The sequence below is a fragment of the Enterobacter cloacae complex sp. IR5441 genome (assembly GCF_049238215.1).
Taxonomy (GTDB): Bacteria; Pseudomonadota; Gammaproteobacteria; order Enterobacterales; family Enterobacteriaceae; genus Enterobacter; species Enterobacter hormaechei_C.
The window spans coordinates 1-53386 of record NZ_JBMKIA010000013.1 but is presented as its reverse complement, the minus strand read 5'-3'; the positions used below and the strand labels follow the sequence as shown (position 1 = coordinate 53386).

Genomic DNA, 53386 nt, shown 5'->3' with positions numbered 1-53386 from the left:
TTGTGCCATTTTTGCCACAACGGCAATGAATCGTGTTGTTGTGTCTGGCGCGGCAGAATCTCCTCAGATTGAAACGAAGAGGAGACCCGACATGACTCAGACTGCTGTTATTCCCGACTACCTTAAACCTGCAATGGAACGCCTTGAGACTGCCCGCTCGGCGCATCTTGCCAATGCAAGCCGTATGGATGAAATCACGACGGTCATCAGCAAGGTGCAAACGCAAAAAAAGGAACTGGAGCAGGAAAACGGCAATGATTCCGGCGCATGGCGCGCCGCCTTTCGTGCCAGTGGTACTGTCATTACCGACGAGCTGAAACAACGCCATCTGGCGCGCGTGGCACGGCGGGAACTGGCGCATGAATGTGACAGTATGAACGAGGTACTGTCTTTTGAGCTGGACAGGCTCAAAGGAGCCTGTGACCGCACGGCCAGAGCATACCGTCACGCACATCACGGCGTCCTCAGTCAGTATGCAGAGCATGAACTCGATGCTGCCCTGCGTGAAAGCTGCGGTGCCCTCATCAGAGCAATGAAACTCAACATACTGGTTCTGAATAATCCGCTTGCTAATACGACCGGGCATCAGGGATATACCGAACCGGAAAAAGTTGTAATGCAGCAGGTGAAAGACCGGCTTGAGCAGGCGGTGAAAGGCTGCAATATCCGTCTGACTGATGAACCGGTGTTGTTTAAAACAGGGCTGTCGGCCTCCACGCTGCCGCATATGGAGCATGACGTTGCGGCCACTCCCGTTCAGCGGAAAGTCTGGCAGGAAAAAATGCGGGAACGTGAAGCCGACCTGAAAGCACGGGGGCTACTGTCATGATGCGCTGCCCTTTCTGCCGCACGGCGGCTCACGTCCGCACCAGCCGCTATATGTCTGAGAGCGTCAAAGAGAGTTACCTGCAGTGCCAGAATGTGCACTGCTCGGCGACATTCAAAACGCATGAGTCCATCTTTGAAGTGATACGTTCGCCGGTCGTCGATGAGAAACCCGCGCCGGTGCCGACAGCACCCGCAGCTCCACGTCAGGTGAAAGGCTGTTACAGCTCACCGTTCCGCCATTAATCAGGAGAGACAACCCGTGACCACCCTGACCTTACAGCAGGCGTTTGAGGCCTGTCAGACGAACAAAACCGCATGGCTGAACCGTAGAGCCGAACTGGCCGCTGCCGAGCAGGAATATCAGGCATTATTGCTGGATGACAACGCATCAGGCTCCCGCAGATTACAGTCGCTGCGCGACCACATTGACGTAAAAAAATGGGAGGTTAATCAGGCCGCCGGTCGCTACATTTTCTCGCATGAGGAAGTGCAGCGCATCAGCATCCATAACCGTCTGCACGATTTTATGCAGCAGAACGGCGCAGAGCTGGTCGCCACACTGGCACCTGAGCTGATGGGAATTAAGAACCAGCCCACGATGATAAAAAACCGTGCGCTTGACCGTTCAGTAGCATACCTGCGAGAAGCTCTTTCCGTCTGGCTGACCGCAGGAAATGAAATTAATTATTCGGCACAAGATAGCGATATTTTAACGGCCATCGGATACAGGCCTGACGCACCTTCGCGGGATGATAATCGTGAAAAATTCACCCCTGCACAGAACATGATTTACACCCGTCGACGCGCCGGACTGGTCGCGCAGTAGCCTGTCAAAAAATCCTCGTAAATCCCGTCATTTTTCCCGAATTAAGCCATGCATCCAAAGGGTGTATGGTTTTGCATGCGTTTTCCCGCCCCTGTACTCCCTGCCTGCGCCAGTAGCGGCGCAGCCTGAGGCCACCTTTGCTCCTGCATTAAAAGCAGTCCCTTAAGCGGGCAGGCGTGGCGGGGAGAGCATTGCGCGCTGATAATTACATTTAAATATTTTTTTAGAAAATAAGGATGTTAAAGGATTGAGTGTTTGTGATGCGGTCATCGCATCAAGTAGCTGATGCGATGAAGAAATTATGAAAGGTATCTAAAGGCTACTGATGCCCCTTTAAGAGAGTTAAGTGATGTCGTCATAGGTTATTGACTTCTTAATCTTATCAATGACGTCATGCCCATATTTAGATTGAAGGCGCTCAATGAATTGAGGTTCTATATGAAAAGCATGTCCTAATATACCGTTAAGATAATTTATTTCTTTTTGGTTTAATAAACTATACGAAAATTTATGTACTAAAGAACTAATCAGTCTTTTCTTTTTTCTTCCTAATGATAATTCATTGCTATTATTTAGTACTACACCAGTAATGGTTCTATTCATAGCTTTGCTGCAATAAATTGTTTTATCTCTGTTTATTCTGATTTTTCTATTGTAATGTTTTAGCAATAGAGTTTGTACCGTGCGCTGTATTGTCGCTAAGCTTAGACTGTGAAACGATGAAAAGGTCAAGTCATCGGCGTAACGTGTGTAGGTTACATTTAACTCAGTGCAATAGTTTGTTAATTCCTCATCAAAGCAATACATGATTGCGTTAGATATTAATGGAGACGTTGGGGCTCCAATACTCAATCTGAGAGGGCTATTACCTCTAAGTTTCCAGAATAAAAGATGTGCGATTATAAATCGATCTTCTTCTGAAATATTAGCACCATTGGTTTCGAGTGTCTTAATGAAAAGATCAGGTGTAATAGAATGGAAGAAATCTTTAAAGTCTATTTTTAATATGTATTGACTATTTTTGTGTGCGGCGGCATTGGTTTTTATACCCTTACCCGGAACATAGGCATGAGCCGAATAATGTACTTTCAAATGTTCCGAAAGCAGGCTGGCAGTAAAACGTTGCAAGGATTTAATTTGCTTAGATGGCTGAGCGATAATACGAACCCCATCACCACTTCTCTTTGGTATTGTATATTTCTTATAGCGGCGAGGGGCTGTTGATATAAAGCTTTTCAACGAGTCTTTATCCATGAATAATGTAGTGGATAACTGGTCAAGTATACTCATTTAGCGTCATCCTCAAGCATTTTTGTAATCGCAGATAATGCCAGCTTTCTCTTTCTGGATGCCTCGTCATCAGAGAGAACAAATGATGTGACAGCTCTTATTCTCATAGCCTTATATTCTTTTATTCGTCCAAGCTTATCTTTTCCAAGTATAACTCTTTTTTTACTTTCCAAGGGGTAGTAAAAAGTTATATTGCTATATTTCTTTTTGCCAATCATAGACATTGATTGTAGTAAATAAAGCAGCCTCTTTATAACGTTTTCATCTATTTCGATATTTAGTGCTATTAATGCTAATTCAATCTCATAGTCTTTTATTGGATAGAAAGTATGAATAATATCGTAGACTAATAATGCTAAATGTGCAGGATTGGATATGTTAAAAGCGGTAGTCTTACTTGCATTTTTCAGTCTGTTTTTTATGCAATCTATTACTAATGGTAGGTCTGGATAATTTATATCTGTATTGCTGGGCCATGGAAAGATATGCACTGACTCTTTATCTTTTCGTTTTAAATATGACAAAGGGCCTAGATAAATAAATGAGTCTTCAGCCTGTACATGCTCATCTGGAGCAAAAATAAGTATTTTTTTATGATCGCTAATGTTTGCAAACATGCCTAATTCGACAAGGGAACCGGGGCTTTCTAAGCAAATGATTATAAGTGTGGATAGTTTGGCAATATCATCCTCAAATGAAAACAAATCTGAATAAGTGTTTTCTCGAAAGTAATCCTTGAATGTTTCGGCCATTATGAATGATTTTGAGAGGCCATGTTCTTCATTAACCTCAAAGAATGCAATTATCCTGTCGCGTAAACTTTGCGGGATCAGCTTTCCTGTGTTTGTCTCTCCACCACAGATAAAAATTTTATGGGGTGTTAAATAAAGGGAAAAATTTGAATACGAGAGAGAACTGAACTCATCAATGAGTGTATCTTCGTAGCTTTCATTACCCTTTGCCGTACTCAATTCAATCTCTCCATAAAAAAACAAAGCGGAAATCCGCTTTGTTTAAATCTTTACCTAGAGGATGCGCAAAAGACTTCTCTGACGCTCCTGATCAAGGATCGTTAGAGAAGTGCTTTTGCGCAACCCTAAGTGTCCTCAATACTGTATGTCTGGCTAATCGCCCGACTAGGTTTAAGTGACATAAACCTTCGCGTAAAGATGGAGTTAGCTTAGATCAGCGTTAAAAAGTAAGCAAGTTAGTTTAAACAGAACGTACAAAATTCCCCCACCACTCCATAAGATTTGTGCGTTGCGGCAGATAAATGGAGCGGTTGTATGCGCGCCTTACTTCGTTTTTATCACAATGTGCCAGAGCTGATTCAATAACATCAGAATTAAAGCCTGATTCATTTAATGCAGTGCTGGCTATCGAGCGAAGACCATGCGCAACTAACCTACCACCATAACCAATCCGCTTTAAGGCGGCGTTAGCAGTCTGGCTATTCATTGGTTGCTTTGGATCGTTACGACTTGGGAATACGTATTCGCGATTCTTACTTATAGGCTTCATCACTTCCAGAATCTCTAATGCCTGAGGAGAAAGGGGTACGATATGTTCCCGTTTTGCCTTCATTCGTTCGGCGGGAATCGTCCAGAGTTTGGCATCAAGATCGATCTCTACCCACCGAGTACCAGAAGCCTCAGAAGGGCGCACAAGCGTCAGGAGTTGCCATTCAATAAGGCAGCGAGTTGGTACGGATAAATTAGACATGACTAAAGAACGCATGAGTTTCGGTAACTCTTCTGGTCGTAGTGTTGGCATGTTTTGTTTTTTGGGCTTCTCAAAGGCCATTCCGATACCTGATGCTGGGTTGGCATCAATCAGACCTGTGTTTACGGCATAAATCATTATCTCGTTAATGCGTTGCACTAGTCGACGTACAGTCTCAAGCGCCCCACGAGCTTTGATTGGCTCAAGTGCTTCAACCAATGTTCGGGCTTTGATTTGCTGAACGGGGATCTCACCAATGGCAGGTAATACATCTTTCTCCAGTGAGCGCCAAATGTCTTTTGCGTAATCAGAGGTAACGCTTTTGCTTTTGAGTTGGAACCAGTTAGCGGCAACCGTCGAAAAAATACTGTCCAGAGCGATTTGCTGCTCTTCCTCTGCAACTTCAGCTTGGACTTGGGGGTCGATGCCATTAGCTAACAAGGCAAGGTAATCCGCTCTTAATCCTCGGGCATCAGCAAGCGATAGGGCGGGGAAAGCACCGAGCCCCATCATTGTCCGCTGCTTTGTTGCCGGACGTTGATAACGAAAGCGCCAGAGCTTTTTGCCACTAGTTTTCACTAGCAGGAAAAGCCCGTCGCCATCGTGCAGCGTTAGATCCTTCTCTAACGCCTTAGCGCGCAGAACTTCGGTGTTGGTCAGGGGGCGTGTTGTCCGTGCCACTGTGGCCGCTCCTTCATGAATTGGTATACGCTTTTAGGTATACATCCTAGCGTATACCTAAACGTATACCAATAATCACCGGATTTAGCCGGATGTTCTCGGACAACGACAGACACAAAAAAGCCCGCAGGGCTTGTACTGTGCGGGCTTTCTGTACTTCACCGGACGTATCCGGATCATTATTTGGTGGAGCTGGCGGGAGTTGAACCCGCGTCCGAAATTTCTACATCCTCGGTACTACATGCTTAGTTTGTCTTTACATTCGCACGCCAGCTGCGGACAAACACGCCACTAACGAACTAGCCTGATTAGTTTTAACGCTTCAACCCCAGGCAGGGTTTCCACGCGATCTCTTTTGGGTTTGACCTCTCTTTGATCCCCGTCTTAAGAGCGGAAGCTAGGGAGAGAGGGCTCTTAGCAGGTTATTAAGCTGCTAAAGCGTAGTTTTCGTCGTTTGCGACTATTTTTTTGCGGCTTTTAACGAGGCAAACCGCCCCTCGGCATGCACCTTGGGTTTCGCAAATCCCGTCGAATCCAGAATCAGCCCCAATAGTGTTGAACTCAGTATACCAGATTTTACTTCCTCGACACCAGCCCGAAACGCTAACTTATTGAATAGTACAATAAGTGCGCAGAATCAACGTCCTGCGTTTTTCATGATACGTGCTTTGTCGAGCTGCCACTCGCGTGCTTTCAGGTCAGTACGTTTGTCGTGCTGTTTCTTACCTTTCGCCACGCCGATTTTCACTTTGCACCAGGCGTTTTTCCAGTACAAAGAGAGCGCCACCACGGTGAAGCCTTCGCGGTTGATGCGTCCGTAGAGGGATTCCAGTTCGCGCTTGTTCAGCAGCAGCTTACGGGTGCGGGTAGGATCGCAGACGTAATGTGAAGAGGCGACGGTCAGCGGCGTAAAGTTCGCGCCGAACAGGAAGGCCTCACCGTCTTTCAGGATCACGTAGCTGTCGCCGATATTGGCTTTCCCGGCACGCAGCGATTTTACTTCCCAGCCCTGCAACGCAAGGCCTGCCTCGAATTCTTCTTCGATGAAATACTCGTGGCGAGCACGCTTGTTAAGCGCAATGGTCGCCGAACCAGGTTTATGTGCTTTTTTCTTCGTCATAAGTGTCGTAAAGCCGTCGGTAATCTGATTTTAAAAAGTCACCTCATTGCGTCCTGTGAGGTCTAACGCGCTATCTTAGCACGAGATAAGGCTTAGCGTTTTTTTAACAGGTGATAAATGTTATTATTTGTCTGTTGTGTGACCATGGAAAATGCTATGCCTCAGATTAGCCGTACCGCGCTTGTTCCTTACAGCGCGGAACAAATGTATCAGTTAGTGAACGACGTTCAGTCCTATCCGGAATTTATTCCGGGATGCACCGGTAGCCGGGTGCTGGAATCCGGCCCGACGCAGATGACTGCGGCCGTGGATGTCTCCAAAGCGGGGATCAGCAAAACGTTCACCACGCGCAATACCCTGACGAGCAATCAGAGTATTTTGATGCATCTGGTGGATGGTCCGTTTAAAAAACTGATGGGGGGGTGGAAGTTTACGCCGCTGAGCGCTGACGCCTGCCGCATTGAGTTTCATCTGGATTTTGAATTTACCAATAAGCTGATCGAACTGGCGTTTGGCCGTATCTTTAAAGAGCTGGCCTCGAATATGGTTCAGGCGTTCACCACGCGCGCCAAAGAGGTTTACAGTGTCGCATAAGATTGCTGTTGAGGTGGTGTATGCGCTGCCGGAGAAGCAGTATTTGCAGCGCGTGATGCTTGAAGAGGGTGCCACCGTTGAGGCGGCTATCCGGGCCTCCGGCATCCTTGAACTTCGCCGTGATATTGACCTGGCGAAGAATAAAGTCGGCATTTATAGCCGTCCGGTAAAGCTTGCTGATGCGCTGAAGGATGGCGATCGGGTTGAGATTTATCGCCCGCTGATTGCTGACCCGAAAGAGCTGCGCCGTCAGCGAGCGGAGAAATCGGGTAAGTAACGCTTTCTCCCCCGGTGGCGCTTCGCTTACCGGGACTACGATTCTGCGTAAGAATTCAGATACAAAAAAGGTGCTCATTGAGCACCTTTTTGCGTTGCTGACGCCTGATTATTTGGTCAGGGCAGGCTTGTTGTCGATGTTGGTCAGCACGCCGGCACTGCTGAAGGTCAGCGTCAGGGTTTGCTGGGTCACATCTTCATGACCAGGCTGCTGGCGGAATACATAGAACCAGGTGTTTGTGCCGAACGGATCGGACATCATCGGGGTTCCCAGGGCATAAGCGACCTGCTGTTGTGTCATACCCACGCGGATTTTGGACACATCGTTAGGGGTAAGGTAGTTCCCCTGGTTGATGTCAGGACGGTAAACCACTTTCTCCAGAGTGGAACAGCCTGCGGTCAACATCAGAAGAACCGCTGCGGCAGCGGTCAGCGTTTTACAGCGCATAGTGATTTGATTCCTTTTCGGGCCCGAGCAGTACGCGGCTCATATGTAATATGCCGATGATAATAGACCTTGCCCCACTTTGAAACCGGTCTGGCGGCGTTTTTGTTGTTCTGTATGACCCTGAGATCCCGAAAAAGTTTATGCCGCCAGCAGTTCTTTCGCATTCGCAAGCGTATTGCGGGTGACTTCACTGCCGCCGAGCAGGCGTGCCAGCTCTTGCAAGCGTGAGCGTTTATCCAGCGGCTTCATGTGCGTTTCCGTCATTTCGCCATCGGTTTCCTTGCTGACGATAAAGTGGTGATGACCACAACCGGCGACCTGCGGCAGGTGAGTCACACACATGACCTGCGTCGATTCACCTAACTGACGCAGCAGTTTGCCGACAACGGCCGCGGTCGGGCCGCTGATACCCACATCCACTTCATCGAAAATCAACGCCGGGGTTTCCATTTTACGGGCGGTAATCACCTGAATGGCCAGGGCGATACGCGACAGTTCACCGCCGGAAGCCACTTTCGAAATCGCCTGCAAAGGCTGGCCCGGGTTGGTGGTGACGCGGAATTCTACGCGATCTGCGCCTTCCGCCGTCAGGTGATTCTCTTCAAAGCGAACATCTATGGTGAACACCCCATGCGGCATCGCCAGCGTATGCATGCTGTCGGTAATGTGCTGGCTAAGCTCCAGCGCATAGTGTTGCCGCACGTCATGCAGCCGTTTCGCCGTTTCCAGCGCCTGCTGATGATGCAGATTAACCGCCAGAGACAAGGTTTCAAGGGAATCGGCCTGATCGTCCAGCTGCTGCTGTTCCTCCAGCAGAGACTGATAGTAATTCGGCAGCTCTTCCGGGGTTACGTGATGCTTACGCGCCAGTGAAATCTGCCGGGAGATGCGTTGCTCAAGCTCGAACAGACGGTTCGGGTCGAGATCCAGACGTTCACAGTAGTGGCGCAGTTCATCCCCGGCTTCTGAAATCTGAATCGCGGCCTCTTCCAGCATTTCCAGTACGCCAGAAAGCTTATTGTCCATGCCGGTCAGTTCGGTCACAAGCTGACGCACGTTATACAGCTGGCTCTGCAAATTCACGTCTTCGCCATCCGCCAGCATATTAAGGGCAGTCTGGCTGGTGGAAAGCAGCTGACCGCTGTTGGCCAGACGCTTGTACTCTTCGTCGATTTGCTCAAATTCACCCGCCTGCGGGTTAAATTCGTTCAGCTCTTTCAGCTGATATTCCAGCAGCTCGGCGCGCGCGGTACGCTCCTGGCTTTGCTGCTGATGCTGCGCAAGTTCGCGGCAGCTTTGATGCCACTGACGATAGTGCTCCGCCATGAGTTGAGTAAGCGCGTACTCACCTGCGTAGCCATCAAGCAGGACTTTCTGTTGTTCGGGTTTGATTAACTGCTGGTGCGCATGCTGACCATGGATCTGGATGAGCAGCTGGCCCAGCTCGCGAAGCTGGGAAAGGGGAACCGCTGTACCATTGATAAAACCGCGGGAGCGGCCATCGCTGCTGATGACGCGGCGAAGTAAACACTCACGTCCGTCTTCGAGCTGGTTCGCTTCCAGCCAGCGCAGGGCGGCAGGTGTGTCTTTCAACGAGAAGCGGGCGCAGAGATCGGCACGGGCGGCGCCTGTGCGCACCATATCCCCCTCAGCACGACCGCCGAGGCACAAGCCGAGGGCATCAATGGCAATGGATTTACCTGCACCGGTTTCACCGGTAATCGCCGTCATTCCGCTATGGAAGTCGATCTCAAGCTCACGAACAATGGCAAAGTTGCTGATGGTCAGTTGTGCCAGCATAATTGTTTTCCTGTATGAAAAACCATAACTGTGTTTGTATACAGTATAAACTGGTTTTATATACAGTAAAGTGCTGGATGCAAAATCAGAACAATTTTTTTGACCAGCCGAGCTTGGAGCTTAATGTGTTGAAATAGCTGTAATCTTTCGGGTGAATCAGGTTCAGATGGTAATCGCAGCGGCGAATGAGGACATCTTCACCTTCCTGAATGGGGAGCGCAATCTGACTGTCGCAGCTGATCTCCAGGTCGTTACGGCGATGGGAAAAACGCAGGCGGATGGTGCTGTCGCCGTTGATCACCAGCGGACGCGCCGAGAGCGTATGCGGGAACATCGGCACCAGGGTAATGGCATCCAGCGATGGCGTCAGGATTGGGCCTCCGGCTGAAAGTGAGTAGGCGGTTGACCCCGTCGGGGTTGAAATAATCAGCCCGTCAGAACGCTGCGAGAAAGCGAATATTTCGTCGATATAGACTTCGAACTCGATCATGTGCGCCACTTTACCGGGATGGAGAACCACCTCGTTAATGGCGGTGCTGATGCGCTTCTGGCAGTCTTGCTGACACACCTGGGCTTCCAGTAAAAACCGTTTTTCACTGATATAGTGGCCTTCCAGCACGTCCGCCAGCTGCTGCTGCGCATTGTCCGGGTCGAGGTCGGTCAGGAAACCGAGATTGCCACGGTTAATACCAATAACCTTAATATCATAGCGAGCCAGCGTTCGCGCCGCGCCCAGCATATTACCGTCGCCACCGACCACCACGGCGAGATCCGCCTGCTGGCCAATTTCCGCCAGCGTGCCGGTTCTGACGCTTTTAAGCTGCAACTCCTGGGCGATCTGCTGCTCGACCATCACTTCATAGCCTTTACCACACAGCCAGCGATACAACATTTCATGTGTCGTCAATGCGGTAGGGTGACGCGGATGGCCGACGATCCCAATACACCTGAAATGATTATTCATTTTCTGGAGGTCCTTGTGCCTGATGAATGATGACAATCTGCCTTGTTCCCTTGAATCCAGGAAACTGATCCCCATAATAAGCGAAGTTAGCGAGATGAATGCAGAAAAACGCGGAGAAATTCATGAGTAGTAAAGAACAGAAAACGCCTGAGGGGCAAGCCCCTGAAGAAATTATCACGGAACAGCACGATGAAGTTGAGGCTGTAGAGCCAGACACGTCTGCTGAGCAGGTGGACCCGCGCGATGAAAAAATTGCCAACCTGGAAGCTCAGTTGGTAGAAGCGCAGAATCGCGAACGCGATGGCGTACTGCGTATCAAAGCGGAAATGGAAAACCTGCGCCGTCGTACCGAGCTGGACGTTGAAAAGGCGCACAAATTTGCGCTGGAGAAATTCGTCAATGAACTGCTTCCGGTGATCGACAGCCTGGATCGCGCGCTGGAAGTGGCGGATAAAGCTAACCCGGATAACGCGGCGATGATTGAAGGCATTGAGCTGACGCTGAAATCCATGCTGGATGTGGTGCGTAAGTTCGGTGTTGAAGTGATTGCCGATACGGATGTACCGCTGGATCCAAACGTTCACCAGGCCATTGCGATGGTGGAATCCGAAGACGTTGCCGCGGGTAACGTGCTGGGCGTGATGCAGAAAGGGTATACCCTGAACGGTCGTACTATTCGCGCTGCGATGGTGACCGTGGCGAAAGCGAAAGCATAACGTGCTGCCTGTAGTGCCGGGTGGCGGCGTTCGCCTTACCCGGCCTACATTTTATTCGGCAATACTTTCGCGTAGAGGCTTAACGGGCAGGACCTTCACCTGCTTAATCATGTTGTCCTGAACGTCCAGAATATCAATATCATACTGTTCAATGCGCACGCGCGTGCCTGCCGCCGGGATCTCTTCCAGCGCTTCCAGGATCATACCGTTCATCGTCCGCGCTTCGTCTTCCGGCAAATGCCAGTTGAACGCTTTATTGATTTCACGAATGTTGGCGCTGCCGTCGATAAGCACTGACCCGTCGTTTTGCGGGGTGACCTCTTCCGCAAGGGAAGGCGACATTGACGTGGTAAAGTCCCCGACAATCTCTTCCAGAATATCTTCGACCGTCACCAGCCCCTGTATGTCGCCGTATTCATCCACCACCAGGCCGACTTTCTTCTTGTTTCGCTGGAACTTCACCAGCTGCGTGCTGAGTGGGGTGCCTTCCGGCACGTAGTAAATTTCGTCGGCGGCGCGCAGCATCACCTCTTTGGTGAACTCGTTTTTCTCAGTCATCAGACGATAGGCCTCGCGCACGCGCAGCATGCTGATGGCATCGTCGAGGGAATCGCGATAGAGGACGATACGCCCGTGCGGGGAGTGCGTCAGCTGGCGGACAATGGCCTTCCAGTCGTCGTTGATATCAATCCCGACGATTTCATTGCGCGGCACCATGATGTCGTCAACGCTGACCTTTTCCAGATCCAGCACCGACAGGAGCATGTCCTGATTGCGGCGGGAGATCTGCGAGCGGGATTCATTCACGATGGTACGCAGTTCGTCTTTGCTGAGCGCGCTACTAATGGTGACGTCTGCCTTTATACCGACCATGCGCATCAGCACCCGTGTCACCATATTCAGCAGCCAGACCAGCGGCATCATCAGAATAAGCAGCGGTGCTAACAGGAAGCTGCTCGGGTAGGCGACTTTTTCCGGGTAAAGCGCGGCGATGGTTTTGGGCAGCACTTCCGCAAACACCAGCACCACAAACGTGAGCACACCTGTGGCAATCGCCACGCCTGCGTTGCCGTATAGACGCATCCCGACGATGGTGCCCAGTGCAGAGGCGAGAATATTGACCAGGTTGTTACCGATAAGCACCAGGCTAATCAGCCGGTCCGGCTTACGCAGAAGCTTTTCGACACGACGCGCGGCACGGTTACCCTGCTTGGCGCGATGGCGTAACCGGTAGCGGTTCAGCGTCATCATGCCGGTTTCAGAGCCAGAGAAATAAGCGGAGATGACCACCATGATGACCAGAATGACGATCAGCGTGGTGGTAGAGATGTGTTCCAGGGGGAACTCCTTTTGTTACTTAGCCAGCAAATTGCTGTATGAAGCGGCTACCAAAATAGGCAAGCGTGAGAATGCCCGCACCCGCTACGTTGAACCAGACCACGCGACGACCGCGCCAGCCTTCATGATAATGGCCCCATAACAGGACAATATAGACAAACCACGCGATGATGGAGAGGACCGCTTTATCGATATTCTCCACGCTGAACAGGTTCTTCATATAAAACAAGCCCGTGCACAGCGTCAGCGTCAGCAGAACCACACCGACCTGGGTGATGTGGAACATCTTACGCTCAATCACCATCAGCGGCGGCATTTCGTGGTTAAACGCCAGCTTTTTATTTTTCAGCTGGTAGTCAATCCAGGCGAGTTGCATGGCGTAAAGGGCGGCGATGATCAGCGTCGCGTAGGAGAACAGCGACAGGCCAATATGCACCAGCATCCCCGGCGTGGCTTCCAGGTGAGTAATAAACTCATTGGGCATGAACGTGGCTAACGCCAGGTTGATCAGCGCAAAGGCGTAGACTATCGGCAGCAGCAGCCAGCCACGGTTTTTAGACGCGACAATGGTCATGACCGTACAGATCATCAGGCTGACCAGCGAGCCGACGTTCAGTACGCTCAGATTCTGCACGCTGCCGTCGCCGGGAATGATGCGTGATTCCAGCGCAAACGCATGGCTAATCAGTGCGATCACTGCCGAAAGAATAGCCATGCGCCGCCAGCCGCTGTTTTTTTGCAGCAGGCCAGGAATGATCAGCGCGAGGCTGACAGAGTAGGCAACAAGGGCGATCAGTGCGAAAACAGGCATATAGGCGTCGACAGTTGTCTTAATAAGAAAGAGAAGCAGTATAACGTTACGTGACGCCTGCTCCAACCGTTGCATAACAACAAAGGCGCCTTCATGTTATACTCCGGCAAAATTCTGTGTATGTGTCGCCCAGGCGACCTAACGTTTCTACCCCAGGCGAGAGACAATGTTTGATAATTTAACCGATCGTTTGTCGCGCACGCTGCGCAACATCAGCGGCCGTGGACGCCTCACCGAAGAGAACATCAAGGAAACGCTGCGCGAAGTGCGCATGGCGCTGCTGGAAGCAGACGTCGCGTTGCCGGTCGTGCGTGATTTTATCAACCGCGTGAAAGAGAAAGCGGTTGGCCATGAAGTGAACAAGAGCCTGACTCCGGGTCAGGAGTTCGTCAAAATCGTCCGTAACGAGCTGGTTTCGGCGATGGGCGAAGAGAACCAGGTGCTAAACCTGGCGGCTCAGCCGCCGGCCGTCGTGCTGATGGCGGGTCTGCAAGGTGCGGGTAAAACCACCAGTGTCGGTAAGCTGGGGAAATTCCTGCGCGAAAAGCACAAGAAAAAGGTGCTGGTGGTGTCGGCGGACGTGTATCGCCCGGCGGCGATCAAACAGCTGGAAACGCTGGCCGAGCAGGTTGGCGTAGACTTCTTCCCGTCCGACGTGGCGCAGAAGCCTGTCGATATCGTTAACGCGGCGCTGAAAGAGGCGAAGCTGAAATTCTACGACGTGCTGCTGGTGGATACCGCCGGTCGTCTGCACGTTGACGAAGCGATGATGGACGAAATCAAGCAGGTGCATGCTTCTATCAATCCGGTAGAGACCCTGTTTGTTGTTGACGCCATGACCGGTCAGGATGCAGCGAACACCGCAAAAGCGTTTAACGAAGCCCTGCCGTTAACCGGCGTGGTGCTGACCAAAGTCGACGGCGATGCCCGCGGCGGTGCGGCGCTCTCTATTCGTCATATCACCGGTAAGCCAATCAAGTTCCTCGGCGTGGGCGAGAAAACCGAAGCGCTGGAGCCGTTCCATCCGGATCGTATTGCCTCCCGTATCCTCGGCATGGGCGACGTGCTGTCGCTGATCGAAGATATTGAAAGCAAGGTTGACCGCGCGCAGGCGGAAAAACTCGCCAGCAAGCTGAAAAAGGGCGACGGTTTCGATCTGACCGACTTCCTTGAGCAGCTGCGTCAGATGAAAAACATGGGCGGCATGGCAAGCCTGATGGGCAAACTGCCAGGCATGGGCCAGATCCCGGACAACGTCAAATCCCAGATGGATGACAAAGTGCTGGTGCGTATGGAGGCCATCATCAACTCGATGACGCTGAAAGAGCGCGCGAAGCCAGAAATCATCAAAGGTTCCCGTAAACGCCGTATCGCAGCCGGTTGCGGCATGCAGGTGCAGGACGTTAACCGCCTTCTGAAACAGTTCGACGACATGCAGCGCATGATGAAGAAAATGAAGAAAGGCGGCATGGCGAAGATGATGCGCGGCATGAAAGGCATGATGCCTCCCGGTTTTCCTGGGCGTTAATCGCTTTTGAGATTGCTTTTTGCCCGAAAATGAGTAAAATTTTCGGGCTTTTAATATGACACCCGGGCTCCGTTCCTCGATGGGGCCCGGTTGTTTTATTCACACAAGAGGATGTTATGGTAACTATTCGTTTAGCTCGTCACGGCGCTAAAAAGCGTCCGTTCTACCAGGTTGTTGTGACTGACAGCCGTAATGCTCGCAACGGTCGCTTCATCGAGCGCGTTGGTTTCTTCAACCCACTGGCCGCTGGCGCAGAAGAAGAAACCCGTCTGGATCTGGATCGTATCGCTCACTGGGTTGGCCAGGGCGCTACTGTTTCCGATCGCGTTGCTACGCTGATCAAAGCAGCAAACAAAGCAGCTTAATCTGTCACGGTGGTCATGATGAGCAATAAAGCACCTGTTGAACCGATCGTATTGGGAAAAATGGGTTCTTGCTACGGTATCCGTGGTTGGCTCAGAGTGTTTTCCTCCACTGAAGACGCTGATAGCATTTTTAATTACCAGCCCTGGTTTATCCAGAAAGGCGGTAAGTGGGAAGAGGTCGAGCTGGAAAGCTGGCGTCACCACAATCAGGACATCATCATCAAGCTGAAAGGCATTGACGATCGTGATGCCGCGAATGCGCTGACTAATTGTGAAATTGTCGTGGATTCGTCGCAGTTGCCACAGCTGGAAGAGGGTGACTACTACTGGAAAGACCTTATGGGTTGCCAGGTAGTGACCACTGAAGGCTACAGCCTGGGGAAAGTCATCGACATGATGGAAACCGGGTCAAATGACGTTCTCGTCATTAAGGCAAACCTGAAAGATGCATTTGGCATCAAGGAGCGGTTGGTTCCGTTCCTCGATGGACAGGTTATCAAGAAAGTCGATCTCACTACTCAAACCATTGAAGTAGATTGGGATCCTGGTTTTTAAATTCTCCGGATAAACGGTAAAAGACGGCGCTATGTGGATTGGCATAATTAGCCTGTTTCCTGAAATGTTCCGCGCGATTACCGATTACGGGGTAACTGGCCGGGCAGTAAAGAATGGCCTGCTGAGCATCCAGAGCTGGAGTCCTCGTGACTTCACGCACGACCGGCACCGTACCGTGGACGATCGTCCTTACGGCGGCGGACCGGGGATGTTGATGATGGTGCAACCCTTACGGGACGCCATTCACACAGCAAAAGCCGCGGCAGGTGAAGGCGCGAAGGTGATTTATCTTTCACCTCAGGGACGCAAGCTTGATCAAGCGGGCGTGAGCGAACTGGCGACGAATCAAAAGCTGATTCTGGTCTGTGGTCGCTACGAAGGGATAGATGAGCGTGTAATTCAAACCGAGATTGACGAAGAATGGTCTATCGGCGATTACGTTCTCAGCGGTGGTGAGTTACCAGCAATGACGCTGATTGACTCCGTTGCCCGGTTCATTCCGGGTGTACTGGGCCATGAAGCTTCGGCAACGGAAGATTCGTTTGCCGATGGATTGCTGGACTGTCCACACTATACTCGTCCTGAAGTGTTAGAAGGGATGGAAGTCCCGGCAGTATTACTGTCTGGAAACCATGCCGAGATACGTCGCTGGCGTTTGAAGCAGTCGCTGGGCCGAACCTGGCTTAGAAGACCTGAACTTCTGGAAAACCTGGCTCTGACTGAAGAGCAAGCAAAGTTGCTGGCCGAGTTCAAAACTGAACACGCGCACCAGCAGCATGAACATGATGGGAATGCGTAATACGCTCCCGAATATCAGTTTACCCAGGATAAGAGATTAAATTATGAGCAACATTATTAAGCAACTTGAACAAGAGCAGATGAAGCAGGACGTACCTTCCTTCCGTCCAGGTGACACCGTGGAAGTGAAAGTATGGGTTGTTGAAGGTTCCAAAAAACGTCTGCAGGCATTCGAGGGCGTGGTTATCGCTATTCGTAACCGCGGTCTGCACTCTGCATTCACTGTTCGTAAAATTTCCAACGGCGAAGGCGTTGAGCGTGTCTTCCAGACTCACTCTCCGGTAGTTGACAGCATTGCTGTTAAACGTCGTGGTGCTGTACGTAAAGCTAAACTGTACTACCTGCGTGAGCGTACTGGTAAGTCTGCTCGTATTAAAGAGCGTCTGAACTAAGATTCGCTTTCACGCGACATCCAAAGCGTGTTAATAATCAAGGGGTTAGCTAATAGCTAGCCCCTTTTTTTATTCCGATGTCCACGGAATGTCCACGCAGATATCATTGTGTCCACCCTTTACATTTTCTCAGGTAAAAAAAAACCTGCCGAAGCAGGTTTATAACCAGAGGTTCCCTTGATGATATTTTGAGGGGTGGGGTGGGGCAGGCACTACCTCTCCTGGTTTAACAATGTACCTTGCAAGGGTTTCATGAGTTACGAATGTGCAGCCACAGTTTATGTTTTGGCACTGATGATACCGCTCTTTTGTTTCTGAACTTAAGTACCGACTTGAGCGTGCATGTGAAGCGTCATGACATAATGGACAGTGCATCATCTTTCTTTCCCCCGATTCGTTAACAATTGGGGATGATAAACGCGCATCTTACATTTGCAAGTTAAAGTTTGCTTTTTTATCCTTCCAGTGATTCATACTCCACGTCCGAAACTCTAACCTCAAGCTCCAAGCCTGTCGTGTAGCCGCTCCCGTTAAGGTAGTGCACCACCCGACTGATTATCCAAGCCTGCTCGTCTATAACGCGCTTAAAGCCTCTGACCGCTATCGGTGTTTCAGGAAATAAATCAGCACGACCAATAGCCAGCGAGATTGAAAACTCCGCGACTCCGCGCTGAATTTTGTCCCACTTCGCCTGAGCTGCACGCATGGCCTGCGCCTTTGTCGCGTAGATGGTCGTCAGCTCCAGCACGTTCTCAGACTCACCGACCATATACTCGCCCTCGCGCGCCTCCTGCTCTTTTTTGGCTCCGGCCTTTGACGTGGTTTTTGTCGCTTTTGGATGTTGCAACGCGCGCAGGTGCTGCTCCTTCGGCTTGCGCTTGAGCTTCACCTTTTGCTTTTGCGGCTTAGGGTCTTTTGTGTGCAGCCATTTAGCCGTTACGCCGGTGTAGGCTTCACGGTCAGCAATCGCAAACTGATGACGGTCGCCGTCGCCGCGTTCGATGGTCATCTGCGGGATGGGCTTGCCACTGGCCGTCCTGCCAGTACCGGCTTTCAGGAACAGCAGTTTCCCCGCTTTCACCGACACTGATGCACCGTTACGGTCAGCCAGGCGGGACAGAAACACCGCGTCGGATTCCTGCGCCTGGTCAATATGAGGCACGGGGATCGCTTTCAGCGTGTCAGCCACGCTGGCCGTGAGTTTGTTGCGCGCTGCGATGGTCTCAACAATGACACCGAGCGTGGTGTCATGCCATGACTGTTCCCGGCGGGAGTTCAGCGTGCCGCGAAAATCAGCGCTGCGCCCCCTTATAGTCAGCGTATCAGGCGCGCCCCGGTGCTCGATTTCATCCACCGTAAAACTGCCTTTTTTTATTAGAGCGCTACCCTGCCAGCCGAGCCATAAGGTTAACGTTGCTCCGCGCGGTGGCAGTGCGATTTGTCCGTCGGAATCATCGAGCTCAATGTCGAGCTGGTCGGCCTCAAATCCGCGATTGTCCGTCATGGTCAGACTGATTAGCCGGTCGCTAAAATCCTGAGTAATATCTTCGCTATCCTGCTTGAGCATAAATGCCGGTGCAATTTTCGCCCCGGCCTGAATGTTCATTCCTGTAATCATCCCGCCAGTCCTCCCAGCCAGTTACCAGCAGACGTCACCAGATTGTCAGCCTGCGTTTTCAGGTCGCCGTAGATCGCCGCAAGCGACTCATCGACCCGTTTCAGCGAGAGGCTAAACTCGATTTTTCTGGCCGCGCCGTCGCTGAATAATTCGGTGTGCGTGTGGGTCACTTTATCGATGACATACATACCGTGGATCATCCCCGTCCCGTCAATCAGCGGCCACGCTCTGCCCTCGTCGGCCATCAGCTCGATGGCTGTCAGTGACAGGCGTCCGCCGGTTAATTCGGGATACAGCACGCCCGAGAGCGTGCGCGAGGTTTCCCCCTCCCCGAGATACTGATATGCCGGTGGCAAACCGATGCGGTCATTTGACGCCCAGCGGTAGTCCTTTGAATATTGCATGGACTGATGCGGCAGCGTGCGGCGCTCAAACACAAATAAACCCAGTACCATTAACATGCTTTAGTCCTCATCCGTCATGGCGCATACTTGAGCGCTGGCGCGCTCTTTCTTCCCGGTCGAGTTTATCGACAGCTTCCCGGAGCTGCCGGTCGAGGTCAGTTCCCGGCGCAACGCCACCCGACAGAGTAATGTTGTATTCCCGCTTGCTCTGGTCGACATAGGACCGGCCAGCAGGCGCCGTCACTGGCTGGTACATCTGATAACCGCCATAAACGGAGGTCTGCGGGATATAAGACCCGTTTTGCGCACCGGCTGCGGCACTGGCTTTAGCCGCCGTCTGGTCGAGTACCTCTGATTCTTTTTTGATAACCCCGAACTTTTCCAGCAGCCAGTCGACGCCAGTGCGTAACTTATTGAATGAGCGGAGCGGCAGCATCAGCGCATCAGCCAGTGTTTTACCGACTACCACACCGACATTTTTGAAACGATCGAGCGTTTCCTGTGTCGCCTTAACCGGTGCTATCAGGTCAGTGAACCACTGCCAGACCCCGCGCAATTTCTCGATGATGGAATCAAACACCGGCGTCAGCGGCGAGAAGATTTCCGCCACCGGCGCAAATACCGCTTTAAGCCCCTCCACCACGCCCGAAAAGAATGCGCTGATGGGCTCCCAGTATTTACGAATCAGGAGCGCCCCGGCCACCACCGCACCGGCGACCGCGACCACCGGCAGACTGATTGCACCGACAGCAGTCACTATTGCGCCACCGGCAACGGTAAAGACCGTTCCCAGCAGACCTGCGGCGGCGATAATGGCGTTAATCCCCATAACCACCGGCCACGCAATCAGGCCAATCCCGCCAATCACACCAATCAGCGCCAGTGCGCCACCGGCTACAACACCGATAGTGGTCGCCAGTGATTTATTGCGGGTGATCCAGCCATCGAGTTTCAAAACATATCGCGTGGCCGTCTGCGTCAGTTTGCGCAGAGCGTCGTTTTGCTGGTCAAACAGGTCAGTTCCCACGGCCTCATAAGCAGACTGAAACTCTTTAAAGTCGCCGCCGAGATTGTCCTGCATGATTTTGACCAGCTCCTCGGTTTTACCGTCCGAGGCTTTAAACGCTGCGGTGAGTTTGTCGAGCTTGCCGGTTGACGCTGCGGTCATCAGCACCGCTGCCGCCGAGCTGGCCTCTTCACCGAAGATGGTTTTCATGTACTCGCCGCGCTGGCTGGTACCGAGATTGTTTTTCTCAAAACTGCGCTGCATTTCCTTCAGGATGGAAAATATCGGGCGTGTGTTTCCTCTGGCATCAGAGGTTTTGACGCCGAGCTCTTTGATAGCCTCAAAGGCTTTACCGGTCGGCGCCTGTAGGCGGCTCAGGATTGCACGGCTACCCGTTCCCGCCATCGAGCCGGTAATTTTCGCATCGTGCAACGCACCGACCATCGCGGCGGTTTGCTCGATACTGGCCCCGGCATTTTTAGCCACCGGCGCGGCATAGGTCAGCGCATCACTCAGCCCGTCAAAGTCGGCGGCGGTTTTGTTCATCGTCATCGACAGCACGTCGCCAATGTGTGCGATCTGGTCGTTGGAAAGCTGGAACGCAGATTTCATCCCTGTCAGCAGGGCGGCGTTTTCCTCCATTGAGCGCTGATTCGACAGCGCCATATTCAGCGTGACCGGCGTCGCCGCCTGAATGGCATCAGCATCCCCGCCACTTTTGGCAATGATGATTTGTGCACTCGCTGCGTCGTCCGCAGATGCGGCGGTATTGTCTCCGAGCTGTCTGGCCTGTTTGCGTAACGCCTCCATTTCTGGCGACTGTTTGTCTACCCCGAGCACGGCTTGCAGCTCAGAGTTTTTCTGTGCAAACGAATAGCCAGGCATCAGCAGTTTTACCCCGGCCATGGTGCCAGCCGTGGCTATACCTGTACCCGCCGCGCCAGCCGCCGCCATACTACCGGCCATATTCTTTCCGGCCTGATAGCGCTCCTTAACCCGGCTCAGCTTTGCCTGTTGCTGGCTGACCCGCGCCAGCGCCTCACGTTGCCGGTTAAGCTGCGCCGTTGTCTCACCGATGCTGGTTTTAAGACGACGCTCGTCAGCCGACAACGTGCGGGTGTTTATCCCGGCCTGTGCAAGCTCGGTGCGCTGGCGCTGTACCGATTGCCTGAGCCCGTTATATTTGAGTTGCAGGTCAGCGGCGGATTTTTTTGCTGCCTCCATCGCGCGCGCCTGCGCTTTGGTGGGGTTTTCCGTGTTTTTAAACTGGACGGCCAGCGCTGCGGCCTCCTGTTTCGCTTTGTTAAGCGACTGAACGGTCACGGCAAGCTGTGCGCTCGCTTTCCTGAATCCGTCAATTCGGGACGCCTGCGCGTTAAGGTCGCGCAGGGTCGTCTGTGAGTTGCGGATATCGCCAGCGAGGGATTTGCTGGCGTTCTGGATAGCTTTTAGCGGTCGGCTTGCCCGGTCTACTGCATTAAGCAGCACCTCGATCCTGACATTATTGCTCATAGTGGTTTCCGCTTCGCTGTAGCGCCTTGTCGCGCCATGTGAGGAGCTCGGTCACGCTCAGGGAATACAGCTCTGATGGCGGCCAGTGAAAAATCACCGCGATATCCGCCATCAGGTCATCGACCGAAAGTTTTGCGGGGAACGTCAGCGAGCCGAAGATGGCGACAAAAAACCAATCACCTCAGCGGCGAACTGCATCAGGTCTGAGGCATCGAGACGGGCAATTTCATGCTCGGTGAGTGCCGGGTAAGTCATACGCGGCAGCACCTTAATCAGCGCGTCAACGTCAGAGTTTGCCAGCGAGGCCAGCGACACCCCACGAAGGGTTCCCGCGTTAGGTTTTGAAACCGTCACCTCTCCGATTTTTTGCTCGCCGCGCATCAGAGGGTTGTCGAGGATCACGACGTGTGGCTTTTTGGTTTCGGTGACGTCATTTTCGGTAACGCCGGTTTCGATGTTGTTTTCCATAATGTTGCTCTCGTCTAAGTTTAGTGACCGGCCAGCCTGACTGACCGGTTAAGAGGGTTACAGGCCAATGGCCTTGCGATGTTCTGCCAGACGGTCGACGCCGTCGACTTTCAGCACCATGTTGATGACGTCAATCTCGATGACCTCCTTGCCGTCAATCGTGAGCTGGTAGTACGCGCATTCGGTCGAGATTTTGGTCGTGCCGCTTTCGCCCTGTTTGTTTTCGCCGCCGTCGTATTCTTTGTGACGGCCACGCATGACCACCTCAACGGCAGAAATCGCGCCGGTGTCATCGCGCTGGTATGAGCCGGTAAAGCGCAACGGTACGCTGTCCGCGCCCGGTGAGGCGTACTGCGCCCACAGCTCGACGTCGGGCAGACCGCCGAGCGTCCACTCGCACGACAGCGCATCGTCATCGAGACCGAGGTCAATCGACACCGAGCCCGGCATCCCGCCGCCGCGGTATTTCTCAAGCTTACGGGTCAGCTTTGGCAGGGTGACGGATTCAACAACGCCCATGTAGCTCAGGCCATCGTTGAACATGTTCAGGTATTTCAGTTTGCGTGGTAATGCCATGCTCAGAGCTCCTTAGCTGTTGACCGACTCTGACAGGTTCGCCAGATAGGTATCAGTGATGCGCTGGCGCAGGGTCAGGTTTTCCAGCGGCGGGACGGGGGTGTAGTCGTAATCGATATACAGTTTCCCCACCTTGAGCGTTTCCACGCTGTTTGACTCCGGGTCGTACCAGCAGGAGCCATCAACGATATAGCCGTTGTTTTTCAGCTCGCGGAATTTCGCATTGATACCGGCGACGATGTCGCGGATAAGCGTTGCGGTGACGGGTTTATCAATCGCCCAGGCGTGCGCCTCCGCCATCGTGTCGGCCAGCACCTGCGCCGTGCGGGTGTAGTTTTCAAAGAGGAATAACGGATCGTCGGAACAGGTACGGTTGCCCCAGAATTTAAATCCGTCGTTACGGATCAACGTCGTGACACCGGCCTGATTCAACAGGTTCGCGTCGGTGGCCTTCTCCTGCAAGTCCCACGAGACCGAGGCACTGACGCCGGTGACGCCATTCACCCCGACGTTAGACAGCGTTTTGTGCCAGCCCGTCTCCTGGTCGATTTTGGCACGCAGGCCGAGCGCGCGGGCGGTCGCCCATGCAATATCGGTCTGATTCGCTGTGGTGTCCCACGCCAGAAAATCAGGGTGAATGACCGTCAGCTCGCGCTGGCTGAAATTCTCACGGTAGGCGATGGCTTCGGAAATGGTCTTGCAGCCCCACGCGCTGATATAGCCAAACGCGCGCAGGCTCTGACAGGTCGCCGCGAGCGCGGTCGCCACTTCCAGAGAATCCAGCCCCGGCACGCCGAGAATGCGCGGCTTGACGCCAGTGACGGTTTTGGCGGTCAACAGCGCTTTAAGCCCGGTGTATTTGCCGTTTTCGTCGGTCGTGCCGATGATGTTGGAAATGGTTTCTTTCTGCGCTGCTTCCGGGTCGTCCGGGTCTTCAATACCTTCGGCAACGCGCACAACCACAACGACCGGCTTGCACTGGTCGGCAATGGCTTGCAGGGATTTTGACAGGGTGCCGAGCTTACCGGCTTTACCGATAGCGTTCTGCACGCTGGTAATCAGCACCGGCTCATTTAGCGGAAATGTTGAATCGTCAGCATCATTGGCCGTGCAGACCATGCCAATGATGGCTGTGGAAACGGTGGAAATGGTGCGCGTGCCATCGTTAATCTCGATGACCTCGACGCCGTGATGATAGTCGCTCATCCGTTTAACTCCGTGGTTAAGGGGTGCGACTATTTTCTGTTGTGTGCGGGACGTGAGAAACGAAAGGCCGTTGGGGGAGTGACAGCACAACGCGCAGTGACCGGTTGCCGTGTGAAGAAAGGGTCATTGATCGTTATAAGCGATCAATCACGGTTAATTGATCGCTGATAACCATTATCAATGAATGGGTATTGTCGCTATCGTTTCGCCATTAACGAGGAAGCGATAATGACGATTTTACTCTGGGTTGTTGGTGGTCTGGCTGCATGGTGGCTCTTTGGCTTTTGCTGGCTCAGACTGTTTGTCGGTGACGAAACAGAAAAAGTCTATGAAGAATGCCCCTATGACTAAACCCGCTTAGCGCGGGTTTTTTATTACTCTGTTAACGGCGATTCAGGCCATTCAATTTCGTCAGGCTCACTGGTATCAACCCGGTTAAGTAAAACCCGGTATTTCTTCCACGCCGACAGGCTCGCCATTTCCTCTTCTGTCGCCATCGACAAATCGACCGCATCCTGCAATGGTGCTATGGCCTGAGCTGCAACAGACAAGAGCTGCGCCTTTAATGCCTCAGCATTTTCGATAGCTTCCTCGCGTGTAGGCGGTTCGATGTCGACCCATTCCATGCATTCTGATTCAACATTGTACTGAGGCGCTTTCCGGTCAGGTGAAACCATAAAGGCTTCATATTCAGCATCGGTTATTGTCATCAGGTCTGACGGAACGGGAATACCCTGTTCTTCATAGGTTCTGACAGTTTCCTCAAGGTAAAAGCTTTTATCTGTATTGCTGAAATATTTCTGCATATCAGTAACCCGTTACGTTTAAATAAAATGTTCCGTTGCAGTTGTGGGTTTCAATTTTCACCTGATTTTTCCCGACAGGCGAACAGAGATAAAATGATGCGGAGTTATTACCCCCTGCACCGTAATAACTCGAACCGATACCGAGTATCCCGTTAGGGAACGACGTAGGCAGTGTCACGGTTACAGTGGCATTGTTGCCAACTGAAATATTTCTCACAGACTGCATAAACACAGCACCGTTGCCGTGCGTGTAGTAAGCGCTGTTATTGCCTGTTGTCGTTTTACCCACCCCATAACGCGCATCCGACTCCGCTTTGGTATAGGCCTGACCCGCCGGGGTGTAATTGCCTTTTGGCTGGAAACGTCCGTCACTCTCCGCTTTGGTGTAAGCCTGACCCGCCGGGGTGTAATTGCCTTTTGGCTGGAAACGCCCGTCACTCTCCGCTTTGGTGTAAGCGCCCGTTCTAGGCATATATCCCGCATCGGATTGCGTTTTGGTGTAATAGCGGTTATCAAAATTGGCATAGCTTCCCGGATTCACCTGTCCCGGCGCGTTGAAGTTTCCTTTAGTGTCCCATTTAAAATTAATATCCTGTGCGCCACTGCCTTTCATATGCAGATGCCATGAAAGTTCATCACCAGCAACCAGAGACCCCATCGAAAATGCCCAGGAGTTTTTACTCACAATGGTCGCTTGTTGTTTGATTACCGGATGGTATTCACTCGTGGCGGTAGTTGAATACGCATTGAAAAATGGCGCTTTCGCTTTGTACTGTTCAGCCCAGGCAAATGGACCGCTATAACCCGCAACCATTCCTTTGCCTGCGGTAATTTCTTCGCTCGCAGTGATTGTGTTGTATACCGACAGCGGCGTTCCTGACTGAAGCGCGCCTGTGGTGAGATTCACATACAACGGGCGGAGTGAGTTGTAACTTCCCAGCGAATCACCAGCGTTCGTTAACATCAAATAAAGACTTGAGCCATCATTTCGCCAGAATGCGCCAAAATTACCATAGGCGATACGCAGGCCGTTCGCAGCTCTTGAAACAATTTCACCATGAGCAGAAATTGTGCCTCTGACTTCTGCTGCACCATTAAAATTAAAAGATATGGAACCATTTACATTACGTTGTGAATAAAAGTGGTATCCAGTTGCGTCTTTAAATTCTAATACTGTTGGTCGGTCAACATTACCCCAAAGGTTAATAGCCCCTGCAAGGGATGAAGTGTTCGAGGAATAGATAGATAAAAGACGCGAATCCCCCGCTGATATCTGACCTTTTGAATACAGATTTCCCGTCACCGTTCCGCCGGTTACTGGTAACGCCCCAATATCAGCCGGTGTAGGTTTGTTCGCCGCATCATATTGTTTTGTCCAGGCTGACCACGTCCCGCTGTAAAGCGTGCGAATGTACGAGCGGGAGCTGTTGTAAACCCGGTAAATCTGCGTGATACCGGCATGCTTATAGACTTCCAGCGAACCGGCGTTAGCCTCTGGATAGTTCCTGCCTGTTTGTGCCTGCGCGTTCGCTGGCTGGTAATACAGCCCCGGCGTGGTGTAGGCGTTCAGGTCGGCAGCGTTGCCAATGCCAATAGTCTGACCGTTGAAAATATCCTGCGCCGTAATGTTGATATCGGATGACAGCGCCCGACCGTTTACCTTGCGCCCTGACGGCACGCGCCCGTTAGCGTTGTCATTCGCGGCCTTAACGGCTTTCGGCGTTGCCGCCAGCGCCTCAGACGTGCTGTCGGTTGCGCTACTGAGCTTGACGATACCCTTTTGCGCCGTGGTCGCGTCCTGAGCCGTATATTTCCCTTTCGCAAGGTCATATGCTGCCTTAACCGCTTTCGGCGTCGCTGCGACGCTCTCAGACGCGCTGTCGGTCGCACTGCTTAGCTGAGTGAAACCCTTAGCGGTGAGCGTGGCGTCAGGATGGCGGCGGGACTGCTCATGCTCAGCGAGCTTGTCGTCGACGTAGTCCTGTGTTGCCATCACCGTTGAGGTGTCGATGGTCAGCTCGACTGACTCGATGTCGCTCACCATAATAACCATGCGCACGGTCTGCGCGCGGCCAGAGCCCTCCGCCAGCGCTGGCTTGTAGCTTTCGGCCATATTGCCGACCGCAATCAGCGTGCCGGTGTCGTCATAGAGCCCGAGCTCGCGCATCCAGAAACCGCCGGTCTCAGGCGGGATGAGCAGCTCTGCCACGACATAATTTTTATTTTTCCTGTCCTGGCTGATTTTGTTCAGCGCATGACGCCAGACTTCTTTAACGAGTTTTGTCTGGTTCGGGTCAGGTACCGGCAGCGTACTGCCGCCATCACCGACGGCCATCGCCGTAAAATTCACCTTTTTCCCGTTCGGTACGGTCGCCGCCGCGAGTTTTTCGGCACCGGCTTTGGTGATGACCGTTTTATATTTCACTGTCATTGTGCTCTCACTTATCCGGGGTAAACCGTGATGATGTCGCCGTCATAGCTCAGGGCGCCGGTGTACAGATAGCCGGGAATGTCCTGAATAATATTGAGTCCGATAAGATGTCGGCTGGCTGGCTTTGCATCGGCAATAAGCCGCTCCATTTCGTAATACATTTCTTCGGTGATGCCGGTCTCTAACACACCGATATCGAGGCGAAATGTGCCGGGCGGGTCGTTTGTCTGCCACCACTCAGATACGTTTATCAGGTAGCCGAGCGGCTCCACCACGCGGCGCACTGCCCCAATCGTTCCTTTGTGTGCGTGGATATACCAGGCACTGCGGATCACATCCCGTTTGGTGGCCTCCGGCCAGTTCTCATCCCAGCGGTCAACGGAAAACGCCCACGCCAGCCACGGCAGGAGGTTTGCCGGGCAGTCGTCCGGGCTCCAGAGTCGGCGCAGGGGGACAGGGGTATTCTCGATTTCAGCGCAGGCGCGCGCCGCCGCCACCTCAAGCGGCGAGGAGCCCACCGGCAACAGTCGGGTGTCATTCATCATTGCCCCCTATGGTGACGCTGTACTCGCTGCACCATGACGCCTGCGTGTCATCGAGCACAATGTCGGCCACCGGCGCGGCCAGCTCGACACGCTGCACGCCCTCGACGTGGAGCGCCGCATAGATGGCCGACTTTCGGATGTCACGCCCGAGCCGGTGCTGCGCGGTGATATACGCCTGTAACTTTGCTTTTGCCGCACTGAGCACCGGCTCACTTTCGGGGCCGGGGTAAAGGTAAAGCGATGCAGTGATTTTGTAGTCGACGATTTTCGCTGACTGCACGGTCACGCGGTCGGCAACCGGCCGGACGTCCTCGTCGTTCAGCGCATCGCGCACGATGGCGAGCAGCTCGTCAGAGGCCACGCCGTTATTTTCACGCGACAGCACAGACACGGTCACACACGCAGGCTCAGGACTGATGACGGAAATATCCGCGACACGCCCGTCGGCACTGCGGCCATGAAACTGATATGCGCCGGTTGAGCCTGCGGTACTTAGCCCCTCGGGGGCTTGCTGGATACGCAGGCGATAGTCAGTATCCGATTCCATCACGGCTGGCGTGGGGGGAAATGTCGTGTCGTCTGGCGGGGTTATGACAAGTCGCGGAACATTGGAATTAGCCCCAATCTGGTCGAGATCGCTTCCGGCAGCGTAAGCCAGCATGACCGCACGCGCGGCCTCGTTGACGCGCTGCCGCCAGATAACCTCCCGATAGGCGTTTTCCTCCAGCAGCTTAACAATCGGCTCGGATTCGAGGGTCAGCGTGCGCGCCACTGCCTCCTGTTGTTCCTCCGGGTATAACGAGACGAGCGTCGCCTTGCGCTCCGCGAGGATGGTCTCATAGTCCAGCACTTCCACGACATCAGGCGCGGCGAGCTGGTTAAGGTCAACAATTGCCATAGCGTTTAACTCAGTGGAATGGTGATGGAAAAGGGCTGGCCGTTAGCCGATCGCGTGCCGGTGATATCGACATACAGCCCACCGTCGGTCTCCGACCGCTCAAAAGTGATGGTTGTCAGACTGACGCGCGGCTCCCACTTCTGGATCGCGGAATAGCACGCGGCCATAATCTGCAATCGCAGTGCCGGTGTCTGCGGCTGGTCAATCAGTGCCGACAGAAGCGAGCCGTATTCACGGCGCATGACGCGCGAGCCAACCGGCGTGACGAGAATGTCGCGCACGCTTTGCCTGATATGCTCGACCTCAGAGATACTGAGGCCGGTCTGGCTGTTCATTCCCAGATAACGCACCGTCATTGCGTCCCCTTAGTCCAGCTTCCGCCGCTCTGTACGTTGCCGTGTGCATGGTCATCCACCTGCACGCCGTTTGAGGTCAGTTTCCCGCCGGTATGCTCGATGTTCCCGGACATCTTCCCGCCTTTCTGCACTTCGAGCGTGCCGGTCGTCAGCTTGTTGGTACACACCACCTCGGGTGTATCGAGCGTGATACGGGTCGAGGCTCTAACCAGCACCACCGGCACGGTGGCTGTAATGGAATCCGACGCGGTGACATTGGCGGTTTTGATTCCTGACACGGTGAGCGCGCCGCTTTCGGGTTCGTACTCAATGACCGCACCATCAGGAAAGGTAACGTGAAGCGCATCGGGTGAGGCTGACGGGGCGGGATTGTCATCCGAGAATATGCCCGGCAGCACAAAGGCCGTATCGAGCTCACCGCCGATGGCCAGTAATAGCACCTGCTCGCCAACGGACGGAGCCCACCACACGCGAGAGCGACCGGCGCGACAGGTGAGCCAGTTAAGCCAGGTGGTTTGCATGCCGCCGGTCTGGACACGACACAGCCCCTCATCGTGGTCGACGTCGGTCACGATGCCGGTGCGGATGAGGTTGCGGATCGCTCGTGCGATTTCCTGTAGAGAATTTAAATTATTCATACGGGAAGGATGCCGCCGGACTATGCCAGTGGCAATTAAGGTATGTTTTGTGGACGCTGTTACAACTCTACCCGTCATCTTTGCTTTAGTTCTAGCAACAGCATAATAATTAGATAACGGCTCAAGTTATTAGGCATTGACGCAGATAGCATTCTAGGGTGAGGCTGTTTTCATAATTCTATAGCAGAGGAGAACATCAGACATACCCTAATGCATGCGCAAAGCCTCAACTTGCTCATTGATTGCTTGATAAAAGATAAGCAAAATGCATATTATTCTTTACGTAAAAGATGTACTTTCTCCCAATCAAACATAGAATCTGCTAAAATGAAAAGTTTAAATATACTATCTTTAACCCAAGCTCATGATTCATTACCCCCAGAATGCTTCCATTCTTTTTTAAATCACTATGGGATAAACATTAAACCAGCAGAGCTTTCTGATCTGAAAAGCCTTGTAGATTCAATTTACCCTCTTGCTGGAGACTTAAAGGTGTTTAATGATTACTATGTTGGCTATAAAATCCCCCAAATCGGAAAAGAATTTGACCTTTTGAGAGTCGGCACAAGCCATATCATTAACATTGAACTCAAACGCATTAGCACAGAAGAAAAAATAAAAAAACAGCTAATCAGAAATAAATACTATCTAAGCTTCACCGAAAAGTTTGTAATTGCATTATCTTATGAAGCTGACTCACAGACGCTATTCATGCTTAACGATAAAAATGACATCGAAAAAATAAGCATCGACCATGTCGCCCGACTTTTATTTTCACAGGATTTAAACGGTAATCAAGTTTTAGACAATATGTTTAATCCTTCCGATTACTTGGTCTCTCCATTTAACTCAACCAAGAAATTCCTATCAAACCAATATTTCCTGACACATCAACAAGAAGAGATTAAAGATCAGATTTTAAAGTCTATAACTTCAGGCACCCCTTTTAGATTCATTTCAATAACTGGAGGAGCTGGCACAGGCAAAACATTGTTAGTGTATGATATCGCTAAAAATGCCATTCAAAAACAGCTTGGGACATTAATAATACATTGCGGCAACTTAAATGATGGACAGAAAGAATTAAGGGCGTCAGGATGGGAAATCATAAAAATTAAAGACCTTAGCTTATATAGTTTATCTAATTACACCTTGATAATAATTGATGAAGTACAAAGAATCTACCCATCCCAACTAAATACTATAATAACCGCCATAATGGGTGGGAATGGCAGTTGCATCTTCGCTTATGACAAACTACAAACTCTTGCTAAGGCTGAGGAGTTGAGAGACATAGATTCTAAAATATGCAGTTTAAGCTCAATAAAATCATATAGATTATCTGAAAAAATCAGAACCAATAAAGAAATAGCAAACTTCATTAGAATGCTATTTAATCGCAATCGAAAGCTGGAATCAACAAACACGTCTAACATAGAAATTAACTACTTTAAATCACTTCCAGATGCAATGCGGTTTTTGAAGTCATTGGATAGTATAGAATGGGAGGTTTTGAGGTTCACCCCATCACAATATGACAATGAGCATCATGAGAAATATTCAGATACCACGATGAAAACTTCACATGAAGTGATAGGGCAGGAGTTCGATAATGTAGTCATTACAATTGACAGTTTCTTTGCCTATGATCATTCTGGAGCTTTAACATATCAAGGCAAAGCATATTACTACACTATGAAGATGCTCTTCCAAAACGTCACAAGGGCGAGAAAGAGACTAAAGGTTGTGATTATTGACAACATTGAACTATTAAACAGATGCATGGAAATTGTTAAATAATAAACATATATAAAAAAACCATAGCGTTAGGATTGAAAATAAGCAATCCAACGCTATGAAAATGGTTTCTATTGGCCTATTTATAAAAATAACATAAAATCAGTCTTTCCAGTTTATTTCTTTCAGATTTATGTAAACCTAATAATGGGCGCATTGGATATTGAACTAGGTGTGCATTTGGGCTCGGTCTATCTATAAGCCCATACTGATGAATTCGCGCGATGCGCTGCACTTTGTCGCTAAATTCAACTACAGCACTGTTGTCATGTCCAATTGCTTTCATGTACCGGTTAGTGCGCAGCTTCTGAAACATCTCCCGTTTAATCCGCCCGGTCTTAGCCCTGAGCGGCTGACGTTTGCGCGCCTGATATGATGAGCCGTCCGGAGCTTTTTGCTGTTTAATCCGCTGTTGTTGCGACTTACGCAGCTCCTTTGCAATGTGACAGGCAAGCTTCCGACGCCCTGCGGGGGACAGGGCAGCAAGCAGTCCCGCGAGCTGATTATCAAAGGGCTTAAATTCACTCATCCCACTTACTCACCAGTTCGCCGTTGATATAGAGCTCTTTTGGACGCGTGACGGGTTCAGGCGGTGGCGGCTCCGGGGCATAGCTCACATGCAGCGCGCCGTTTTCCTCCCTGATGATGGTGCGTTCGGTGAGCTGAAGGCTGATGCTGATATCAACCGTATCCACGTCGTTTAAATCCATCTGGAAGCGGTAGCCCTTTTTACGCCCCCCATCGAGCGTGCAGATATCCGGCTGGTTTTCCCTGAGCCACGCGGCTACCGGCACGAAAATCGAATCAGGGTCGCCCACAAAATCACACACGATGACATTCAGAGTGTAAATTTTCTCGTGGGACAGGGAGGCCGCGAGCCGTGCATCGATATTCCCCTCATCGGCAAAAATGCGCATCATCTCGGGGTTGGTTTTAAGCTGCGGGACGGCGTCAGTTAGCGCTTTTCGCAGGCTGATTGCTTTCTTCATCGAGTTTATCCTGACAGGCTTTGACGGTTTCAATCTGTAACGCGCAGGCGGCGAGCGCGTGCTCAAGTCTGCGGATGTCTGCACTCAGGTCGCCATTAGTGACCGGGTCGCTTCCTGGCATCGGGCAATAGCTCACTTTCGCGCAGGCGCTGTAAACAATGACCGGCGGAGGCGCAACCGGCGCGGGTGTGCAGCCTGCGCACAACATCAGGCAACTCAGCGCTGTACCAGCGGCGTAACGTTTCATTTTCATTCATCAGCCTCGTAATGGTTTCTTCCCGGCGCACGGCCATCGCACCGGCAGCAATCAGCTCACCACGTAAACTGACCTGTGCGGTTTCATTTCGCCTGGCGATTCCCTGCGAAACGGAAAGCTGATTTTTCAGCATCCCGATCACGTTTTTCTGTTCGGTCGCGACCTTATTTGCCCGGTCAAAAGAGCGCCGTAGATTACCATTCTCATGCCTTAACCAGAGCACAGCCGCCAGCGCCAGACCTGCGGCAATCAACATCACAATGAATCTGGACACAGCCCCGCCTCCTCAATGCGCTGACGGTATGAGGTGCGCACCCCCGTAAAGGTCAGGACGCAAATCAGGTAAAGCAGCGCGGTAAAGATCCAGCCAGCACCGAGCAGACACCCTGTGGTTACGACAAAAATAATAAGAGACCATGCGCGACGCGCCTTTGAGGGCTTGTCACAGAAAACAGCGCGGAAGATTTTCATAATCCCGGGATTAACCGGGATACCTTTCCCCGCATTTCGTAGCCAGTGGTCAAAAACAGCCACACCGGCGAGGCTCGCCGTAATACAGACAACACAGCCAAACAGCGCCCACGCTGCAACAAAATTAAGTGCTGCACTTTGCGGCGAAGCCAGCCCCCATAGCAGGAATACAGCCAGCAGGACATCTAACATCAGAGAACGTAAGTATTTTTTCATTGAGAAATTCCTTTCAGACAATAAGCACGCTCACGCGCGCGGCGATTTTCCAGCCCTTTATTGATTGAGCCATTCACATAAACCCAGCGGGTGAGCTGGTCGCACGCCTGCCACCATTGGTGTCGCTTGATATACGAGACCAGCGTCGACCGGCAGGCCGCGCCGGTTCCCACGTTGAATGAGAAGCTGACCAGCGCGTCGTAAATGTGCTGCGGCATTTCTACCGGCACGCAGACGGCGAGACGCTTCTCGACGTTCATCACATCCGCGACAAGGTTCGCCGCCGCCTGACGTTCTGTGATTTCCCCTTTCGGGACGACACCGGCAGTGTGGCCGATGCCTGACGTCCACACTCCCGCGCTGCACTGGTAAGGCGTCAGGCGACAACCTTCGAGGTCGGCAATCAGCGCCAGCCCCTCGGGCGAGGTGTTAAGCAGACGAAAGTCAGGCATCAGCGCCGCCAGCGCCAGCACTGCGGCCACACTGCAACGTTTAACGATTGATTTCACGAATAGCCCCCTTGTCGAGTCCGAGTGACGTCAGATAGAGGTACGTTTTGCGCTTAAACCAGTAGTTCGTCAGCGCGGTAAAAATGGCGCATCCGCCGCCCACGTAAAGCGCCATCTTTTCGGGTGACATTGCTCCGAGGTACGCCAGCGCGACGGCCAGCCAGTAGGCGATAAACGTGGTGATTTTCTCCATACTCAGTCCCATAGATTCACCGTTTCGGTTCTGGCCGCGCTGTCGGTCTCGGGCAATTCAATTGCCGTGCCGTGCGGCAGGATGACACCGAGCTCAGACAGGCCGGGATTCGCTTCTAAGACGGTTTCGACCACGCCCTCGGTGCGCCCGTAGTACCGCACACAAATCGCGTCGAGGGTGTCGCCCTGTAGCGCATACGCTTTCATCAGATTTGCCCCACAATGCAGCGCGCTTTGTCCTGGATGCGCGCCACAGACCAGCGCATATCCCGCCACATTTCATCGATAGTGCTGTCGATGCTGTCGGCTTTTTTGTCACCTTTGGCGGTCGCATCCACGCCGCGAAAACGCTCGTAAAGCGTGGCGGTCGTCATGGCACACACGGCGTTGAAGTAGTGGAAAACACGCACACTTTCGCCGTCGAGCCTGTCGGTCGGGACATCCGCCAGCGTGGCGTAACCGGCATCGAGCTGACGCTCGCGCCATTCGCCCAGCTCCGCGTTCGTCTCTGCGATGGCGGTCTTAATTGCCCGGCGCAGGCGCACAGGGGAAACGGTCTGCTCTAAACGCATTTCCTCACGCACCCGCTTCGGGTCAACATCAGGAAAAAACGGGGTGTTTTTGATTACCGGCTCGCTCACGCCCGGCGGCGGTATCACCACGCCCGGCACATCCTGCGGCTCTTTATTTTGCTCAATAATCAGCGTCGTCATGACAACCTCGGGTAATAGGTGGGCGGTGGACGCCGGTCGCAGTCAGGGCAATTGATACCCGCATTGACCGGCGTGCCGCCCGGCTCGGGGAGCGCTCGGTTAACCTGCGGCTTTTGCCGCCTTTGGTGGACGCCCGCGCCGTGCCGCCGGTTTAGCGGCAGGTTTGCGCGTGCGCGGTTTAGTCGTTTTGGTTTTCGGTGCCGGTTCGGGTTTTGGCCTGAGCTGGCGCTCTAACTGCTCGATATCCTTTTTCACACCGATAGTGCGTTCTAACTGGATCGCACGTTGCAGGTGCGCCAGCGCCTCGGGCAGTTGATTCGCATCACGCAGGACATAGCCGGTGATTTTGTGCAGCTTTGCGCGCACGATATCGGGCATGTCAGCGCGTTCAGTCAGCGCAATGGTGTCGAGCAGGTTCGCCAGTTCGACCGGCTGTTTTGCAGCGAGCAGGCGCTGCGCGGCCAGTGCCACCTCTTCGGCCAGCAGGTAAGGCGTCGGACGTCGACCGGTCGGCATGGTCAGGCCCCAGGTCATGGCGTAACGGGCAATTTCCAGCGCCCCGGCGATATCGTCAGCATCGAGACGCCACAGCATGACCGTCATGACGATGTCATCCTGCGCGCCCTTGCCGTTTGCGAGTACGCCAGCCACCCATGGCAGATAGAACGGCAGCAGCTCACGCTTTTTATCTGCCTTGCGCTCATTGGATCGGATTTGTTTTAGCGTGCGGTTGTCTGCGGCCAGCTTAACGAGCATCTGCTCATAGGCAGTTGCATTGCGCAGCGGGACAGCAGCCCGCCGCGCTGTTTCAGAGGCCGAGACCCGCATCATGTGACGCGCTGCGGGACTCGTCATGGCTTACTCTCCGCCTTCGTTATCTACTGGAGCGGAAGCGCTTTCCGGTGCAGCAGGCGCGGCAAACTCACCGAGCTTGATATTTTCAATCAGGCATCCGGCAGCGTATGCCTCGACCACGTAGTCGGTATTCATTGACTCGTAGTTTTCGATGCGGTCTTTTTTCGGGTTTTCGATGATGCTGCGGCGATGCGCGTCATCCATGAAGTAGATAGACAGGTTATCGAGACGCGTCACCATCAGGGCATTCGCCGGGAAGTAAGGCACGCGCACGGCTGGCAGGTTGCCGATTCGCTTCTGGCTGATGATGATGTCAGCGGCCAGCGACTCGCTGTTTTCCTGCTCTTTGTTGACGATAGGGAAGTATTTATCCGCCATCAGCTTGCGACCGGTGATGACAACCAGCTCCGGGTCATCCTGATAAATCTCATCAATCAGGTTGCCGGTGGCATCCATGACCAGCGCGTCGAGGTTCGCATAGTCGCCGTTTTTACCCACGCGGATCACATCGGAAATGACCGCGCCGTCCTCATCGGTGATTTTTGACATCACGCGCGCTGGCGCTTCATTGCGGTACTTCTGCAACCAGCCCACCGCCACATCCTGAAGCATCGGATTTTTTTTGCGGTCGGATTTTGCGGCACGCTCAATGCCGTTGAAACCGGCCATGATGAAATCGAGCGCCTGACGCTTGATAATGGCGTTACGGATACGGGTCTGGAAGTCCTGGAATCGCGCCCACAGGTCGAGCTGCTTATAGCGGATATGGAAGTCAAAGTTAATCTGCGCGCACTCGTATTTGTTGGACTCCAGCGCAGTAAAATCAGCGGTTTCACGCTCACCATCGCCGTCAGTATCGGCGGTGCTCGCGATTGTGCCGTTAACGCCCACACCGACCTTTTCGCCTTTCAGTTCGTCGACCGGCACGATGTTAATTTTGGTCAGGAATGAGGACGATTCCTGCACGGTGTCCATCATGGTTTGCGTGACCGACGGCTCGACGGTGAATTTCTTCGCCACGTCATCGGTGGAAATGTCGTTCAGCTCCGCGACGCGGGTCAGGTAGGCATTGAATTTAAAGCGGGTTTGTTTACGCATGGTTTTTCCTGTTCGGGTAATAGGTATCAGGCCGGGCGTCGCGCCCGGCGGATTATCAGCAGTTGGTCAGCAGCTCGTCGCCCGTACCACCTTTTGAAAGCTCGCGGCGTGGCTGGCGCAGGCTTTCGGTGTTATCGAGGGAGTTTTTCAGGTCGTTAAACGCCTGCGCGCTTTCTTCGGCCTTGCTGGTCACATCCTGCTTGAGCTGCGCCAGTTCGGTCTCAAGCTCGGTGACGCGCTGGTCGGTGGCGGTGAGGTTGGTTTGCACCAGCTCGGTAACGGTCGTCACAGCCTCATGCACATCTGCAAGACGAGCGTCGTCGCTGGCCTGTTTACGGCTGAAAATGGCTTTTACCTTGTCGGTCAGGCTGTTGAGCATGGTGTCGGGAACGTCCTCAAATTCCAGCTCAGCCAGTGAGGCCACAGAGAAGAGATCGCCCGGCTGGTCTTTTTTACCGGCGAGCGGGTTTTGTGTGGCGCGGCTACAGAATTCAAGGTATTCGGTGCCGAGGCTTGCCGGGTCATCGGTGACGGCCAGCCCGATGAGATAGCATTTGCCGCTGTTAGAGAAATTCGGGCGGATCTCCATTGAGGTGTAAACCTTCTGCCCGGCACGTACCATGCTGACCAGCTCATCGAGCGGGGCAATTTTGGCAAACAGCGCCTTTTTGCCATTGAGCGCAGAGTCATCGCTGATAATCTCCGCTTTAAGCGCGGTCACATCGCCGTAGCGCTTAAATGGGCTGTCAGGGATGAGGCTTTTGATATGTTCGAGGTTGATGCGGCAGCCGTAGACGCGCGGGTCGAACGTGTCGGCCATTTCCTGAATGTCATCAGCGCTGATGACGCGGCCATCGCAGGTGTCACCCTCGACGCCGATGCGAAACCATTTAGAAACTTTCTTTGCCATTGTTCAGGTGTCCTGATGTTGGGTTTTCGGGTCGGGGTTAGTTTCCCGACTCAGCTCCTCATCAGCCACCTGTTGCGGAAGTGCAATCCCTGACACAACAGGGGTTTAGCGATTAAGCACGGTCATTTCCTTAGCCTTGCCTCGTAACATCAAAACGAGGTAAGCATGACCATTTCAACTGACCTTTCATTACTCAATGACCCACGACGACAGGCGCGGCTGTTGTACTGGCAGGGGTTCGCCGTGCCGCAAATCTGCGACATGCTGCAACTCAAGCGCCCCACGGTGCAGAGCTGGAAACAGCGTGATGGATGGGAGGAAACCGCGCCGATTAACCGCGTTGAATCGACGTTAGAGGCGCGCCTCATCCAGCTTTATGCCAAGCCCGACCTTACTCCGCACGACTTTAAGGTCGCTGATTTTCTGTCGCGACAGATGGAGCGCCTTGCGCGCGTGAACCGCTACAGCCAGACCGGAAACGAGGTGGATTTAAACCCCAACATTGCCAGCCGCAACAAAGGGGATCGCAAAAAGCCGAAACGTAATTTCTTCAGTGAAGAAGCGATTGAAAAGCTGGAAGAGATTTTCTTTGACCAGTCGTTTGAGTATCAGCTCAACTGGCATAAGGCAGGCATCGCGCACCGTATTCGCCACATCCTCAAATCGCGCCAGATTGGCGCAACGTTCTACTTTGCGCGCGAAGCGCTCCTGCGCGCCCTTAAGACCGGCCATAACCAGATATTTTTGTCAGCCAGTAAAACGCAGGCTTACGTTTTCCGTAAGTACATCATCGCTTTTGCGCGTCTGGTCGACGTCGACCTGTCAGGCGACCCGATTGTCATCGGCAACAACGGAGCAGAGCTGATATTCCTCGGGACCAACTCCAACACCGCGCAGAGTCACAACGGCGACCTGTACGTCGATGAAATTTTCTGGATACCCAATTTCCAGAAACTGCGAAAAGTGGCCTCCGGTATGGCGTCGCAGTCGCACCTGCGCACAACCTATTTTTCGACGCCATCCACGCTGGCGCACGGCGCATACCCGTTCTGGTCAGGCGAGCTGTTTAACCGTGGCCGCAGTAACCGCGACGAACGTGTCGACATCGATATCAGTCATCAGGCGCTTGCCGGGGGCATGTTATGCGGGGACGGCCAGTGGCGGCAGATTGTCACCATTGAGGACGCGCTCGCCGGGGGCTGTACCCTGTTTAACCTCGACCAGCTCAGACAGGAAAACAGCGCGGATGACTTCCGTAACCTGTTTATGTGCGAGTTCGTCGACGATAAAGCGTCGGTATTCCCGTTCGAGGAGCTCCAGCGTTGCATGGTCGATGCGATGGAAGAATGGGAGGACTTTGAGCCATTCGCCGACCGTCCGTTTAACTGGCGTCCGGTCTGGATTGGCTACGACCCGTCACACACCGGCGACAGCGCAGGCTGTGCGGTGCTGGCTCCGCCACTGGTTGCCGGTGGCAAGTTCCGCATCCTTGAGCGTCACCAGTGGAAAGGCATGGATTTTGCCGCGCAGGCCGAGGCCATCCGTGCGCTGACCGAGAAATACACCGTCGACTATATCGGCATCGATGCGACCGGCATCGGCCAGGGTGTTTACCAGCTCGTGCGTTCATTCTTCCCGGCGGCGCGCGCCATCCGCTACACGCCGGAAATGAAAACCGCAATGGTGCTGAAAGCGAAAGACACCATCCGACGCGGGTGTCTGGAGTATGACGCCGGTGCGACCGACATCACGCAGTCATTTATGGCTATCCGCAAAACCATGACCAGCAGTGGCCGCAGTGCCACCTATGAAGCCAGCCGCAGTGAGGAAGCCAGCCACGCGGATATCGCATGGGCGACCATGCACGCCCTGTTAAACGAGCCACTTTCCGCCGGTAGCGGTATGCATTCAACCTCTATTCTGGATATCAACTAAGATGAAAAAACGCCAAAAGAAACAGCCAAAACAAACCAACATGACCGCCAGCGCACCGCAGAAAATGGAGGCGTTCACCTTTGGCGAGCCGTCACCAGTTCTGGATCGCCGCGATATCCTCGACTACGTCGAGTGCATCAATAACGGCAAATGGTACGAGCCGCCGGTCAACTTCTCCGGGCTGGCGAAAAGCCTGCGCGCCGCCGTGCATCACAGCTCACCGATTTACGTGAAGCGTAACATTTTGACGAGCACCTACATCCCGCACCCATTGCTGTCACGTCAGGATTTCAGCCGCCTTGTGCTCGATTATCTGGTGTTTGCCAACGGCTATCTTGAGAAGCGCATGAGCGTGACCGGCCAGCTCATGAAGCTGGAAACCTCTCCGGCCAAATACACCCGCAGGGGTGTCGAGGAGGATGTTTACTGGTACGTGTCGGATTTCTCGCACCCGCACCAGTTCGCCCCCGGCTCAGTCTGTCATCTGCTCGAGCCCGACATCAATCAGGAGCTCTATGGGATGCCGGAATACCTGAGCGCGCTTAATTCAGCCTGGCTGAATGAATCCGCCACGTTGTTTCGTCGTAAGTATTACCAGAACGGCGCGCACGCGGGTTACATCATGTACGTCACCGACGCGGCACAGAGCAGCACCGACGTCGAGGCGCTGCGCTCCGCGATGCGCGACTCGAAAGGACTCGGGAATTTCAAAAACCTGTTTTTCTATGCCCCGAACGGGAAACCGGACGGCATCAAGATTGTGCCGCTGAGTGAAGTCGCCACGAAGGATGATTTTTTCAACATCAAAAAGGTGAGCGCCGCCGACCTGCTCGATGCGCATCGCGTACCGTTCCAGCTTATGGGCGGCAAGCCCGAAAATATCGGCTCAATGGGCGATATCGAGAAGGTGGCGCGGGTATTTGTGCGTAACGAGCTGACGCCGTTGCAGGAGCGTTTCAGGGAAATCAATGAATGGCTCGGTTTAGAGGTGATCCGCTTTAAGGATTACAACATCGAAACTGAGTAACCCCCGCCAGAATGCCGCCTCCGGGCGGCATCCTCTCAGAGCCACCCAGACACCGCACACGCGGCGCAACCACGCCAGCACCTCATTACCGACCGCACTCAACAGCGCGCCACCACGACGCGCACAGACACGTAAAATAAATACTGTCACCACCTCTGGCGCGCAGTGCTATCCCCGCCTCGCCTGCCCGCTTGATGGGGCGATTTTAATGCAGTTGCATGACCATGCTGGATCCGCGCCAGCTCTGGCGGCGCACGGCCAGAACGGGCAACCTCGGCGCATGCAGAACCATGCACCTGTTGCGTGCACGGCTATAAAAACAGAAATTTGGCAATCATACGGATAATCTAAAGACGAATACACTCGTTACTTCATTACTCCTATAAAAGCGGCAATCATACTTCCCAAACCACCTATGGCAGCAAATAAAGTAGCCCAAAACATACTTCGCTGGCTTCTAATATTCTCTTTATAACGTTGTTCGGTTTTGTTGAAGTTAGCTAGGGTATTAACCGATTTTCCGCTAGGTTTGTATCCCTCTTGAGACTTTAAAAGGTCACCATTTTCTACAAGTGAGTCAAGGCATAAACGAAGCTCTTTTTTTAGCCTGGAAGGATCATCATGATAAATCCATAACCTACCGGCAACATCATTCATTATAAGAATCTCGCTGAATGGTCTTTCGCCTTGCTGTTCCCTATAAATCCTGACAACTGAGGTCAAGACAGTCATTGCATCAGTAATTTCTTGTTTGCGTTGACGATAAAGAAACTTCTCACGACTAAGTTTTTTGTTTTCACTATTCGCAAATCTTTTGAGCTTCCATACTTTATAACACCCCAATTCATCCAGTGAATTAAATTTAAATTCATGCGCATGATAATAAAATATACCAGAAAAAGAATTAGCGTTAAATTGCTCTGGATTAAGCTCAACGTCAACATTAAATACATTACGTTGAGTATCCCACCGCTTTGCCTTTATCACCCCATCAATATATCTATCAAATAGATATTCATTACCATCATCATCTTTTATATAAACGGAATACATATCATAATGTATGGCATTCTCATACATTAAACTAATTCTGCCGTTGTCCGGCGTTCTCTTTTGCTCAAAAATTTCAAGATGCTTTCTAACATCAACATTATTAATACGCAGCATACCTCCCCCTTTAAATCTACTTTTACGATAAGCAATTTAGTGATGTAACTAACGCCTCGCGGAGCTCGTTGTTCAACGCCACCGGCACTGAAAGCAAGTTTAAGTGCCGGAGGCGTTTGTCATTTTCTTGTTTAATTGTCGAGTATCGAATCGACCTCACCTGTTCGCACGTTAACGCGAGCCGCTACAGTCTGTTTGACCACACCACCATAAGCATTGGTGCCACGAAACGTTGTTTTAACAATAGCATGCGGGTCTTTATTCAAAATCAGATGATAGACTGTTGAAACATGCTTGTAGGATGAATCATCATTCATGCTGGCTTTTATCAGCTTTTCCAACGGTCGATATGAGCCATCCCAACCGCTAAAATTACCCTGAAACGCGTCAAGGTTAATTTTATTATTCAGAGATTGTGGATCCTTCTCAAAGTCGTTAAAACACCACCCCAATACATCACCGAGTGTTAACGCATCATCTTTAGTGAAAGTGTACTCACTCATACAGGCATAAAAGGCATCAGCAGAGCTGGCCGATACACCTTTGTAGTCAACATAGCCTTTAACGATATCGTGCCGAGTTTGCTTTGGTTCGTTGCGATATTCTTTGAGTGTTAAGTCTGCGTACTCAAACGCTGGCGTTACCGGTTCCGCTTTAACCGCCGGTGCATTAGTTTGTGCCACAGGCTGACTATTCTTACTCGGCCATAAGATCGAGCCAATAACGCCCAACGCCAGACATCCACCGAGATAAACCGCACTGGATCGCTTACGGTTCGGCATTCGAACCAGCGACGGCTTGATTAACCCCACGATAAAAGCAATAAAGAGAGCCAGAGATAAAAATGCTATTACGGTATCCATGATTTTCCTTTGTGTCATCCCCATAAAAAACAACCCCATGGTATCAAACATGGGGTGAAAAGTTAGTACTTAGTCTTCATATGGCTAATGCCATGTTACGTCCTGCCAGACGTCTTCAAAAATAACACCTAATCGTTCTCGGTCTGAGTCGCTCGGGAAACCCTTAATATCGATTTTCGGTATGGAGCCTTTTTTGACAACGACGGTAGAGGAGGGGAATGAGTTGTTCACTCTCCGGTTGAGTTCTTTCTCGAGCGAGTCGAGCCTTGCGTCGTCTATGTTTTGAACAGGTTTCAGAGTAATGTTAATTATCATAAGTTACTGAACCTCATAGAAAATATCGCTTTCTTCATTATCGTTTTCTCTACTGGCTAAATCGGCAATGATAGAGAGGGCAAGCTTGAGGTCAGAAGACTTACAATTCGCAATTAGCGATACCTCGGCGATAAATTGTACACAAGCCCATTTATGCTGCGCTTGGTTGAAATGTTCTGCAACCATCAAATTCCTCCCTCTGAAAATACTGTATATGCATCCAGTATAACAATTGAAAAGGAAAATGAAAGAAAAAATAATTACTAAAGCTCTGCTGTATGTGACTGATATGAAAACAGATAGAGTGTCAATGTTTTGCTGCTTGCGCCAACGTCGCGACTCTTTCGAGAATGCTTCTGGTTTTCGATTCGTGTGAAGGGGTCGCCCTCAAAAGTTCGCCGCGTGCAGTTCCCCTGCGCCATATACCGTTGATGCAACTTTTACCACCTGTAATCAGGTGCAGGGCTTCGCCCCGGCTAATAGTGATTCCGGTCATGAGGTGTACCTCGTCAATAATATTCGCTAAAGCTGCGTTTTGCTCATCCGTTCCGTGGATGAATTTTCGCCGTATTGCTGGCTTTTGCTTCCTGAGTCGGTTGGTCAACTCCCGCCTTTCACGCCGACTAAGAGGTTTTGTTAAATCCAGTATCGGTGGATCGCTTTCGCTTCCCGTACAGTTATTGACAGAACTCCGAGAGGGCGCAGGAGCGCCCTTAACGTCAACGGCCAAATCAACTGCACATTTCGGCACAATTTTCCACTGCGTGAGCCGGGTTAAAATAGGGGTGCCAGCACCGATAGCGGAGTCGTACACGCCACGGATGCAGACGGTTTCTTCACCATACTGGTTAAACTCGGCGCGCGGTTCATACAACGTGCGCACCTGCAAATCATCGCGACGGACAAACGGGCCACCCTGCGCATTAACGTAACCAGCCCAGTCACCGGCGTCAGCGGCATCATGGACGGCTGCAAACTCAACGCTCAGGCCGTGTGCGGTCTCGGTGTCAGCGAGGCGGCGCAACTCACGGTAGACCGTCACCGGCGCACCGCCGATAAACTGGAATTGACGTATGTGCCAACGCGCCGCCCATGCAGAAACGGCTGGAGCGGTCTCTTTCAGCAGTTCACCGCTTTCGTCATCGGTTTCACCATCCAGAGCATAGCCGTCGATATTTTTTGAAATGTATTTAGCCACATAGCCGGTAGCGCTGCCCTTATCTGGGTCAATGGCCTCGGCATGAAAGCGCGCCTTTTTGGCTTTGTCGCTTCTCAACTCGTGGTGGTCTTCCTCCCACGCATAATCGCGAATGATGAGGCGCGCGCGCTCAACGTCTTCCGGCAGCATAAACATAAGCATGTGCCAGTGAGGCGTCCCGTCGTGATGAGGTTCAGCAACACGAATGCCGAAAATGCGGATTTCTTCCCGGTGCAGCTTGGCACGAATGCGCGCCCAAAGGCCGGTGAGATAACTCTGCGTGTCCGACGGGCTGGCTCCTTTCCATTTGGTGTTACGGTATCCCGCTTTAGTTGTGGCGTGATATTTTGACGGCGCGGTCAGGGTATAAAACTCACCGACATAACCGAGCTCATTGCATATATTTTCAAACCCACGGATGCGGGTCATCAGCTCGCAGCGACGTATCGCAGGGTTAGCGACCGAGCCGTCGTATTTTTCAATCAGGCTGATGCGGTTGCCGTCTTCGTCTTCGAGATCCAGCCCCTTGAGAAATTCACGCGTGCGGCGCTTCTGCTCGCGCCAGTCAGTCACGCAGTTTTTACTCGCATATGCGTGTCTTTTTTTGCTGACATTACCGACTGCAATTTGCAGATGTTCGCGCCATGCAGCCGCAATTCGTCGCAGACGGTTACGCCACCATGTTTCGGTAAACATGCGGATTACTGCGGGCGCAATATCATTTTTATCGAAAACTTTATTAATCACTCGCTCCCATTTGGGAGGAGTTACATTAAATTGCTGAGAGATAAACCCGGCGTGCATATACCAGGCATAAAGTGTTCTGAACTCACCAAAATCAGAATCATCAATGTTAGCCAGTTCAGAGCGAATGAAATTAGCGATATCAGCGGCCAGCAGATCAATATCGGCGCGCGCCATATCCGGAAGTCGGTTATATCTGGCGACCATATTGACCATGCGTGATGCCTGATATTGCATAAGCTCAGTATCGAAATGACCACCAAAGACAGCGGCTGATACCTTGCTATTGATACCTGTGCACTCGTATTTTTTTGCGACCAGTTCAAGACGTGGCAATGCCTTTTTGCAGAAACTGATTAAAAAGGCATTGGCTCGTTGACTGCCTTGATTTTGCTCCAGCACCGTAGCGGTGCGGTATACATCAAAACGCACGCACTCAGGTTGCAGAGAAAGCACCTTTCTCGCATGCAGCAAAGCCGCGAACATACGATCGCGGCGATGCTGTTGGTCATAAGTAAGATAAGGGCTGGCTATTGCCGACCGAGGAGCATTCCACGGAAACGCGAACTGAACAGCCAATTTATAACCCCCGATAGTGTTTTAGTTTAAGCTCGGCGATTTGCTGGCAGCTCACGCAAAAGGCCACGCCCGGAATAGCAATACGGCGAGCTTCGGGGATTGGTGCGTCACATTGTTCGCACAGGAAACGGGAAGGTATAGCGATACGGCTGCGCGCGTTGCTGATGTGGCGCTCGCGGTCTTCCTGCTCACGCTGTTGTGCTAAATCCATTGCGTCGGCCATTAGTGCAGTTCCTGTGATTCATTCTCAAAGCATGTGGCTTCACGGCGCAGCAGTTCAGCGGCTTCGATGCCGCTCATACCCTCTTTGGTGATATGAATAGCCAGCGCCTCAAGACGAATGGAAACGGCGAGAGCGCGGTCTTTACGCTCTTCTTTTTTTGCATCGGTCAGCAGTACGGCCAGTGCATCGCTATCGGTGTGAAAGGTGCGGGTTTCGGTATTACGCATAATTGACTCTCCTGATTTCGGGCAATAAGAAGTCCGGCGGGTTTACGCCATTAAATTTCTGTTTGGATTAATTCGGCATGGTTAGCCGTTTTGGAAATAAGCTCACCACTGCACGAAAATGATTCATCGCTGTAATCAATGCTTTTTTCTCGTCAGTAGTCAGCTCACTTAATTCGAGCTCATGACGAGCCGCCGGTATTTTTGCCAGAAAGAAAATAGCGGCTAGCGCCCGATTATTTTCTTCAAATTGTGGATCGCGTTTATCGCGCATATCGTCAACAAAACGCCCAACCTCTTTCCAGCTATCGCCCCAATATTTCGCGCGCAATTCAGCCACATGATTGAGACCGGCCAGACGTTCACCCGCTTTTAGTGGAACAGTCGCGGAAACAGCTTCGATAGCCATGATTCCCCCTGCTTTTGAGTAGAGAGGCCAGCCAGTAAATCAGCCTGTGAGCGGCTCGGGTGCCAGCGCTTGCCGTCCTTATCTGCGATCCAGCCGTGGCCGTAGTGCATGCCTGGACTTTGCTTTACGAGCAGAGACGCGAATGAAGGTTCATTTTTCAGCATACTCACCTCAAATTAACCCGAAGGAAGCGCCAATACCGCTCACGGAATCTAACGCACTGGCCATTGCTGGATTAGCATGGAGGCGAGCCTGTAATGCCAGGGCAGAAAGCGAGAGCATACGAATCCCAGCATTTACACTTTCAATCATGGTGCTCTTGCGAGCTGGGGTTAAACGTTCATTCGAAACGGCACCGCTTGCCAGTTCCCCAAGTTCACTCATGGCGCGCATTACGTAGGTCTGCAATTTTTCTTTTGCTAGTTCGTTCACCGGCACACATGGCAGACAGTGGATCTGAGCTAAAAAGCCATCAACGAGAGTAGAGTCCTCGGTAATGTCGGTCAGCGTCCAAATTTCACGGGGTGTTAACTGATGCGGTTGCTCTGGGTTTAGTTTGTTGTAAAGCGTATGGGGCTTGATATCCGCCTTGTTTGCTAACTCCTTGACGTTATGGGTCAAGGCGAATTTGCGACAAGCGTCATCGAAGTGTGAATGTGACGAAACGCGAAAATCTAACATGCTGCGGCTCCTTCCAGCTTGCAAAATCAAGTTACTGAAACACTGCGTAACGCGAATTGATGGCCTGAGCTAACAATTTTGCACGGAAGGCAATCATATTGATTCGGCCTAAGCCACCTTCACGAGTGCGAGGCACCAGTAGCAATTCGCCACGCTTAACCATTTCCTTAACGGTGTTCAGGCTACACCCGTATTGCTCCGCAAACTCCTCATAAGAGACAAAGTCTGGGCCGGCAGGGATTGCAATTTGAAGATTCATCAGTGAATATCTCCGGTTAAGTTGCTTTTTGGTATGTTCTCGCACATTCGTGGTGTGCTTGAGCCTGATAATAGTGATCAATTGGCTATGTGTAAAGTGGTCATTTGGTTGTTTTGGGGGTGTGTTTGGTCACTTCATCTGAAGATGTACGGGAAATTCTCGAAAGAATCCTTAGTTCTTATGGTGTTAGCACGCGGCAGGCTTATGCTGATTTAGTGGGAATTCCGATAGGAACGGTTAACAACTGGCTCAAAAGAAACAGCTTACCAGGTGACTACCTTGTTCAATGTGCTCTTGACACAGGTGCGGATGTCGTATGGCTTAAAAAGGGTCATCTTGCAAATGCAAGTTTAGATGGTCGCCCGGCTGGCGAACTATCAGGAATCGCGTTGAGCGAAAAGATGGAAGCTTCTGGTGGGAAAATTGTGCTCCGCCGCATTCTGGATGCTTACGGTTTCAAACTTCAAAAAGAGCTGGGAGATCACCTTAACATTCCATCAGGAACCATGAGCGCTTGGGTACGCCGAGAACATTTCCCCGGTGAAGTAGTTATCGTCTGCTCACTTGAAACCGGCGCCTCGCTTCTATGGCTGGCTACAGGTATTGGCTCGATGTATGAGAATACCCCTGATTCGAAACCAGCTTCTGAGGCACTTAAAGGAGTAAAACAGATTGCTAAATTCAATATTCATACCGGCAATTTGATAAACGATGGAGTGTGGTACTGCGACGAAACACTCATTGATGCCTCAGTGAAAAAACCAGCACTTATAGAAAAAAACAGCCTTCGCTGGCTTGTGGATCTCGACACAAAAAATATTGCCAATGGCCGATGGCTAATTGATGTGGATGGAACGTGCGATGTATACGATATCGCGCGCTTACCGGGCAATAAACTGATAGTTAAAAACGACGCTTCAAATTTTGAATGTCAGGTATCAGAGGTCAAGTGCGTCGGTATGGTCTTTATTACCCTTAGTAAAAGTATTTAATCATGACAGTAAAAAAACTGACTTCCGGCGAGTGGTTATGTGATTTTCGTGTCGATGGCAGAGATAGCCGTCGCGTGCGGAAACGCTTTCCCACTAAAGGGGAGGCGGTTGCCTATGAACAGTATTACCGTGACCAAGCTGCTAATAAACCGTGGATGTCAGAGAAAGAGGATCGCAGAAAGCTAAGTGAGTTAATCATGCTCTGGCATAACCTCCACGGGCAGGCTTTAGTCGCAAGTAAGTCACGCTTAGCTAAACTGCATATTATCTGCAATGGCCTAGGCGACCCAGTAGCCTCCCAGCTAACAGCAAAAGATTGGGCTCATTATCGAGACCGTCGTCTCCGTGGTGAGATAGATAATGGTTACCACAAGGATCCGGCTAAATGGGTTGCGAAACCGATTACTGTTAACCGTGAACATCATTACCTTGAAGCTGTTTTTAACGAGCTGAAAAGGTTAGGTGAGTGGAGTTTACCGAACCCGCTTGACGGGGTCAGGGTGTTTAAAGAAGCCGAAAAAGAAATGTCATGGCTCACACGTGAGCAAATTCCTCAGCTTCTTCAAGCTTGTGAAAGATACGGCAAACCTGACCTGACGATGATAGTAAAAGTATGCTTGGCTACTGGCGCGCGATGGGGGGAAGCGGAAAGGCTTAGCCGTTCTCAGCTCTCCCCCTATAAATTAACCTTCACCAAAACGAAGGGGAAAAAGAATCGAACCGTTCCGATCCCGAAATGGCTTTATGATGAATTGAGCCAGCGTCAAGGCAAAATGTTTAAGCCCTGCTATCAGGAGTTCAAAAAGATGCTTCTGCTCACCAATATCGAGTTGACCGAAGGGCAGAAAACGCATGTGCTACGCCATACGTTTGGATCCCATTTTATGATGAACGGCGGGAACATTCTGGTACTGCAAAAAATTCTTGGTCACGCCAACATCCGCGAAACGATGAAATATGCGCACTTTGCCCCAGACCATCTTGAGCAGGCCGTCGAGCTGAACCCTTTGAACGACATAATGTCCACAGCATGACCACAGAGCATGTGCGAGGATGTGCGAGACCATACCGAGGATGTGCGTAACTAACTGTTATTTATGTAACTTATTGTTTTTAAAGATATATGAATAAAAGCGTCTGAACTAAGATTCGCTTAAGCGACATCCTGTTAGAAAGGGCTGGCCGAAAGGCTGGCCCTTTTTTTATCCCATCGCACCTCTCGCGTTAACCCTTCCGTCATAAATCATTTACAATGTTCGCCTCTTGGGTGGAGGGTAAGTGGATAACGTACTGCATCAGCATAGCTGGAAACGCGCAGCGGCATTGACCGCGCTGTTTGCGATCCTGCTGATCGTCGTGGCGCCGCTGATCTCCGTCTCGCTGCAAAAAGATCCCATGAGCGCCATGCCGGGCATGCACCACGACATGAGCATGATGTCGATGGACGAGCATCATGGTGATATGCCGCATTCTATGCCAGTTGACCATGCGGAGGCGTGCGGCTACTGCGTGCTGTTAGCGCATGTTCCGGGCGTGATGCTGGCGCTTATCGTTCTGCTCAGCGTGGTGTTGCAGCGGCTGCGCGTGAAGCCGCCTCGTCAGGCGGTCAGCCACTGGCACTTTTTCCCCTGGCTTTACCCCAATACCCGCGCGCCGCCGCGTCGGTCTGCTTTCTCCCTTTAAAACAAAATCACTCACTTTTTGCCTTAAAAAGGAAAAGTATGACTACCTGCACTCCGCGCGCGGCATGGAGAAACCTGCTGCGTCGCCTCCATTTCTATATCGGGCTGTTTGTCGGTCCGTTTATCTTCTTCGCAGCGCTGACCGGAACGCTGTACGTCGCCACGCCGCAGCTTGAAAAGGCGCTGTACCATCATGCACTCCACACGGATGCCGTGGGTGAGGCGCAGCCTCTTGCTGAACAAATTGCCGTGGCGGAAAAGGCCGTGGGTTCAGCGCTGCGTTTACATGCTGTACGTCCGGGGCTGGAAGGGGGCGAAACGACCCGCGTGATGTTTGCCGACCCGGCGCTGGGTCCCTCCGAGCATCGGGCTATTTTTATTGATCCCACCAGCCTTGAGATTCGAGGGGATATGACCGTGTACGGCACCAGCGGGATTTTACCGCTGCGTCAGACTATCGATTATCTGCATACCTCGCTGATGCTGGGCAACATCGGGCGCCTCTATAGCGAGTTAGCCGCCTCGTGGATGTGGGTTGCTGCCCTGGGCGGGATCGCGCTGTGGTTCTACACCCGACCGAAGCGCCGTATTAACAATCGTTTCCAGAATCGTCGTCGCCTGCATGTGATCTTAGGCTGGACGTTACTGGCGGGAATGCTGCTGTTCTCAGTCACCGGGTTAACCTGGTCACAATGGGCCGGTGGCAACGTCGATAAGCTGCGTGCAGAGATGAACTGGCTGACGCCGCAGGTAAATACCACCCTTTCCGGTGCGCCGGAAATGAGGGATGAACACGCCGAACATCGTGGTCATCACGGGGAAATGACGATGCCTGAAATGCCAGTCAAACTGTCGCTTTTTGACAACGTATTGCAGGTCGCCCGCCAGTCAGGGATTGATGCGAACAACGTTGAGATCCGTCCGGCAAGCAGGGTCGACCAGGCCTGGACGGTGACGGAAATCGATCGCCGCTGGCCAACGCAGGTTGATGCCGTTGCCGTGGATCCCCACTCACTGAAGGTGCTGGACAGCACTCGCTTCGGGGATTTCCCGCTGATGGCTAAACTCACCCGCTGGGGCGTGGATTTCCATATGGGGATCCTGTTTGGTCTGGCAAATCAGCTGCTGCTCATCGCGTTTGGCGTTGCGCTGTGTGTGTTAATTATCTGGGGATACCGGATGTGGTGGATGCGTCGCCCTGCAACGTCAGCCGCGAATCCGGTACAGACGCTCTGCCAAAGCTGGCTGGCATTGCCGCTGTGGGGAAGGGGAATGACGTTCCTGATAAGCCTCCTGCTGGGGCTGGCGTTGCCGGTAATGGGCGTCAGTCTGGCGGTCTTTATTGTGATTGACTGGCTGCGCTGGCGAGCAGGTTCAGGCGTGTCGCTCGCCGGAACAGCCGTTAAATAGCCTTAAGGCGTGCTGATGACTACCGCAACCCGGCGGTTTTCAGCGCGCCCCTGCGCAGTGCGGTTGCTGCTGACAGGGTATTTTTTGCCTAAGCCCCGCGTAGTGAGATTGCTGCGCGGGATGTTCGCGCCCTTCGCCCAGGCATCCGCCACAACATTGGCACGTTTTAACGAAAGCGCTTCGTTGTAGCTCTCTTCGCCATAGTTATCCGTATGGCCATCCATCCTGGCGTGGTTCAGACCGGTTGCCGCCAGGCGTGAGGCCATAGTCTGGATCTGCGTTTCACTTTCCGGGCGCAGCCTGGCGTCATTTTTATCAAACAGGATCTTATCCGACAGGCCCAGAGACCAGTCGCCATTCAGTTCGTTAAAGCCGTAGGATTTCATGGCCGCAATTTGCTCTGGCGTGAATTTTCCTTCAGGGGATGACTGGCATCCGGACATTACCAGTGATGCCAGTATTAACGGCGCAAAGTATCGCTTTAACATATCGTCTTCCTTTCAGGATATTGTTTTCGAACGCTGGTTTTTGACCAGATACATATTGCGATCGGCTTGCTCCAGTAATGCTTCAACGGAGGCATTTTCCCACGCCAGAGCAAAGCCAATGCTGAGGGACATTGATGCTGTGTGCCCGTTATGCAGATCAAACGGACGGATAAATTGCTGCGACAGCGCAGCGCAAATAAATTCGACCTCACGTGCGGTGTGGACGCCGTAAAGGATCATGGCAAATTCATCGCCGCCAAGACGGTAAGACTGATGACGTTTTTCGCCAAACTCGACCATCCTTTTGGCGGCTTCGATCAGTACGCAGTCACCCGCGGCATGACCCCAGGTGTCATTGATAACCTTGAAGTTATCACCGTCCAGGAAGAGCAGGGCAGAATTGGTTTTTGCTGAAGCGTCGTTCATTAATGCCGCAATGTTGTTGCGAAACGCGGCGCGGTTTGCAAGCCCCGTGAGCGGATCGTGCATAGCGGTACGCAACAGTTGAGCGTTTTTCGCCTGTAGCTTGAGCTGCCACTCTTCCATTTCATCCAGCAGGCTGTTGAAGTCTTCACCAAACTGGTGGAACTCTTCAATGCGGCCTTCCGTTACCCGGCGAGAGAAGTTGCGGTTAGTGCGAACGTCATGCACAACGTCAGTGATGTTTTGCATTTCAACAACCATGCCATGATGTAGCGAGCGGGTGATGGTCAATGCGACGGCAGAGGCAAAAAGAATGCAGCCGGTGAGGACCGCAAATGAGAGCCAGATAAAGTGGCTAATCAGGCTGTCTCGCGCGGTCAGACGAATTTCGCCAATCACATTGCCATTATGTATGATGGGCTGTGCAACAGGAACAGGGAACAACCACCGGTTGACCAGCGCGCCCAGCGTGTCGGTATTATCCGCCGGGTTCCATGACCACCAGGCAAACCGTTTATGATGTGCGTTAAGCACTTCCGCCACGGCGAACTGCCCCTGCTTGCCGAGGGTCGCCAGCGTTTCATTTGCCGCCACGGCATCGTTGAACACCAGAGAGGCTTCAAGGCTGTGGCTCATGGTGGCGCCGGTAAGTTCGAGGTTTTTTTGCGCGTATTGCTTTAATGTCACCACGGAAGCGAAACACAGCAGCAACCATATAAACGTCATCGTTATAATGACGCTTATCATGCTGATTCGTCGCAACGTTCTTTTAAACGTCGGACGCGGTGTTGGTGCGACTTCCTTATTCATGCTTCTTATTCCGTGCGAGCATTAATACATCCGGATTGACTCTTACGCCACTGCGCGCCAGCGCATCCAGATTTACGGAAAACCTGACGAGGTTGTGCTCTATTATCAGACAAAATGCGCTGCCAATAACGCATTCAGGATTTTGTTCTGACATTAATAGCAACGCCTGGCCCTGATATTGATTTATTATTTCCTGTTGTTTTGCCGGCGACTCGCTCCCGAAATAGAGGGCATCACACCTTGCTGCGAGTGCTTCCCGATCGCTGTGCACAATGACAGGACTATAGGGCAACGGGTTGTGTTCATCTTCACTGCTGAGCGCTGATGAATCCCCTAATGATTTTGGTAAAAATCATTAAGTTAAGGTGGATACACATCTTGTCATATGATCAAATGGTTTCGCGAAAAATCAATAATCAGACAACAAGATGTGCG

General features: G+C 52.0%; 67 protein-coding genes, 1 other RNA gene and 1 pseudogene. 19 read left to right on the top strand and 50 right to left on the bottom strand.

Annotation, left to right across the window (positions count from 1 at the left end; all coding sequences use genetic code 11):
- Nucleotides 1–91 precede the first annotated feature (91 nt).
- Genes ACOTX5_RS15395 through ACOTX5_RS15385 form a run of 3 tightly spaced genes read left to right on the top strand, consistent with a single transcriptional unit; the run spans nt 92 to nt 1654 of the window.
- Nucleotides 92–829 (top strand): hypothetical protein, encoded by a 738-nt coding sequence (locus ACOTX5_RS15395; RefSeq protein ID WP_063438867.1) that lies wholly within the window; start codon nt 92–94, stop codon nt 827–829.
- Nucleotides 826–1071 carry an ogr/Delta-like zinc finger family protein gene (locus tag ACOTX5_RS15390; RefSeq protein WP_048988787.1) on the top strand — a complete coding sequence of 82 codons (246 nt, stop codon included), beginning with the start codon at nt 826–828 and terminating at the stop codon, nt 1069–1071. Before ACOTX5_RS15395 ends, ACOTX5_RS15390 begins: the two co-directional genes overlap by 4 nt.
- A gap of 16 nt (nt 1072–1087) precedes the next feature.
- Nucleotides 1088–1654, top strand: a complete 567-nt coding sequence (locus ACOTX5_RS15385; protein WP_063438868.1) for a phage polarity suppression protein — start codon at nt 1088–1090, stop codon at nt 1652–1654.
- A 342-nt stretch (nt 1655–1996) separates the two neighbouring features.
- On the opposite strand, the gene ACOTX5_RS15380 is transcribed toward ACOTX5_RS15385, so the two are convergent.
- The 5 genes from ACOTX5_RS15380 to smpB all read right to left on the bottom strand — a co-directional run bounded on the left by ACOTX5_RS15380 (nt 1997) and on the right by smpB (nt 6467).
- On the bottom strand, nt 1997–2944 hold the full coding sequence (locus ACOTX5_RS15380; protein WP_063438869.1) for a retron St85 family RNA-directed DNA polymerase: 948 nt from the start codon (nt 2942–2944) through the stop codon (nt 1997–1999).
- Nucleotides 2941–3915 carry a retron St85 family effector protein gene (locus ACOTX5_RS15375; protein WP_063438875.1) on the bottom strand — a complete coding sequence of 325 codons (975 nt, stop codon included), beginning with the start codon at nt 3913–3915 and terminating at the stop codon, nt 2941–2943. Before ACOTX5_RS15375 ends, ACOTX5_RS15380 begins: the two co-directional genes overlap by 4 nt.
- A 241-nt stretch (nt 3916–4156) precedes the next feature.
- Nucleotides 4157–5347, bottom strand: coding sequence for an integrase domain-containing protein (locus ACOTX5_RS15370; protein WP_063438870.1), 1191 nt, complete (start codon nt 5345–5347; stop codon nt 4157–4159).
- Nucleotides 5348–5531: 184 nt separating this feature from the next.
- Nucleotides 5532–5895, bottom strand: a transfer-messenger RNA (tmRNA) gene (gene ssrA, locus ACOTX5_RS15365).
- A gap of 89 nt (nt 5896–5984) precedes the next feature.
- On the bottom strand, nt 5985–6467 hold the full coding sequence (smpB, locus tag ACOTX5_RS15360; protein ID WP_003863115.1) for an SsrA-binding protein SmpB: 483 nt from the start codon (nt 6465–6467) through the stop codon (nt 5985–5987).
- Nucleotides 6468–6623: 156 nt separating this feature from the next.
- On the opposite strand from smpB, the gene ACOTX5_RS15355 reads away from it, so the two are divergent.
- The gene (locus ACOTX5_RS15355; protein WP_003863117.1) at nt 6624–7061 is read left to right on the top strand and encodes a type II toxin-antitoxin system RatA family toxin; all 438 of its coding nucleotides are present in this window, start codon (nt 6624–6626) and stop codon (nt 7059–7061) included.
- Complete coding sequence (locus ACOTX5_RS15350; protein WP_017383006.1) at nt 7051–7338, top strand: RnfH family protein; 288 nt, start codon at nt 7051–7053, stop codon at nt 7336–7338. Before ACOTX5_RS15355 ends, ACOTX5_RS15350 begins: the two co-directional genes overlap by 11 nt.
- Nucleotides 7339–7446: 108 nt before the next feature.
- Here the strand turns inward: ACOTX5_RS15350 and bamE are convergent, their stop codons facing one another.
- The 3 genes from bamE to nadK all read right to left on the bottom strand — a co-directional run bounded on the left by bamE (nt 7447) and on the right by nadK (nt 10549).
- Nucleotides 7447–7785: an outer membrane protein assembly factor BamE gene (gene bamE, locus ACOTX5_RS15345; RefSeq protein ID WP_003863121.1), complete on the bottom strand. Its 339-nt coding sequence runs from the start codon at nt 7783–7785 to the stop codon at nt 7447–7449.
- Nucleotides 7786–7923: 138 nt separating this feature from the next.
- Complete coding sequence (gene recN / locus ACOTX5_RS15340; protein ID WP_045333281.1) at nt 7924–9585, bottom strand: DNA repair protein RecN; 1662 nt, start codon at nt 9583–9585, stop codon at nt 7924–7926.
- A gap of 85 nt (nt 9586–9670) precedes the next feature.
- Nucleotides 9671–10549, bottom strand: a complete 879-nt coding sequence (nadK, locus tag ACOTX5_RS15335) for an NAD(+) kinase (protein WP_017383004.1) — start codon at nt 10547–10549, stop codon at nt 9671–9673.
- A gap of 122 nt (nt 10550–10671) precedes the next feature.
- On the opposite strand from nadK, the gene grpE reads away from it, so the two are divergent.
- The gene (gene grpE, locus ACOTX5_RS15330) at nt 10672–11265 is read left to right on the top strand and encodes a nucleotide exchange factor GrpE (protein ID WP_003863126.1); all 594 of its coding nucleotides are present in this window, start codon (nt 10672–10674) and stop codon (nt 11263–11265) included.
- 51 nt (nt 11266–11316) lie between these two features.
- Here grpE and ACOTX5_RS15325 read toward each other — a convergent pair whose 3' ends face one another.
- Both ACOTX5_RS15325 and ACOTX5_RS15320 read right to left on the bottom strand, forming a co-directional pair.
- On the bottom strand, nt 11317–12603 hold the full coding sequence (locus ACOTX5_RS15325; protein WP_026094274.1) for an HlyC/CorC family transporter: 1287 nt from the start codon (nt 12601–12603) through the stop codon (nt 11317–11319).
- Between the two features lie 19 nt (nt 12604–12622).
- Complete coding sequence (locus tag ACOTX5_RS15320) at nt 12623–13414, bottom strand: cytochrome C assembly family protein (protein ID WP_014832951.1); 792 nt, start codon at nt 13412–13414, stop codon at nt 12623–12625.
- Nucleotides 13415–13580: 166 nt separating this feature from the next.
- Between ACOTX5_RS15320 and ffh the strand changes: the two genes are divergently transcribed.
- From ffh to rplS, 5 genes are all read left to right on the top strand, one after another.
- Complete coding sequence (gene ffh / locus ACOTX5_RS15315; protein WP_003863132.1) at nt 13581–14942, top strand: signal recognition particle protein; 1362 nt, start codon at nt 13581–13583, stop codon at nt 14940–14942.
- A 116-nt stretch (nt 14943–15058) separates the two neighbouring features.
- The gene (rpsP, locus tag ACOTX5_RS15310; protein ID WP_003863133.1) at nt 15059–15307 is read left to right on the top strand and encodes a 30S ribosomal protein S16; all 249 of its coding nucleotides are present in this window, start codon (nt 15059–15061) and stop codon (nt 15305–15307) included.
- Between the two features lie 15 nt (nt 15308–15322).
- Complete coding sequence (rimM, locus tag ACOTX5_RS15305; RefSeq protein ID WP_032609925.1) at nt 15323–15862, top strand: ribosome maturation factor RimM; 540 nt, start codon at nt 15323–15325, stop codon at nt 15860–15862.
- A 31-nt stretch (nt 15863–15893) separates the two neighbouring features.
- The gene (trmD, locus tag ACOTX5_RS15300; RefSeq protein ID WP_014832949.1) at nt 15894–16661 is read left to right on the top strand and encodes a tRNA (guanosine(37)-N1)-methyltransferase TrmD; all 768 of its coding nucleotides are present in this window, start codon (nt 15894–15896) and stop codon (nt 16659–16661) included.
- A gap of 43 nt (nt 16662–16704) precedes the next feature.
- Nucleotides 16705–17052 (top strand): 50S ribosomal protein L19, encoded by a 348-nt coding sequence (gene rplS / locus ACOTX5_RS15295; RefSeq protein ID WP_002914145.1) that lies wholly within the window; start codon nt 16705–16707, stop codon nt 17050–17052.
- 159 nt (nt 17053–17211) lie between these two features.
- Here the strand turns inward: rplS and ACOTX5_RS15290 are convergent, their stop codons facing one another.
- The 8 genes from ACOTX5_RS15290 to ACOTX5_RS15255 all read right to left on the bottom strand — a co-directional run bounded on the left by ACOTX5_RS15290 (nt 17212) and on the right by ACOTX5_RS15255 (nt 23842).
- Complete coding sequence (locus ACOTX5_RS15290; RefSeq protein WP_017383002.1) at nt 17212–17430, bottom strand: DNA-binding transcriptional regulator; 219 nt, start codon at nt 17428–17430, stop codon at nt 17212–17214.
- Nucleotides 17431–17506: 76 nt separating this feature from the next.
- The gene (locus ACOTX5_RS15285) at nt 17507–18670 is read right to left on the bottom strand and encodes a phage late control D family protein (RefSeq protein WP_047746010.1); all 1164 of its coding nucleotides are present in this window, start codon (nt 18668–18670) and stop codon (nt 17507–17509) included.
- Nucleotides 18667–19131 carry a phage tail protein gene (locus ACOTX5_RS15280; RefSeq protein ID WP_047746012.1) on the bottom strand — a complete coding sequence of 155 codons (465 nt, stop codon included), beginning with the start codon at nt 19129–19131 and terminating at the stop codon, nt 18667–18669. Before ACOTX5_RS15280 ends, ACOTX5_RS15285 begins: the two co-directional genes overlap by 4 nt.
- Before the next feature lie 10 nt (nt 19132–19141).
- Nucleotides 19142–21592, bottom strand: coding sequence for a phage tail tape measure protein (locus tag ACOTX5_RS15275; RefSeq protein WP_047746014.1), 2451 nt, complete (start codon nt 21590–21592; stop codon nt 19142–19144).
- Nucleotides 21582–21704, bottom strand: coding sequence for a GpE family phage tail protein (locus tag ACOTX5_RS15270; protein WP_017382998.1), 123 nt, complete (start codon nt 21702–21704; stop codon nt 21582–21584). The genes ACOTX5_RS15275 and ACOTX5_RS15270 overlap by 11 nt, the downstream gene beginning before the upstream one ends.
- Before the next feature lie 32 nt (nt 21705–21736).
- Nucleotides 21737–22060: a phage tail assembly protein gene (locus tag ACOTX5_RS15265; protein WP_047746015.1), complete on the bottom strand. Its 324-nt coding sequence runs from the start codon at nt 22058–22060 to the stop codon at nt 21737–21739.
- 57 nt (nt 22061–22117) lie between these two features.
- Nucleotides 22118–22636, bottom strand: a complete 519-nt coding sequence (locus tag ACOTX5_RS15260; RefSeq protein WP_017382996.1) for a phage major tail tube protein — start codon at nt 22634–22636, stop codon at nt 22118–22120.
- 12 nt (nt 22637–22648) lie between these two features.
- Nucleotides 22649–23842, bottom strand: coding sequence for a phage tail sheath protein (locus ACOTX5_RS15255; protein ID WP_047746016.1), 1194 nt, complete (start codon nt 23840–23842; stop codon nt 22649–22651).
- A 228-nt stretch (nt 23843–24070) separates the two neighbouring features.
- On the opposite strand from ACOTX5_RS15255, the gene ACOTX5_RS15250 reads away from it, so the two are divergent.
- Nucleotides 24071–24193 (top strand): hypothetical protein, encoded by a 123-nt coding sequence (locus ACOTX5_RS15250; RefSeq protein ID WP_260471534.1) that lies wholly within the window; start codon nt 24071–24073, stop codon nt 24191–24193.
- A gap of 23 nt (nt 24194–24216) precedes the next feature.
- Here ACOTX5_RS15250 and ACOTX5_RS15245 read toward each other — a convergent pair whose 3' ends face one another.
- From ACOTX5_RS15245 to ACOTX5_RS15220, 6 genes are read right to left on the bottom strand one after another with little or no spacing between them, the layout of a single operon-like run.
- Complete coding sequence (locus tag ACOTX5_RS15245) at nt 24217–24648, bottom strand: tail fiber assembly protein (RefSeq protein ID WP_017382993.1); 432 nt, start codon at nt 24646–24648, stop codon at nt 24217–24219.
- A 1-nt stretch (nt 24649) separates the two neighbouring features.
- Complete coding sequence (locus ACOTX5_RS15240) at nt 24650–27079, bottom strand: phage tail protein (protein WP_047746018.1); 2430 nt, start codon at nt 27077–27079, stop codon at nt 24650–24652.
- An 11-nt stretch (nt 27080–27090) separates the two neighbouring features.
- Nucleotides 27091–27621: a phage tail protein I gene (locus ACOTX5_RS15235; protein ID WP_026080583.1), complete on the bottom strand. Its 531-nt coding sequence runs from the start codon at nt 27619–27621 to the stop codon at nt 27091–27093.
- Nucleotides 27614–28522, bottom strand: a complete 909-nt coding sequence (locus ACOTX5_RS15230; RefSeq protein ID WP_032618987.1) for a baseplate assembly protein — start codon at nt 28520–28522, stop codon at nt 27614–27616. The genes ACOTX5_RS15235 and ACOTX5_RS15230 overlap by 8 nt, the downstream gene beginning before the upstream one ends.
- Before the next feature lie 5 nt (nt 28523–28527).
- Nucleotides 28528–28878 carry a GPW/gp25 family protein gene (locus ACOTX5_RS15225; RefSeq protein WP_047746019.1) on the bottom strand — a complete coding sequence of 117 codons (351 nt, stop codon included), beginning with the start codon at nt 28876–28878 and terminating at the stop codon, nt 28528–28530.
- A complete protein-coding gene (locus tag ACOTX5_RS15220; protein ID WP_047746021.1) occupies nt 28875–29516 on the bottom strand; it encodes a phage baseplate assembly protein V in 642 nt (213 codons plus the stop codon). The genes ACOTX5_RS15225 and ACOTX5_RS15220 overlap by 4 nt, the downstream gene beginning before the upstream one ends.
- Before the next feature lie 327 nt (nt 29517–29843).
- On the opposite strand from ACOTX5_RS15220, the gene ACOTX5_RS15215 reads away from it, so the two are divergent.
- The gene (locus tag ACOTX5_RS15215; protein WP_047746047.1) at nt 29844–31316 is read left to right on the top strand and encodes an ATP-binding protein; all 1473 of its coding nucleotides are present in this window, start codon (nt 29844–29846) and stop codon (nt 31314–31316) included.
- A 76-nt stretch (nt 31317–31392) separates the two neighbouring features.
- Here ACOTX5_RS15215 and ACOTX5_RS15210 read toward each other — a convergent pair whose 3' ends face one another.
- The 12 genes from ACOTX5_RS15210 to ACOTX5_RS15155 all read right to left on the bottom strand — a co-directional run bounded on the left by ACOTX5_RS15210 (nt 31393) and on the right by ACOTX5_RS15155 (nt 37522).
- Entirely contained in the window at nt 31393–31842 is a 450-nt protein-coding gene (locus ACOTX5_RS15210) for a phage virion morphogenesis protein (protein WP_047746022.1), read from the bottom strand.
- On the bottom strand, nt 31835–32302 hold the full coding sequence (locus tag ACOTX5_RS15205) for a phage tail protein (RefSeq protein WP_047746024.1): 468 nt from the start codon (nt 32300–32302) through the stop codon (nt 31835–31837). The genes ACOTX5_RS15210 and ACOTX5_RS15205 overlap by 8 nt, the downstream gene beginning before the upstream one ends.
- Nucleotides 32265–32510, bottom strand: a complete 246-nt coding sequence (gene lysC, locus ACOTX5_RS15200; RefSeq protein WP_229692852.1) for an Rz1-like lysis system protein LysC — start codon at nt 32508–32510, stop codon at nt 32265–32267. Before lysC ends, ACOTX5_RS15205 begins: the two co-directional genes overlap by 38 nt.
- A complete protein-coding gene (gene lysB / locus ACOTX5_RS15195) occupies nt 32398–32814 on the bottom strand; it encodes an Rz-like lysis system protein LysB (RefSeq protein WP_047746025.1) in 417 nt (138 codons plus the stop codon). The genes lysC and lysB overlap by 113 nt, the downstream gene beginning before the upstream one ends.
- Nucleotides 32814–33245: a DNZ54_00345 family protein gene (locus tag ACOTX5_RS15190; protein ID WP_047746026.1), complete on the bottom strand. Its 432-nt coding sequence runs from the start codon at nt 33243–33245 to the stop codon at nt 32814–32816. Before ACOTX5_RS15190 ends, lysB begins: the two co-directional genes overlap by 1 nt.
- On the bottom strand, nt 33242–33754 hold the full coding sequence (locus ACOTX5_RS15185; protein ID WP_039269015.1) for a lysozyme: 513 nt from the start codon (nt 33752–33754) through the stop codon (nt 33242–33244). The genes ACOTX5_RS15190 and ACOTX5_RS15185 overlap by 4 nt, the downstream gene beginning before the upstream one ends.
- Complete coding sequence (locus ACOTX5_RS15180) at nt 33738–33959, bottom strand: hypothetical protein (protein WP_017382980.1); 222 nt, start codon at nt 33957–33959, stop codon at nt 33738–33740. The genes ACOTX5_RS15185 and ACOTX5_RS15180 overlap by 17 nt, the downstream gene beginning before the upstream one ends.
- Nucleotides 33950–34153: a tail protein X gene (locus tag ACOTX5_RS15175; protein WP_017382979.1), complete on the bottom strand. Its 204-nt coding sequence runs from the start codon at nt 34151–34153 to the stop codon at nt 33950–33952. The genes ACOTX5_RS15180 and ACOTX5_RS15175 overlap by 10 nt, the downstream gene beginning before the upstream one ends.
- Nucleotides 34153–34659 (bottom strand): head completion/stabilization protein, encoded by a 507-nt coding sequence (locus ACOTX5_RS15170; protein ID WP_023295250.1) that lies wholly within the window; start codon nt 34657–34659, stop codon nt 34153–34155. The genes ACOTX5_RS15175 and ACOTX5_RS15170 overlap by 1 nt, the downstream gene beginning before the upstream one ends.
- Before the next feature lie 99 nt (nt 34660–34758).
- On the bottom strand, nt 34759–35514 hold the full coding sequence (locus ACOTX5_RS15165) for a terminase endonuclease subunit (protein ID WP_023295251.1): 756 nt from the start codon (nt 35512–35514) through the stop codon (nt 34759–34761).
- Nucleotides 35515–35517: 3 nt separating this feature from the next.
- Entirely contained in the window at nt 35518–36612 is a 1095-nt protein-coding gene (locus tag ACOTX5_RS15160) for a phage major capsid protein, P2 family (RefSeq protein WP_039269020.1), read from the bottom strand.
- A gap of 55 nt (nt 36613–36667) precedes the next feature.
- Nucleotides 36668–37522 (bottom strand): GPO family capsid scaffolding protein, encoded by an 855-nt coding sequence (locus ACOTX5_RS15155; protein ID WP_047746029.1) that lies wholly within the window; start codon nt 37520–37522, stop codon nt 36668–36670.
- 165 nt (nt 37523–37687) lie between these two features.
- Between ACOTX5_RS15155 and ACOTX5_RS15150 the strand changes: the two genes are divergently transcribed.
- Together ACOTX5_RS15150 and ACOTX5_RS15145 are read left to right on the top strand one after the other, a co-directional pair.
- Nucleotides 37688–39457, top strand: a complete 1770-nt coding sequence (locus ACOTX5_RS15150) for a terminase ATPase subunit family protein (protein ID WP_045893680.1) — start codon at nt 37688–37690, stop codon at nt 39455–39457.
- Between the two features lies 1 nt (nt 39458).
- Entirely contained in the window at nt 39459–40484 is a 1026-nt protein-coding gene (locus ACOTX5_RS15145; protein WP_047746030.1) for a phage portal protein, read from the top strand.
- Nucleotides 40485–40850: 366 nt separating this feature from the next.
- On the opposite strand, the gene ACOTX5_RS15140 is transcribed toward ACOTX5_RS15145, so the two are convergent.
- The 11 genes from ACOTX5_RS15140 to ACOTX5_RS15090 form a co-directional block, all read right to left on the bottom strand.
- Nucleotides 40851–41651: a hypothetical protein gene (locus tag ACOTX5_RS15140; RefSeq protein ID WP_047746032.1), complete on the bottom strand. Its 801-nt coding sequence runs from the start codon at nt 41649–41651 to the stop codon at nt 40851–40853.
- Between the two features lie 131 nt (nt 41652–41782).
- Complete coding sequence (locus ACOTX5_RS15135) at nt 41783–42514, bottom strand: hypothetical protein (RefSeq protein ID WP_047746049.1); 732 nt, start codon at nt 42512–42514, stop codon at nt 41783–41785.
- Nucleotides 42515–42598: 84 nt separating this feature from the next.
- The gene (locus ACOTX5_RS15130; protein ID WP_047746033.1) at nt 42599–42829 is read right to left on the bottom strand and encodes a DinI-like family protein; all 231 of its coding nucleotides are present in this window, start codon (nt 42827–42829) and stop codon (nt 42599–42601) included.
- A 3-nt stretch (nt 42830–42832) separates the two neighbouring features.
- The gene (locus ACOTX5_RS15125) at nt 42833–43015 is read right to left on the bottom strand and encodes a hypothetical protein (RefSeq protein ID WP_047746034.1); all 183 of its coding nucleotides are present in this window, start codon (nt 43013–43015) and stop codon (nt 42833–42835) included.
- 121 nt (nt 43016–43136) lie between these two features.
- Nucleotides 43137–45350 (bottom strand): replication endonuclease, encoded by a 2214-nt coding sequence (locus ACOTX5_RS15120; RefSeq protein WP_216674640.1) that lies wholly within the window; start codon nt 45348–45350, stop codon nt 43137–43139.
- Nucleotide 45351: 1 nt separating this feature from the next.
- Nucleotides 45352–45573, bottom strand: a complete 222-nt coding sequence (locus tag ACOTX5_RS15115) for a TraR/DksA family transcriptional regulator (RefSeq protein ID WP_045911518.1) — start codon at nt 45571–45573, stop codon at nt 45352–45354.
- Nucleotides 45573–45800 (bottom strand): DUF2732 domain-containing protein, encoded by a 228-nt coding sequence (locus ACOTX5_RS15110; RefSeq protein ID WP_063945131.1) that lies wholly within the window; start codon nt 45798–45800, stop codon nt 45573–45575. The genes ACOTX5_RS15115 and ACOTX5_RS15110 overlap by 1 nt, the downstream gene beginning before the upstream one ends.
- A 67-nt stretch (nt 45801–45867) precedes the next feature.
- Entirely contained in the window at nt 45868–46206 is a 339-nt protein-coding gene (locus tag ACOTX5_RS15105; protein ID WP_045616588.1) for a DUF5347 domain-containing protein, read from the bottom strand.
- A complete protein-coding gene (locus ACOTX5_RS15100) occupies nt 46170–46370 on the bottom strand; it encodes a phage filamentation protein Fil family protein (RefSeq protein ID WP_072051580.1) in 201 nt (66 codons plus the stop codon). The genes ACOTX5_RS15105 and ACOTX5_RS15100 overlap by 37 nt, the downstream gene beginning before the upstream one ends.
- 7 nt (nt 46371–46377) lie before the next feature.
- A complete protein-coding gene (locus ACOTX5_RS15095; protein WP_017382962.1) occupies nt 46378–46887 on the bottom strand; it encodes a phage regulatory CII family protein in 510 nt (169 codons plus the stop codon).
- A gap of 31 nt (nt 46888–46918) precedes the next feature.
- Complete coding sequence (locus ACOTX5_RS15090) at nt 46919–47050, bottom strand: hypothetical protein (protein WP_162197024.1); 132 nt, start codon at nt 47048–47050, stop codon at nt 46919–46921.
- A gap of 221 nt (nt 47051–47271) precedes the next feature.
- Between ACOTX5_RS15090 and ACOTX5_RS15085 the strand changes: the two genes are divergently transcribed.
- The 4 genes from ACOTX5_RS15085 (at nt 47272) to ACOTX5_RS15070 (ending at nt 51230) form a co-directional block, all read left to right on the top strand.
- A complete protein-coding gene (locus ACOTX5_RS15085) occupies nt 47272–48138 on the top strand; it encodes a phage repressor protein CI (protein WP_052954072.1) in 867 nt (288 codons plus the stop codon).
- A 2-nt stretch (nt 48139–48140) separates the two neighbouring features.
- The gene (locus ACOTX5_RS15080; protein ID WP_047738488.1) at nt 48141–49172 is read left to right on the top strand and encodes a site-specific integrase; all 1032 of its coding nucleotides are present in this window, start codon (nt 48141–48143) and stop codon (nt 49170–49172) included.
- A 244-nt stretch (nt 49173–49416) separates the two neighbouring features.
- On the top strand, nt 49417–49821 hold the full coding sequence (locus tag ACOTX5_RS15075; RefSeq protein WP_045911905.1) for a DUF2946 domain-containing protein: 405 nt from the start codon (nt 49417–49419) through the stop codon (nt 49819–49821).
- Between the two features lie 38 nt (nt 49822–49859).
- Nucleotides 49860–51230, top strand: coding sequence for a PepSY-associated TM helix domain-containing protein (locus ACOTX5_RS15070; protein WP_045911904.1), 1371 nt, complete (start codon nt 49860–49862; stop codon nt 51228–51230).
- Between the two features lie 2 nt (nt 51231–51232).
- Here ACOTX5_RS15070 and ACOTX5_RS15065 read toward each other — a convergent pair whose 3' ends face one another.
- The 3 genes and pseudogenes from ACOTX5_RS15065 to ACOTX5_RS15055 all read right to left on the bottom strand — a co-directional run.
- Nucleotides 51233–51718 (bottom strand): OmpA family protein, encoded by a 486-nt coding sequence (locus ACOTX5_RS15065; RefSeq protein WP_017382956.1) that lies wholly within the window; start codon nt 51716–51718, stop codon nt 51233–51235.
- Nucleotides 51719–51730: 12 nt separating this feature from the next.
- Nucleotides 51731–52951 (bottom strand): diguanylate cyclase DgcN, encoded by a 1221-nt coding sequence (dgcN, locus tag ACOTX5_RS15060; protein ID WP_017692859.1) that lies wholly within the window; start codon nt 52949–52951, stop codon nt 51731–51733.
- Nucleotides 52944–53273: pseudogene (locus ACOTX5_RS15055) on the bottom strand (YfiR family protein); the annotation flags it as partial. The pseudogene ACOTX5_RS15055 and the gene dgcN, both read right to left, overlap by 8 nt.
- Between the last annotated feature and the right edge of the window lie 113 nt (nt 53274–53386).

What these genes read in the sequence shown, in the direction of transcription:
- ACOTX5_RS15355 (WP_003863117.1), top strand. Translation starts at nt 6,624, where the DNA reads ATGCCTCAGATTAGCCGTACCGCGCTTGTTCCTTACAGCGCGGAACAA.
- ACOTX5_RS15110 (WP_063945131.1), bottom strand. Translation starts at nt 45,800, where the DNA reads ATGCGTAATACCGAAACCCGCACCTTTCACACCGATAGCGATGCACTG.
- ACOTX5_RS15395 (WP_063438867.1), top strand. Translation starts at nt 92, where the DNA reads ATGACTCAGACTGCTGTTATTCCCGACTACCTTAAACCTGCAATGGAA.
- ACOTX5_RS15090 (WP_162197024.1), bottom strand. Translation starts at nt 47,050, where the DNA reads ATGGTTAAGCGTGGCGAATTGCTACTGGTGCCTCGCACTCGTGAAGGT.
- ACOTX5_RS15210 (WP_047746022.1), bottom strand. Translation starts at nt 31,842, where the DNA reads ATGAGTGAATTTAAGCCCTTTGATAATCAGCTCGCGGGACTGCTTGCT.
- ACOTX5_RS15130 (WP_047746033.1), bottom strand. Translation starts at nt 42,829, where the DNA reads ATGATAATTAACATTACTCTGAAACCTGTTCAAAACATAGACGACGCA.
- ACOTX5_RS15265 (WP_047746015.1), bottom strand. Translation starts at nt 22,060, where the DNA reads ATGGAAAACAACATCGAAACCGGCGTTACCGAAAATGACGTCACCGAA.
- ACOTX5_RS15190 (WP_047746026.1), bottom strand. Translation starts at nt 33,245, where the DNA reads ATGAAAAAATACTTACGTTCTCTGATGTTAGATGTCCTGCTGGCTGTA.
- ACOTX5_RS15125 (WP_047746034.1), bottom strand. Translation starts at nt 43,015, where the DNA reads ATGGTTGCAGAACATTTCAACCAAGCGCAGCATAAATGGGCTTGTGTA.
- grpE (WP_003863126.1), top strand. Translation starts at nt 10,672, where the DNA reads ATGAGTAGTAAAGAACAGAAAACGCCTGAGGGGCAAGCCCCTGAAGAA.
- ACOTX5_RS15095 (WP_017382962.1), bottom strand. Translation starts at nt 46,887, where the DNA reads ATGTTAGATTTTCGCGTTTCGTCACATTCACACTTCGATGACGCTTGT.
- ACOTX5_RS15235 (WP_026080583.1), bottom strand. Translation starts at nt 27,621, where the DNA reads ATGAATGACACCCGACTGTTGCCGGTGGGCTCCTCGCCGCTTGAGGTG.
- ACOTX5_RS15290 (WP_017383002.1), bottom strand. Translation starts at nt 17,430, where the DNA reads ATGATGCACTGTCCATTATGTCATGACGCTTCACATGCACGCTCAAGT.
- ACOTX5_RS15205 (WP_047746024.1), bottom strand. Translation starts at nt 32,302, where the DNA reads ATGAAGAAAGCAATCAGCCTGCGAAAAGCGCTAACTGACGCCGTCCCG.
- ACOTX5_RS15100 (WP_072051580.1), bottom strand. Translation starts at nt 46,370, where the DNA reads ATGCTGAAAAATGAACCTTCATTCGCGTCTCTGCTCGTAAAGCAAAGT.
- ACOTX5_RS15260 (WP_017382996.1), bottom strand. Translation starts at nt 22,636, where the DNA reads ATGGCATTACCACGCAAACTGAAATACCTGAACATGTTCAACGATGGC.
- ACOTX5_RS15230 (WP_032618987.1), bottom strand. Translation starts at nt 28,522, where the DNA reads ATGGCAATTGTTGACCTTAACCAGCTCGCCGCGCCTGATGTCGTGGAA.
- ACOTX5_RS15170 (WP_023295250.1), bottom strand. Translation starts at nt 34,659, where the DNA reads ATGACGACGCTGATTATTGAGCAAAATAAAGAGCCGCAGGATGTGCCG.
- ACOTX5_RS15255 (WP_047746016.1), bottom strand. Translation starts at nt 23,842, where the DNA reads ATGAGCGACTATCATCACGGCGTCGAGGTCATCGAGATTAACGATGGC.
- ACOTX5_RS15065 (WP_017382956.1), bottom strand. Translation starts at nt 51,718, where the DNA reads ATGTTAAAGCGATACTTTGCGCCGTTAATACTGGCATCACTGGTAATG.
- ffh (WP_003863132.1), top strand. Translation starts at nt 13,581, where the DNA reads ATGTTTGATAATTTAACCGATCGTTTGTCGCGCACGCTGCGCAACATC.
- dgcN (WP_017692859.1), bottom strand. Translation starts at nt 52,951, where the DNA reads ATGAATAAGGAAGTCGCACCAACACCGCGTCCGACGTTTAAAAGAACG.
- ACOTX5_RS15285 (WP_047746010.1), bottom strand. Translation starts at nt 18,670, where the DNA reads ATGATTACAGGAATGAACATTCAGGCCGGGGCGAAAATTGCACCGGCA.
- ACOTX5_RS15070 (WP_045911904.1), top strand. Translation starts at nt 49,860, where the DNA reads ATGACTACCTGCACTCCGCGCGCGGCATGGAGAAACCTGCTGCGTCGC.
- rplS (WP_002914145.1), top strand. Translation starts at nt 16,705, where the DNA reads ATGAGCAACATTATTAAGCAACTTGAACAAGAGCAGATGAAGCAGGAC.
- ACOTX5_RS15320 (WP_014832951.1), bottom strand. Translation starts at nt 13,414, where the DNA reads ATGCCTGTTTTCGCACTGATCGCCCTTGTTGCCTACTCTGTCAGCCTC.
- ACOTX5_RS15135 (WP_047746049.1), bottom strand. Translation starts at nt 42,514, where the DNA reads ATGGATACCGTAATAGCATTTTTATCTCTGGCTCTCTTTATTGCTTTT.
- ACOTX5_RS15145 (WP_047746030.1), top strand. Translation starts at nt 39,459, where the DNA reads ATGAAAAAACGCCAAAAGAAACAGCCAAAACAAACCAACATGACCGCC.
- trmD (WP_014832949.1), top strand. Translation starts at nt 15,894, where the DNA reads ATGTGGATTGGCATAATTAGCCTGTTTCCTGAAATGTTCCGCGCGATT.
- ACOTX5_RS15155 (WP_047746029.1), bottom strand. Translation starts at nt 37,522, where the DNA reads ATGGCAAAGAAAGTTTCTAAATGGTTTCGCATCGGCGTCGAGGGTGAC.
- ACOTX5_RS15270 (WP_017382998.1), bottom strand. Translation starts at nt 21,704, where the DNA reads ATGGCGGATATCGCGGTGATTTTTCACTGGCCGCCATCAGAGCTGTAT.
- rpsP (WP_003863133.1), top strand. Translation starts at nt 15,059, where the DNA reads ATGGTAACTATTCGTTTAGCTCGTCACGGCGCTAAAAAGCGTCCGTTC.
- ACOTX5_RS15245 (WP_017382993.1), bottom strand. Translation starts at nt 24,648, where the DNA reads ATGCAGAAATATTTCAGCAATACAGATAAAAGCTTTTACCTTGAGGAA.
- ACOTX5_RS15140 (WP_047746032.1), bottom strand. Translation starts at nt 41,651, where the DNA reads ATGCTGCGTATTAATAATGTTGATGTTAGAAAGCATCTTGAAATTTTT.
- rimM (WP_032609925.1), top strand. Translation starts at nt 15,323, where the DNA reads ATGATGAGCAATAAAGCACCTGTTGAACCGATCGTATTGGGAAAAATG.
- lysB (WP_047746025.1), bottom strand. Translation starts at nt 32,814, where the DNA reads ATGTTGATTGCCGCAGGTCTGGCGCTGGCGGCTGTGCTCTGGTTAAGG.
- ACOTX5_RS15220 (WP_047746021.1), bottom strand. Translation starts at nt 29,516, where the DNA reads ATGAATAATTTAAATTCTCTACAGGAAATCGCACGAGCGATCCGCAAC.
- lysC (WP_229692852.1), bottom strand. Translation starts at nt 32,510, where the DNA reads ATGTTGTGCGCAGGCTGCACACCCGCGCCGGTTGCGCCTCCGCCGGTC.
- ACOTX5_RS15240 (WP_047746018.1), bottom strand. Translation starts at nt 27,079, where the DNA reads ATGACAGTGAAATATAAAACGGTCATCACCAAAGCCGGTGCCGAAAAA.
- ACOTX5_RS15105 (WP_045616588.1), bottom strand. Translation starts at nt 46,206, where the DNA reads ATGGCTATCGAAGCTGTTTCCGCGACTGTTCCACTAAAAGCGGGTGAA.
- recN (WP_045333281.1), bottom strand. Translation starts at nt 9,585, where the DNA reads ATGCTGGCACAACTGACCATCAGCAACTTTGCCATTGTTCGTGAGCTT.
- ACOTX5_RS15150 (WP_045893680.1), top strand. Translation starts at nt 37,688, where the DNA reads ATGACCATTTCAACTGACCTTTCATTACTCAATGACCCACGACGACAG.
- ACOTX5_RS15275 (WP_047746014.1), bottom strand. Translation starts at nt 21,592, where the DNA reads ATGAGCAATAATGTCAGGATCGAGGTGCTGCTTAATGCAGTAGACCGG.
- ACOTX5_RS15080 (WP_047738488.1), top strand. Translation starts at nt 48,141, where the DNA reads ATGACAGTAAAAAAACTGACTTCCGGCGAGTGGTTATGTGATTTTCGT.
- ACOTX5_RS15380 (WP_063438869.1), bottom strand. Translation starts at nt 2,944, where the DNA reads ATGAGTATACTTGACCAGTTATCCACTACATTATTCATGGATAAAGAC.
- ACOTX5_RS15250 (WP_260471534.1), top strand. Translation starts at nt 24,071, where the DNA reads ATGACGATTTTACTCTGGGTTGTTGGTGGTCTGGCTGCATGGTGGCTC.
- ACOTX5_RS15180 (WP_017382980.1), bottom strand. Translation starts at nt 33,959, where the DNA reads ATGGGACTGAGTATGGAGAAAATCACCACGTTTATCGCCTACTGGCTG.
- ACOTX5_RS15215 (WP_047746047.1), top strand. Translation starts at nt 29,844, where the DNA reads ATGAAAAGTTTAAATATACTATCTTTAACCCAAGCTCATGATTCATTA.
- ACOTX5_RS15160 (WP_039269020.1), bottom strand. Translation starts at nt 36,612, where the DNA reads ATGCGTAAACAAACCCGCTTTAAATTCAATGCCTACCTGACCCGCGTC.
- ACOTX5_RS15390 (WP_048988787.1), top strand. Translation starts at nt 826, where the DNA reads ATGATGCGCTGCCCTTTCTGCCGCACGGCGGCTCACGTCCGCACCAGC.
- ACOTX5_RS15280 (WP_047746012.1), bottom strand. Translation starts at nt 19,131, where the DNA reads ATGTTAATGGTACTGGGTTTATTTGTGTTTGAGCGCCGCACGCTGCCG.
- nadK (WP_017383004.1), bottom strand. Translation starts at nt 10,549, where the DNA reads ATGAATAATCATTTCAGGTGTATTGGGATCGTCGGCCATCCGCGTCAC.
- ACOTX5_RS15225 (WP_047746019.1), bottom strand. Translation starts at nt 28,878, where the DNA reads ATGACGGTGCGTTATCTGGGAATGAACAGCCAGACCGGCCTCAGTATC.
- smpB (WP_003863115.1), bottom strand. Translation starts at nt 6,467, where the DNA reads ATGACGAAGAAAAAAGCACATAAACCTGGTTCGGCGACCATTGCGCTT.
- ACOTX5_RS15165 (WP_023295251.1), bottom strand. Translation starts at nt 35,514, where the DNA reads ATGACGAGTCCCGCAGCGCGTCACATGATGCGGGTCTCGGCCTCTGAA.
- ACOTX5_RS15175 (WP_017382979.1), bottom strand. Translation starts at nt 34,153, where the DNA reads ATGAAAGCGTATGCGCTACAGGGCGACACCCTCGACGCGATTTGTGTG.
- bamE (WP_003863121.1), bottom strand. Translation starts at nt 7,785, where the DNA reads ATGCGCTGTAAAACGCTGACCGCTGCCGCAGCGGTTCTTCTGATGTTG.
- ACOTX5_RS15115 (WP_045911518.1), bottom strand. Translation starts at nt 45,573, where the DNA reads ATGGCCGACGCAATGGATTTAGCACAACAGCGTGAGCAGGAAGACCGC.